Source organism: Streptomyces sp. NPDC088812, assembly GCF_044750285.1.
GTDB lineage: Bacteria > Actinomycetota > Actinomycetes > Streptomycetales > Streptomycetaceae > Streptomyces.
Genome location: NZ_JBIVJP010000004.1, coordinates 353,778 through 410,531 on the forward strand (window position 1 = coordinate 353,778; position 56,754 = coordinate 410,531).

Genomic DNA, 56,754 nt, shown 5'->3' on the forward strand with positions numbered 1-56,754 from the left:
CCCGATGCCGTACGACGTCCTCGGGGAACGCGTCCGGCTCGCAGTCCAGCGCCATGTCCACGACCCGCACCGGAACCCCGAGCCGGCGCGCCAGCACCGCCGACGGGCGGCCGCCCTCCAGCACCTCCCGCACCAGCTGCCCGGCGCCGCCCGCGGGCCGGGCGGAGACGCCGAGCGCGGCGATCCCGTGGTCGCCGGCGAACAGCACCACCCGCGGCCGCTCCACCGGGCGCACCGGCACCGCGCCCTGCGCCGCCGCCAGCCACTCACCCAGGTCGTCGAGGCGCCCCAGCGCCCCGGCCGGGACGATCCGACGGTCCCGGTACGCCTCCGCGTCGCGCCGCACCCCGCCGTCGGGGCGCTCGATCAGATCGGTGAAGTCGTCGAGATTAAGCGAGCTCATTCGCCGAACAGTACCGGCACCGAACGAACGGTTCCGCGCCACACCGCCACCCCGTCCGCACGGCGTCTTTGCACCCACCACCGTGATCCCATACGTTCCGTTTTGCTACGGATTGCCGCATGGTTCGCCCGCCCTCCCACCGGAGCCGCTCATGCCCCCCAGGCCCATCCACGAGCCGCGCCGCGACGACTGTCCCTGGTGCGGCTCCAGACGCCTGCGCGCCCGGTTGCGCGCTCCGGACCTGCTGCACCACAGACCGGGCACCTTCATCGTCGACGAGTGCCGGGACTGCGCCCACGCCTTCCAGAATCCCCGCCTGACCCCGGAGGGGCTCGCCCTCTACCGGCGCGGCCCGGAGGAGGAGTTCCCGTCGGTGCCCACCCATCGCGCCCTCACCGACCGCGTCCTCGCGGTCCGCACCCGCCGCCGCCGTCTGCGGGCCGTGGCCCGGACGATGCTGCCGTTCGGGGAGCCGGAGAGCTGGCTGGACGTGGGCACGGGCCACGCCCTGTTCCCGGAGGCCGCGCGGAAGATGTTCCCGTACACGGCGTTCGACGGCCTCGACCCCACCCCGACGGTGGAACGGGCGAGGCTTGCGGGCCGTGTCGAGGAGGCCCACGTCGGGCACCTCACCACCCCGGGCGTCACCGCGCGCCTGCGCGCCCGCTACGACGTCGTCAGCATGCTCCACCACCTGGAGCACACCCACGACCCCCGCGAGGAACTCCGCGCCGCCCTCACCGTCCTGCGCCCCGGCGGTCACCTCCTCCTCGAAGTCCCCGACCCGCGCAGCGCGTTCGCCGCCCTCCTCGGCAAGTGGTGGCTGCCGCACGGCCAGCCCCGCCACGTACACCTGATGCCGCTGCCCAACCTCCGCACGGAACTGGAGGGCCAGGGCTGCACCGTCCTCACCGCGGACCGCCGCGCCCCCCACCTCCCCTACGACCTGTCGGCGGCGCTCTCCCTGTCCCTGGCCCGCGCCGTCCCGCCGAACCACCCCGGCCTCCTGCGCGGGGCGACCGCCCTGGTGCGGACGGCGACCGTGCTCGACCACACCCTGGCCCCGCTCCTGCGCCGCACCCGCTTCTCGAACGCCTACCGGCTCATCGCCCGGAAGGGGTGAGCGCGAGCCGGAACTCCCCCTTCGCGTTCGCCCCGCCCGTCTCACCCCCGCAGCACCACCGCCTGCCCCGCCACCACCAGCACCACCTGCTCGCACTCCGCCGCGATCGCCGCGTTCAACCGCCCCAGCTCGTCGCGGTACCGCCGCCCCGACGCCGTGGCCGGGACGATGCCCGAGCCGACCTCGTTGGAGACCAGCACGACCGTCCGCCGGGTCTCCCGCACGGCCGCCGCCAGCCCCACGACCCGGGACCGCAGCGCGCGCTCGCCCCCGTCCGCCCACACCGCGTCGTCCCACGCCCCCACGGCGTCCATCGCGTCCGTCAGCCACAGCGACAGACAGTCGATCAGCAGCGCGGGACCGTCCGTCCCCAGCAACGGCACCAGGTCGCACGTCTCGGCCGTACGCCACGAACCCGGCCGCCGCTCCCGGTGCGCCAGGACCCGTTCCGCCCACTCGGTGTCCCCGCCGCGCGAACCGCCCGTCGCGACGTACAGCACGCCGGGGAAGGACTCCAGCCGCCGTTCCGCCTCCACCGACTTGCCCGACCTGGCTCCGCCCAGCACCAGCGTCCGCCGGGGCACGTCCGGCACGTCCTCGTACGCCCCCACCGTCAGCGTCGACCCGTCGGGCACCGCCCGGGCCCCCGCCGCCGCGAGCCGCCGCCGCGACTCCGGCCCCGGCGGCACGTCGTGGTCCAGGTGCACGGCGAGCACGTCGGTCGTCGGCCCCACCGCGCCCACCGCCCGCAGCTTCGCCAGCGCGTCCGGCCGCCCCACGACGTCCAGGAGGACCATGGCGTACCGCTCGGCGGACTCCGCCCCGTCCTCCAGACCGGCCGGCGCGCCCCCCGGCGGCAGGTACAGCAGCCGCTGCCCGTCCGGTCCCGTCACCGCGTACCCCGTGCCCGGCGCGTCCATCGCCACCGCCCGCACCCGATGCCCCGTCAGCAGCGTCCACTCCCGTCCGTCCGGCACCCGGCCGGGCTGCGGCAGCCCGGCCGGCACCTCGACGGGCGGCCCGTCGTGCGGATGCGACAGCAGCACCTGCCGTACGCCGGCCAGCGAACGCCCGGCACGGGCGGCGGCGAACGCCGCACCCGGCGTCAGGTCCAGCAGCAGCGAGCCGTCCACGAGCACCGCGGTCGCCGCCCGCGCGGCCACGCCGAGCGAGGCCGCGCAGGCCGCGCAGGGACAGTCGGGGCGGGGCAGACCCGCGGGGGCACCGGTACCGAGCAGCGTCACTTCCACGAACCGATTTTCGCCGCTTGCCCTCCGCCCCGCGCGCCCGGTACCCCCGAACCCCCGATCATGGCGGCCCGTTCCCGCACGGCGCACCGCACGAGCGCATAGGCTCTGAGCGGGAGCCGGACCGAGATCCGGCTCCCGCTCTGCAGGTACCGACGCGTTGGAGGCGTACATGGCGGCATGGACGTGGCGTTTCGAGAAGGCCGACGGGACGGAGGTCGAGCCCGCGGTGCAGCCCGAGGAGTTCACCACGCAGGGGGACGCCGAGTCCTGGATCGGGGAGCACTGGAAGGACCTGCTCGAAGGCGGCACGGACCAGGTGCGGCTGTTCGAGGACTCCACCGAGATCTACGGCCCGATGAGCCTGCGCGCGGCCGAGGCGTCGTAATCGCCGCAGACGGCCGGACCGGGGTGCTCGCCCCGGTCCGGTCCCGGTCTGCCCGGCTGCCGCGTCCCCTCAGTCCGGCGGCCCCTCCTGCTCGCCCAGCGTCACCTCCACGGTCCGCTCCCGGCCGTCGCGCGTGAACGTCACCGTCGTGCGCTGTCCGGGCCGCCGCGCGGCCAGCGCCTCGGACAGCGAGGTGATGGTGGTGACGCCGGTGTCCCCCAGCGCGGTGATGACGTCCCCGGCCTCGAGGCCGGCCCGGTCGGCCGCGCCCCCGCCGTTCACCTCCACGACGGCCACCCCGGCGGGCCGGAACTCCGCGTCCACGTAGGTCCGTCCGATGATGCCGAGCGCCGCCCGGCCGGACGCGGTCACCCTGCCGTCCCTGACGATCTGGTCGGCGAGCGACCGCACCGTCGACGCCGGGATCGCGAACCCGATGCCGGGCGCCGCGCTGTCGCCGAACCCCGGGTCGACCGCGGCGAGCGTCGGGATGCCGATCACCTGCCCGTCCAGACCGACCAGCGCGCCCCCGCTGTTGCCGGGGTTGATGGCCGCGGACGTCTGCACCATGTTGGTGAGCGTCGCCCCCGTACCCCCTTCCGCGCCGCCCTCGGTGACGGTCCGTCCGGTCGCCGAGACGATGCCCTGCGTCACGCTCGACGACAGCCCCAGCGGCGAGCCCATCGCGAGGACGATCTGCCCGACCTCGACCTTCGCCGAGTCCCCGAAGGCCGCCGGCCGCAGCCCGTCGGGCGCCCGGTCCAGCTTGACGACGGCGAGGTCCTGCTCCGGGTACGAGTAGACGACGGTCGCGGCGAGCGCCGCCCGGCTGGTGGCGGTGGTCACCTCCACCGTTCTCGCGACGCCGACCACGTGCGCGTTGGTGACGATGTGTCCCTGGTCGTCGTAGACGACGCCCGAGCCCAGACCGTTGCCGGTCCGCAGCTGCACGACCGACGGCAGAACGTCCTTGATCACCCTCTGGTAGGCGTCCTCCAGATCGTCCGCCCGCGTGACGACCTCGCGCCGTACGGGCTGCCGGGTCACCGTCTCCCCGCCCGAGGGCCCGGCGGCGGAACAGCCGGCGACCAGCGCGAGGGCGCACACCCACACGGCCGCGGCCGGCCGGCGGACACGGGGAGGGGAGGAAGGATCATCCATGCCCCGAGTCTTCCCGCGGGGCGGGAGCCCGGCTCGCCCTGATCACCCGAAAGAGCGCAGCCGACCATACCCGGCACCGGCCCCCGGTGACCGCGCCGCGGCCTGCGGCGGCCGTGCCGGGTGTGCCTCGGCGGGGGGTGCTGCGCAGCGGGTGGGGTGGTTTGCAACGCCGTTCTCGCCGGGGGCCGGTGCGCCGGCCGCCCGGGGGCCGCGCTACGGCCTGGGGCGGCCGTGCCGGGTGTGCCTCGGCGGGGGGTGCTGCGCAGCGGGTGGGGTGGTTTGCAACGCCGTTCTCGCCGGGGGCCGGTGCGCCGGCCGCCCGGGGGCCGCGCTACGGCCTGGGGCGGCCGTGCCTCGGCGGCGGGCGCTGCGCAGCGCGCGCGGGGTGGTCTGTACGCCGCTCACGCCGGCAGCCGGTGCGCCGGCCGCCCGGGGGCCGCGCTACGGCCTGCGGCGGCCGTGCCGGGTGTGCCTCGGCGAGCGGCGCTCCGCAGCGCGTGGGGCGGTGTCTACGCCGCTCCCGCCGCCGACCGCCGGTGCCGGCCGCTCAGCCCCGTACCCCGCACAGGTGCAGCAGCGCCGCCACGCCCCGGTACGGATCCGTGCGTCCGGCCCGCTCCTCCACGGTCAGCAACGTCTCCACGTCGTCCGGGGTCTGCTCCTCGTCGGCCGCCGTGTCGGTGAAGACCCGCACGCCGTACCAGGCCTGGAGGGGCGCGCCGATGCCGGCGAGTGTCGCGGTCAGCGTCTCGCGCCGGTCCGCGCGGACGTCGAGGCCCAGCCGGTTGCGGTACGCCGCGCTGTCGAAGGCGGCCAGGGCGCCCGCCCAGTCGCCGGACAGACCGGGCCGCATGGCCAGCCCGTCGGCGTTGCGGACCAGCAGCGACAGCAGCCCGCCCGGGGCGAGCACCCGGGCCAGACCCGCCAGCAGCGGGTCCGGCTCCTCCACGTACATGAGCACACCGTGGCAGAGCACCACGTCGAAACTGCCGGGCAGGAAGTGCACGCCGGTGTCCCGGCCGTCCCCCTCGAAGATCCGCATCCGCTCCCGGATGCCCTCCGGCTCCCCGGACAGCGCCTCACGGGCCGCCGCGATCATCGTCGCGTCCTGCTCCAGGCCGGTCACCTGGTGACCGAGCCGGGCCAGCCGCAGCGCCTGCGTGCCCTGGCCCATCCCCACGTCGAGCACCCGCAGCCGCTGCCCGACCGGATACCGCCCGGCTATCTGCTCGTCGAGCTGCCGGGCCACCAGCTCCTGCCGTACGACGTCACGCAGCCCGCCCAGCTTGTTCAGCCAGGCCTCGGCCGCCCCCCCGGAGAACGCAGCAGTGCTCAGGGCCGCTCCCCGCGCTTGACCAGCGGCTTGGGCAGCCGGAGCCGGCGCATCTGGAGGGAGCGCATCAGCGCGTAGGCCACCGCGCCCCGGCGGTTCTGGTCGGGGAAGCGCTCGGCCAGCCGCTTCTTCAGACGGAACCCGGTGACGATCGAGTCCAGCACGATCAGCACGATCACCACGAGCCACAGCAGCAGCGCGATGCTCTGCAGCGACGCCACCTGGATCATGCTCAGCACGAGGATGACCACGGCCATGGGCAGGAAGAACTCCGCCACGTTGAACCGCGAGTCGATGAAGTCGCGCGCGAACTTGCGGACCGGGCCCTTGTCACGGGCCGGCAGATACCGCTCGTCGCCGCCGGCCAGCGCCTGGCGCTGACGCTCCAGCTGGGCTCGGCGCTCGTCGCGCTGCCGCTTGGCGGCCTCCTTCCGCGTCACCGGCGTGTTGGCCACGCTGCGGCGCTGGGACTGGGCCTGACTGCGCTTGGGCGTCGGCCGGCCCTTGGGGGCCTGCGGGTCTCGGGATTGCTTGGAGTCGGTCACCGTCGCCTTGTCGGCGCCCGGTGCCTTCTCTTCCTTGGCACGGCTACGGAACACAAAACCCAAGGGTAAGCGCTCCCCCCGCATGGACCCCAGCCCGAAGGGGAACGATCCGGCAACACCGGTCGTCCGAACTGGGGAAGGACCTGGGACAGACCGGGGGAGAGGGGACGCCCGGTGACCTGACGCCACAGGAGGGTCACCACCCGGAGGGTCACCTACTCCTCACGCCGGAGCAGGGCCTTGGTCAGTCGTCCTCGGGGAGGAGCGCATCCGCCCCCGGACAGTGCGTCAATGGAAGCAGGGCCCGTACTGTGGGTTCTGTTGCAGACCGGTGAGCTGGAGTCCGTCAGAAGGGGGCGCGCGAAGCCCATGAGCGGTGTCATGAAGCGTATGGGGATGATCTTCCGCGCGAAGGCGAACAAAGCCCTTGACCGGGCCGAGGACCCTCGCGAGACCCTTGATTACTCCTACCAGAAGCAGCTGGAGCTCCTCCAGAAGGTCCGCCGCGGCGTCGCCGACGTCGCCACCTCCCGCAAGCGCCTGGAACTCCAGCTGAACCAGCTCCAGTCGCAGTCCTCGAAGCTGGAGGACCAGGGCCGCAAGGCACTCGCCCTCGGCCGGGAGGACCTCGCCCGCGAGGCCCTCTCCCGTCGCGCGGCCCTCCAGCAGCAGGTCACCGACCTGGAGACCCAGCACGCGACGCTCCAGGGCGAGGAGGAGAAGCTCACCCTCGCGGCCCAGCGGCTCCAGGCCAAGGTCGACGCCTTCCGGACGAAGAAGGAGACCATCAAGGCCACCTACACCGCCGCCCAGGCCCAGACCCGGATCGGCGAGGCCTTCTCCGGCATCTCCGAGGAGATGGGCGACGTCGGCCTGGCCATCCAGCGTGCCGAGGACAAGACCGCCCAGCTCCAGGCCCGCGCCGGCGCCCTCGACGAACTCCTCGCCTCCGGCGCCCTGGACGACCCCACCGGCCTGGCCAAGGACGACATCCAGGCCGAGCTGGACCGGCTCTCCGGTGGTACGGATGTAGAGCTGGAGCTCCAGCGGATGAAGGCCGAGCTCGCCGGAGGCGGCTCCGCCGGGCAGCAGGCCATCGAAGGTGGCACGAGCCAGTCGCAGCCCCAGCAGCAGCCACAGGACACCCCGCGCTTCGACAAGCAGTAGCCCGGCGCCGGGGACCGGAGCCGAGGAGGGCGACGTGATCGTGCGGATCATGGGGGAGGGCCAGTGGGTTCTGGCCGACTCCCACCTCGCCGAGCTGGACAAGCTCGACGACGAACTGCTCGCGGAGATGGAGGGCGGCGACGAGGAAGGCTTCCGCCGCACCGTGCGCGCCCTGCTGGACGCCGTCCGCCGCCTCGGCGTCCCCCTGCCGGACGCTTCCCTGGAACCCTCGGAGCTGATCCTCCCGGCCCCCGAGGCGAGCCTGGAGGAGGTCCGGGCGATGCTCGGCGACGGCGGGCTGATCCCGGGGTGAGACCCCGTCGCCGCGGGCCTCGGGGCGGATTCCCGTCCCCGGCAGCGGTTCGGCGGCGTCCGCCGGCGGGTCTCCCGTGCCGGCCACGGCATCCCGGCCCGTCCGGCGTTCGAGGACGAGGCCCGTTCAGGCCCGACGCGGGGGTCCGGGAGCGCCAGCTTCCGGCGACGCGCCCGCACCGCGGCAGCCCCCGGCGACGCGCCCGCACCGAGCGACGGTCACCCCGAGAAGGTACGGCACCTTGACCCCCCTGGCCCGAGCCCACCGCCGGCTCACCGCACACCCCCTCGCCCTCGACGCAGCCCTCGCCGCCGCCGTCCTCCTGTGCATGCTGGCCGGCTCCTTCGTGGACCCGCGGGAGCAGGGCGTCAGCTGGGAGCTGCGCACCCCGGACCCGCTGAGCCTGCTGCTGATCGTCCTCGGCGCCGCGGCCCTCGTGCTGCGCCGCCGCGCCCCCCGGACGGTCCTCGCCGTCACCGGCGTCCTCTCCGTGGTCGAGTCCGTCACCGGCGACCCCCGCGCGCCCGTCGCGATGGCCGCCGTCGTCGCCCTCTACACCGTCGCCTCCACCACCGACCGCCCGACGACCCTGCGGGCGGGCCTGCTCACCACGACGGTCCTCACCGGTACGGCGATGCTCGCCGGCCCCCTGCCCTGGTACGCCCAGGACAACCTCGCCCTCCTCGCCTGGACCGGCATCGGCGCCACCGCGGGCGACGCCGTCCGCAGCCGCCGCGCCGTCGTCCAGGCCATCCGGGACCGCGCCGAGCGGGCGGAACGCACCCGTGAGGAGGAGGCCCGCCGCCGGGTCGCCGAGGAGCGGCTGCGCATCGCCCGCGACCTGCACGACGTGGTCGCCCACCACATCGCCCTGGTCAACGTCCAGGCCGGAGTCGCCGCCCACGTCATGGACAGACGCCCCGACCAGGCCAAGGAGGCCCTGGCGCACGTCCGCGAGGCCGGCCGCTCCGCGCTCGACGAACTGCGGGCCACCGTCGGCCTGCTGCGCCAGTCCGGGGACCCCGAGGCCCCCACCGAACCGGCCCCCGGCCTGGACCGCCTCGACGACCTCGCCGGCACCTTCCGCAGCGCCGGACTCCCGGTCCAGGTCGCCCGCGCCGACCACGACACCCGGCTGCCGGCCGCCGTCGACCTGGCCGCCTACCGCGTCATCCAGGAGGCCCTGACCAACGTGCGCAAACACGCGGGACCGGACGCCAGGGCCGAGGTCAGCGTCGTGCGGGTGGGGCCCCGTATCGAGGTCACCGTCCTCGACGACGGCCCCGGCGACGCCACCGGTCCCCGCGATGGCACCGGCCCCGGCGGCACCACCGGCCCCGACGGCACCACCGGCTCCCCGGACGGCGGCGGTCACGGCCTGCTCGGCATGCGGGAACGCGTCACCGCCCTGCGCGGCACCCTCACCACCGGGCCCCGCTACGGGGGCGGCTTCCGCGTCCATGCCATCCTTCCGCTCGACACCCCCAGCGCCTCCGAGGACTCCGCATGACCATTCGCGTCCTGCTCGCCGACGACCAGGCGCTGCTGCGCAGCGCCTTCCGCGTGCTCGTCGAGTCCGAGCCCGACATGGAGGTCGTCGGCGAGGCGTCCGACGGCGCGGAGGCGGTGCGGCTGGCCGAGGAACGGCAGGCGGACGTCGTCCTGATGGACATCCGCATGCCCGGCACCGACGGACTCGCCGCGACCCGGCTGATCAGCGCGGACCCGGCGCTCGCCCGGGTCCGCGTGGTGATCCTGACGACGTTCGAGGTCGACGACTACGTGGTGCGGTCGCTGCGCGCGGGAGCCTCCGGTTTCCTCGGCAAGGGCAGCGAACCGGAGGAGCTCCTCAACGCCATCCGGGTCGCCGCGGCCGGCGAGGCCCTGCTCTCCCCGGCCGCCACCAAGGGCCTGATCGCCCGCTTCCTCGCCCAGGGCGACGCCGACGGCGACCGCGACCCCGCCCGGGCGCAGCGCCTGGACGCGCTCACCGTGCGCGAGCGCGAGGTCCTCGTCCAGGTCGCCGGCGGCCACTCCAACGACGAGATCGCCGAACGCCTCCGGGTCAGCCCGCTGACCGTGAAGACGCACGTCAACCGGGCCATGGCCAAGCTGGGCGCCCGCGACCGCGCCCAGCTCGTGGTGATCGCGTACGAGTCCGGACTGGTCCGTCCGAGGGTGGAGTGATCCCCCCCGGCCGTACTGCGCCCGGAGTATGCGCCGCATAAGGAAACCGACCTGGGGCCTACGGAACCACCCGCCCCGATGCCACAGGGTGAAGGGGCCACTTCTGTCGCTCCAGAAGAGAGACCTCCACCCATGTCCTGGCTGTCGAGATTCAGCCTCGCGCAACGGGCCCTGATCGGCCTGATGTCCATCATCGCGATCGTGTTCGGCGCGATCGCGATCCCCCAGCTCAAGCAGCAGCTGCTGCCGACCATCGAACTGCCGGTGGTGTCCGTGCTGGCCCCCTACCAGGGCGCCTCCCCGGACGTCGTCGAGAAGCAGGTCGTCGAGCCGATCGAGGCCGGCCTCGAAGCCGTCGACGGCATCACCGGCGTCACCTCCACGGCGAGCGAGGGCAACGCCGTGATCATGGCGTCCTTCGACTACGGCAGCGACACCGACCGGCTCGTGGCCGACGTCCAGCAGGCCGTCAACCGGGCCCGGGCCCAGCTCCCGGACGCCGTGGACCCGCAGGTCGTCGCCGGTTCCACGGACGACATACCGACCGTCGTCCTCGCCGTCACCTCCGACCGCGACCAGCAGGCGCTCGCCGACCAGCTCGACCGGACCGTCGTCCCGGCGCTGGAGGACATCGACGGCGTCGGCCAGGTCACCGTCGACGGGGTGCGCGACCTCCAGGTCTCCGTCACCCCCGACGACGCGAAGCTGGCGCGGGCAGGCCTGACGCCGCAGTCCCTCGCCCTGGCGCTCCAGGCGGGCGGCGCGACCGTCCCGGCGGGCTCCTTCGACGAGGCCGGAGCCAACCGCACCGTCCAGGTCGGCGGCGGCTTCACCTCGCTGGAGCAGATCCAGCACCTGATGATCGCGGGCACGGCCGGCGCGAAGCCGGTGCGGCTCGGTGACGTGGCCGGCGTGAAGCAGGAGGAGGCCCCGGCCGACTCGATCACCCGTACCGACGGCAGGCCCAGCCTCGCCGTCTCCGTCACCATGGACCACGACGGCAGCGCGGTCGCGATCTCCGACGCCGTCGAGGACAAGCTGTCCGGGCTGCGCGAGGACCTCGGCGACGGCGCGTCGATCACGGTCGTCAGCGACCAGGGCCCGGCGGTGTCGAAGTCCATCGAGGGCCTGACGACGGAGGGGGCGCTCGGCCTGCTCTTCGCGGTGCTCGTCATCCTGGTCTTCCTGGCGTCGGTCCGCTCGACGCTGGTGACCGCCGTGTCGATCCCCCTGTCGGTCGTGCTGGCGCTGATCGTGCTGTGGACGCGCGACCTGTCGCTGAACATGCTGACGCTGGGCGCCCTGACCATCGCCATCGGCCGGGTCGTCGACGACTCGATCGTCGTCCTGGAGAACATCAAGCGCCACCTCGGCTACGGCGAGGAGCGCCAGGCCGCGATCCTCACCGCGGTGCGCGAGGTGGCCGGCGCGGTCACCTCCTCCACCCTGACCACGGTCGCCGTGTTCCTGCCGATCGGCCTGGTCGGCGGCATGGTGGGCGCCCTGTTCGGCTCGTTCAGCCTCACCGTGACGGCGGCCCTGCTGGCCTCCCTCCTGGTCTCGCTGACGGTCGTCCCGGTCCTGTCGTACTGGTTCCTGCGCGCCCCCAAGGGCACCCCCGAGGACGCCGAGGAGGCCCGCCGGGCCGCGGAGGAGAAGGAGGCGAAGAGCCGCCTCCAGCGCTTCTACGTCCCCGTCCTGCGGTTCGCGACCCGGCGCCGGCTGACCAGCGTGGCCCTCGCCGTCGTCGTCCTGATCGGCACCTTCGGCATGGCACCCCTGCTGAAGACCAACTTCTTCGACCAGGGCGAGCAGCAGGTCCTGACGGTCAAGCAGGAGCTGGCGCCGGGCACCGGCCTGGCGGCGACCGACGCCCGGGCCGAGAAGGTCGAGCACCTGCTCGCCGACGTCGACGGGGTGAAGGACTACCAGGTCACCGTGGGCTCCTCCGGCTTCCTCGCGGCCTTCGGCGGCGGCACGGACACCAACCAGGCGTCGTACCAGGTGATGCTGGAGGACTCGGCGTCGTTCGACGACGTGCGGGACCGCATCGAGGCGGGGCTGAAGAAGCTCGACGGCATCGGCTCGACCACCGTCGCCGCCGGCGACGGCTTCGGCAGCCAGGACCTGAGCGTCGTCGTCAAGGCGGCCGACGGCGACGTGCTGCGGAAGGCGGCGGAGCAGGTCCGCGAGGCGGTGGCCGGGCTGGACGACGTCACCGACGTCACCAGCGACCTGTCGCAGAGCGTGCCGCGCATCTCCGTGCGGGCGAACGCCCGGGCCGCGGCGGCCGGTTTCGACCAGCAGACGCTCGGCGCGGCGGTCGCGCAGGCGGTCCGCGGCACGACGGCGGCGAAGGCGATCCTGGACGACACCGAGCGGGACGTCGTCATCACGTCGGCGAAGCCGGCCCGGACGCTGGCGCAGCTGAAGGCCCTGCCGCTGGGCAAGGTGAAGCTGGGTGACATCGCGACCGTGCAACTGGTCGACGGCCCCGTCTCGATGACCCGCATCGACGGTCAGCGCGCGGCCACCGTCACCGCCCGGCCCACCGGCGACAACACGGGCGCGGTGAGCGCCGACCTCCAGTCGCGGATCGACGGGCTGAAGCTCCCGGCGGGCGCGACGGCCGAGATCGGCGGCGTCTCGCAGGACCAGGACGACGCGTTCGCCAACCTCGCCCTGGCGATGCTCGCGGCGATCGCGATCGTCTTCATGCTGCTGGTGGCGACCTTCCGGTCGCTCGCCCAGCCGCTGATCCTGCTGGTCTCCATCCCGTTCGCGGCCACCGGCGCGATCGGTCTGCTGCTCGTCACCGGCACCCCGATGGGCGTCCCGGCGATGATCGGCATGCTGATGCTGATCGGCATCGTGGTGACCAACGCGATCGTGCTGATCGACCTCATCAACCAGTACCGCGGCCAGGGGTACGGCGTCGTCGAGGCCGTGGTCGAGGGCGGCCGCCACCGTCTGCGCCCCATCCTCATGACGGCCCTCGCGACCGTGTTCGCCCTGCTGCCGATGGCCCTGGGCGTCACCGGGGAGGGCGGCTTCATCGCCCAGCCCCTGGCGGTGGTCGTCATCGGCGGCCTGATCACCTCGACGCTCCTCACCCTGCTGCTCGTCCCGACGCTCTACGCGATGCTCGAGCTGCGCAAGGAGCGCCGGGCGGCGAAGCGGGCGGCCAAGCGGCGGCCGGAGCCGGAGAAGACGCCGGAGCCGGCGGGCGTGTAGCCCGGGTGAGCCCCCCGGGGAAGTCCCCCCGGGGAAGTCCCCCCGGGTGAGCCCCCCGGGTGAGCCCCCCGGGGAAGCCCCCCGGGGAAGCCCCCCGGGGAAGCCCCCCGGGGAAGCCCCCCGGGGAAGCCCCCCGGGGAAGCCCCCGGGGTGTCCCCGAGGGAAGCCCCCGTGTGGTGTCCCCCTGGGGGTGGGGGCTGCGCGTCGCCTGTCGGCCGCGGGCCGTCGGTGGCTGGTCGCGCAGTTCCCCGCGCCCCTGGGGGGTGGTTCCTAGGGCGTTGGCAGGTGTGCCTCCGGGGGGTGGATCCTGCGGTGTTGGCGGGTGTGCCTCTGGGGGGTGGATCCTGCGGTGTTGGCGGGTGTGCCTCTGGGGGGCCGGGCGTTGCGGCCTCGGCCCGGGTGTTTGTTCCCGGCAGGCCGCCGTGCCGTCGTCGTACTGCGGTCGGGGCAAGGCGGCCTGTTCGGCACTTCTCCTTGCGCGGGGTGTACCTATCCTGTGAGCTCGGACTGCTCTGCGGGGGAGGGGGATCGGGGCGGTGCCACTGCACAGGGACGATCCGCGGTCGGTCGGCGGGTACCGGGTCGTGGACCGGTTGGGATCCGGCGGGATGGGGGTCGTCTACCGGGGCAGGTCGAGATCCGGCCGGGAGGTCGCCGTCAAGGTGGTCCACGCCCAGTACGCCGAGGATCCGGTCTTCCGCACCCGTTTCCGTCAGGAGATCGAGGCCGTCCGCAAGGTGAGCGGTGCCTTCACCGCCCCGGTGGTCGACGCGGACCCCGACGCCGTACGGCCCTGGATGGCCACCCAGTACGTCCCGGCGCCCACGCTCTCCGCCCGGATCCGGGCCGACGGCCCGCTGCGGGGCGCGGAGCTGCGCCGGCTCGCGCTGGGGCTGGTGGAGGCGCTGCGGGACATCCACCGGGCCGGCGTCGTCCACCGCGATCTCAAGCCCGCGAACGTCCTGGTGGCCGAGGACGGCCTGCGCGTCATCGACTTCGGCATCTCCCGGGCCGCCGAGAACCAGACGCTGACGGAGACCGGGAAGGCGATCGGCACCCCGCCGTTCATGTCCCCGGAGCAGTTCACCGACGCCCGCTCGGTGGGCCCCGCGTCGGACGTCTTCTCGCTCGGGGCGCTGCTGGTGTTCGCGGCGACGGGACGCGGCCCGTTCGACGCCGACAGCCCCTACCTCACGGCGTACCGGGTGATGAACGAGCAGCCTGAGCTGGAGTCGGTGGCCGAGCCGCTGCGCGCGGTCCTGGCCCGCTGTCTGGCCAAGGACATCGCCGACCGGCCCGGACTCGACGAGCTGGCGCGGCAGTTCGCGGTCGCCCTGCCGGAACCCGCGCCGGGTGACGCGCACACGGTGACGTTGCGTCTGACCCCGGCGGCGGGGGAGTCCCGCACGCCCACCGAGGTGGACGGGGCGTCGGGCCGTCCCGCCCCCCGGACCCGGCCGCGCCGCCTGCCGGCCGTGGCCGTCGCGGCCGGAGTGCTGGCCGTCGCCCTCACGGCGTACCTCTTCCTCGGCCCGCTGCGGGACGGCGGCGCCGCGGAGGCGGAGGGGTCGGCGAGCCCCTCGGCGTCCCCGGCCTCCCGCTGGGAGGCGCTCCCGGCCGGCTGGCAGCCCTGGCGGACGACGCTGTTCGAGCCCGCGGCCCGCGGCGAGGAACCGCTGCGCGACACCTCCGACGGACTACCGGTCTGCCGGTTCGGCGAGGGAGCCCTGTTCTGCGGCGGCGACACCGTCCTCCCGGTCCGCCTGGACGCCCTGACCGGCAGGACGGTCTGGCGGGCCGCGTCCGTGCCGGCCACGGTGGAGCCCGACGCGTACGCCTCCTGGATCCTCGACGTGCGGGACGGCACGGTGCTCGTCCGGCAGACCCTCACCGATCCCCCCACGGGCGAGACCGAGAGCGACCTCCTCATCGCCCTCGACGCGGTGTCCGGGAAGCGGCTGTGGTCCCGCGAGATGAACGGTGAGAACGCCGAACCGGCGGTCGTCGGGGACCTGGTCCTGATCCCGGACGGCGACGGCCGCTCGCTGACCGCCCACGCCCCGCGCGACGGCGCCGAGCGCTGGACGACGACCCTGCCCGCCGGGTACTACTGCGGCGTCCACGACATCGGCGGCCGCCCCTACGCGGACTGCACCGCCTACGACTCGGGCGCCCCCCGGCTCCTCGCGCTCGACCCGGCCGACGGCACCCGGCGGAGCCTGCCGTCCCTGCCGGAGGACGCGAGTTACGTGGGTTCCCTCGGTGACCGCCTGGTCTTCGCCGAGTGGCTGGACGAGGAGGGCGCGATGGAGATGGCGTACGCGCGGCTCCAGCTCGTCGACCCCGACACCGGTGCCCGGGCGGCGACCGAGCTGGCGCAGGTGTTCCGCGGGACGGCGACCATGGTGAACGGCACGCTCTGGTTCGCCACCACCAGCGGCCAGGTGACGGCCGTGTCGCCCACCACGGGCAAGCAGCTGTGGCAGACCCGGACGAGCCTGGAGCAGCCGGGCGAGCCCGTGGCCGACGGCCGGGGCCGCACCGTCTACCTGGCGAGCGCCAGCGGGCGGGTGGCGGCGCTCGACGCCCGTGCGGGCACGCTGCTGTGGGAGTCCTTCCCGCGCGCCGACCACGTGGCGAGCGGCGGCTTCCCCTCGCCCGGGGTGTTCGTCCACGAGGGCGCGCTGCTGGTGTCGACCCCGGACGGCACGGTCTTCAGCGTCGACCCGGCCCACCCCGACCGGGGTACGGCGTCGGAGTGACGGCACTCCGACGCCCTACCCGCATCCGGGAGTCCGGGCCGTCCCCTACGGCAGGGCCAGCATCCGCTCCAGCGCGAGTTTCGCGAACGCCTCGGTCTCCTGGTCGACCTCGATCCGGTTGACCAGCTTGCCGTCGGCGAGGGACTCCAGGGCCCAGACCAGGTGGGGCAGGTCGATGCGGTTCATGGTCGAGCAGAAGCAGACCGTGCGGTCGAGGAACACGATCTCCTTGCCCTCGGGGGCGAAACGGTTCGCCAGCCGGCGCACCAGGTTCAGCTCGGTGCCGATGGCCCACTTCGAGCCGGCCGGGGCGGCCTCCAGCGCCTTGATGATGTACTCGGTCGACCCGACGTGGTCCGCCGCGGCCACGACCTCGTGCCGGCACTCGGGGTGCACCAGGACGTTCACCCCGGGGATGCGGGCGCGCACGTCCTCGACCGACTCCAGGCTGAAACGGCCGTGCACCGAGCAGTGGCCCCGCCACAGGATCATCTTCGCGTCGCGCAGCTGCTCGGCGGTGAGCCCGCCGTTCGGCTTGTGCGGGTTGTAGACGACGCAGTCCTCCAGGGACATGCCCAGGTCGCGGACGGCGGTGTTGCGGCCCAGGTGCTGGTCGGGCAGGAACAGCACCTTGTCGCCCTGCTGGAAGGCCCATTCCAGCGCCCGCTGCGCGTTCGACGAGGTGCAGATGGTGCCGCCGTGCTTGCCGGTGAAGGCCTTGATGTCCGCCGAGGAGTTCATGTACGACACCGGCACGACCTGATCGGCCACCCCGGCCTCGGTCAGCACGTCCCAGCACTCGGCGACCTGCTCGGCCGTCGCCATGTCGGCCATCGAGCAGCCGGCGGCGAGGTCGGGCAGCACGACCTTCTGGTCGTCGGAGGTCAGGATGTCCGCGGACTCGGCCATGAAGTGCACACCGCAGAACACGATGTACTCGGCCTCCGGGCGCGCGGCCGCGTCCCGGGCCAGCTTGAAGGAGTCGCCCGTGACGTCGGCGAACTGGATGACCTCGTCGCGCTGGTAGTGGTGACCCAGGACGAAGACCTTGTCGCCGAGCCTCTCCTTGGCGGCGCGGGCCCGCTCCACCAGGTCCGGGTCGGAGGGGGAGGGCAGATCGCCGGGGCACTCGACGCCCCGCTCGCTCTTCGGGTCGGCCTCACGGCCGAGCAGCAACAGGGCGAGCGGAGTCGGCTGTACGTCGAGCTCCGTGGTCTGGGCGGTGGTCACGGCACGCACCCTTTCTACTTTTCGTCGAACTGACGTTATCTATCATAGCCTGCTTCACGTCACTTTGACGATGGTCATCGCGTCGATGTGACGTGAATCCCGGTGGTGCCGGGCCGGCCCGTCCCCGCGCGCCACCGTGAGCCGCTGTCCGCTTCACGGCGCATGTGCGAGCATGAAGGGACAGGCGACAAGACACGTGCCCGGCCCGGAATGAATCCGCGGCCCCGCCGGTTGCAACCGTCGGCAAGCAGTCTCCGTACAACCCGGGAGAGATGTAGATGTCCGTATCGGACGAGACCAGCACCGTCACCGACGGCATCGTTCTGACCGACGCCGCCGCGTCGAAGGTCAAGACCCTGCTCGACCAGGAAGGCCGTGACGACCTCGCCCTCCGTGTGGCCGTCCAGCCCGGCGGCTGCTCCGGCCTGCGCTACCAGCTCTTCTTCGACGAGCGTTCCCTCGACGGCGACGTGGTGAAGGACTTCGGCGGAGTCAAGGTCGTCACCGACCGCATGAGCGCCCCCTACCTCGGCGGCGCCACGATCGACTTCGTGGACACGATCGAGAAGCAGGGCTTCACGATCGACAACCCGAACGCGACCGGCTCCTGCGCCTGCGGCGACTCCTTCAGCTGAGCCGTCCCCGACGTCGGCCGAGCCGTCCCCGACGGTGCGAAGGCGGCGGCCCCTCCACGGGGCCGCCGCCTTCGGCGTACGCGCGGGCCGCTACGGCAGCCGCGCCCCGGGCTTCTCCAGCGGGATCTCCCCGCCGTCCGTGCCGACCACGGTCCTGCCGCCCAGCGGCTCCTTCAGCTCGACGGTCCGGTGGTGGAGCTGCGCGATCGCGATGCAGACCTGGTCCGGCCAGGACGTGGCCGTCACCGTGATCCTCACCTCGTCCCCGCTCTCCACCGCCGTCGCCGCGTAGTCGGAGCACACCCCGCCCGTGAAGGCCACGGTCAGTTCCTCGCCCTGCGCGGTGTAGCCGTCGACGGACACGTCACTGGTCCGCCCGCCCGGGGACGGCTCCCCCGACGGGGTCGACGCCGTGGGCGCGCTCAGGTACTCCGGCTCCACCGCGGGCTGCGTCACCGTGTGCTCGCCCCCGGCGTCCCGCACCTCGAACAGCCACGACGGCACCAGCACCTGACGCCCGCCCGAGGCGTGCGGGGCGAGCCCGAACACCGCGTCCGCCACCGTCAGCGACTCCCGCTGCGGGGCGGTCGTCGAGGTCCCGCACGGACTGCCCGACCCCTCCTCGAGGGGCACCGGGTCGGCGCAGCCGCCGATGCCCGTCCGCGGGTCCGTCCCCGGCGCCGCGTTCAGCCGGTCCAGCGCATCCCGCGCGCTCAGCACCGGATACGTGTCCCCCTTCACCGGCGTCGTCAGCTGACCGCCCCCGGCGACGACCTCTCCCCGGACGTTGACGGTGACGCCGGTCGTCCACCCGTACGTGGGCAGGCCCCCGATCTCGGGGTCGGCGTTCACCAGCCGCTGGGCGCCCACGACCCGGCTCGCGTCGATCTTGGCGTCGTCCTGGCCGAGCGCCTTCAGGACCGGCGCCGCCGCCTTCTTCGCGGCCGCCTCGCTCACCGGGGTGCCGGACGGGTCCGCGGTGTTCTTGCCGCAGTCGGTGGGGTTTGCGCAGGTGTCGGTGCCGGGTGTGTAGCGGTTGAACGTCCAGGGGCCGGGCGCCTGCCGGTTCACCCGCAGCACCGGCCCCGAGCCGTCCGCCACGGAGCCGACCCGCCACTCCTGCCCCTCGCTCACCGGCGTCCCGTCGACGCCCAGCGCCGCCGCCAGCCGCGCCACCTCGTCCGCGGTGACCTCGCCCCGCGCCCAGTACACGGCCGCCGAGCCGGGGCCGTCCGGGAGGGTGCCCTCGGCCCGGTAGGTGACCCCGTAGGGGTTCGGCTCGCCGGGCGCGATGCCGTTCACGTCCCCGCCGGAGTCGCCGCCGGCGTAGTCGTCGAGGACGAGCGCCGGGGGAGTGCCGCTTTCCGAGGGCGCCCCCGCCCCGGACCCGCCACCCGCGCCGCCCGTCGTACTGGCCGCCAGGTAGGCACCCCCGCCGCCCACCAGCAGCACGGCGGCGGCGACGGCGGCGACGAACAGGTGGGATCGACGGCGGCCACCGGAGGAACCGCCGTCCGGCACCTCACCGGCGAACCGGCCGCCACCGGCGTCGCCACCTTCCGCCCCGCCGTCGGCCCCCCTGCCGCGGGCCTCGCCGTCGTCCGCCCTGCCGTCGGCCTCGCCGTTTTCGGCATCACCGTCGGGCCGCTCCCTGGGGGACTCCTCCCGTACGGACTCCTCCCGTACGGACTCCTCCCGTACGGGCTCCTCCCGGGGGAACCGCTCCCGTACCGGCTCCTGGGAGGACTCCGCTCGTACGGGCTTCTCCCGGAGTGACTCGTCCCGTGCGGCCTCCCGGGAGGACACCTCCCGCACGGGCTCCACGGACCCCACAGACTCCACGGGCTCCCCCCGCAGGCGCCGTTCCCGTGCGGGCTCGCCCGGTCCGCTCCGCTCCGATCGCGTCTCCTCCCGCGCGTCCCGGTCCTCGGGCCCGCGCGCGGTGTCGTCGTCGGGTCGCTCGGTGTTCACCGCATCGCTCCTTCGGCCGCCCTGCTGTCGTACCCCCCATCCCCCCGACGGGGGACAGCGATGGGACGCGGCGGGGGAGCGCACGGTTCCACGCCGGGCGCCCCACCGGGGACAGCGGGCAGGGCCGGCGGAGCGGCGGACGGCTCAGTTGCCGTAGTCCGGCATCTCCTCCAGCATCCGGGCCGAGGACGCCGGGACGGTCACGCCGTGGATCCAGGACGGGGGCACAGGGCGGGCGGGGTCCCGCTCGGGAGCCGCCCAGTGCGGAGCCATCCGGGCGCAGTCGCCCCGCAGCGACGCGAGATCCCCGTCGGGATCGGCCGGGGCGGGGGCGTGGTCCTCGAGGTTCGTCATAGCGGCACCGTACGCAGGTCCGGTCGTGCGAAGAAAGATCTACTATCAGGTAGTTTCGCCTGCTTCAGTGGCGTCCGTCTTCCGGGTAGCGTGAACTGTCAATCCCCCTCCCACAGGAGAGTCCACGCCGTGCGCATCGCAGTCACCGGCTCCATCGCGACCGACCACCTCATGACGTTCCCGGGCCGCTTCGCCGACCAGCTCGTCGCGGACCAGCTCCACACGGTCTCGCTGTCCTTCCTGGTCGACCAGCTGGACGTACGGCGTGGCGGGGTCGCCGCGAACATCGCCTTCGGCATGGGACAGCTCGGCACCCGTCCCATCCTGGTCGGCGCCGCGGGCGCCGACTTCGACGAGTACCGCGCCTGGCTGGACCGGCACGGCGTGGACACCGAGTCCGTCCGCATCTCCGAGACGCTGCACACCGCCCGCTTCGTGTGCACGACGGACGCCGACCACAACCAGATCGGCTCCTTCTACACCGGCGCGATGAGCGAGGCCCGCCTGATCGAGCTGAAGACCGTCGCCGACCGCGTCGGCGGCCTCGACCTGGTCACGATCGGCGCCGACGACCCGGAGGCGATGCTCCGCCACACGGAGGAGTGCCGCTCCCGGGCCATCCCGTTCGCCGCGGACTTCTCGCAGCAGATCGCCCGGATGGACGGCGAGGAGATCCGCATCCTGATGGACGGCGCGACCTACCTCTTCTCCAACGAGTACGAGAAGGGCCTCATCGAGTCCAAGACCGGCTGGAGCGACGAGGAGATCCTCTCCCGGGTCGGCCACCGCGTCACCACCCTCGGCTCGCGCGGCGTCCGCATCGAGCGGGCCGACGAGGACCCCATCGAGGTCGGCTGCCCCCAGGAGGAGCGCAAGTCCGACCCGACCGGGGTCGGCGACGCCTTCCGGGCCGGCTTCCTCTCCGGCCTGGCCTGGGACGTCTCCCTGGAGCGGGCCGCCCAGATCGGCTGCATGCTCGCCACCCTCGTCATCGAGACCGTCGGCACCCAGGAGTACCAGCTGCGCCGCGGCCACTTCATGGACCGCTTCGCCCAGGCCTACGGCGACGAGGCCGCCGCCGAGGTCAAGAAGCACCTCAGCTGAATCGGACGGCTCAGCCGAGCCGGCGGACCAGATAGGCCGAGCCCCGGTCCGCCGGCTCCTCGCCCACGTACTCCTGCTCCCGCATGGCGCACCACGCGGGGATGTCGAGCCGCGCCGCCTCGTCGTCGGACAGCACCCGGACCGTGCCGCCCACCGGCACGTCCCCGATGACCTTCGCCAGCTCGATCACGGGGATCGGGCAGCGCTTGCCGAGGGCGTCCACCACGAGGACGTCGTCCCGCACGTCCTGCCGCACGTCCGCCACCGGCGCCGGCGCCGGCGCCCCGAGCTTCTCCCGCACCCCCGCCACCGTCCCCGGCAGCAGTGCGAGGAACCGCTCCACGTCCTCCTCCGCCGTCCCCGGCGGCAGCGACACCCGCACATTGCCCTCGCTCAGCACCCCCATCGCCCGCAGCACATGACTCGGCGTCAGCGTGCTGCTCGTACAGGACGACCCGGACGACACGGAGAAGCCCGCCCGGTCCAGCTCGTGCAGCAGGGCCTCCCCGTCGACATAGAGACACGAGAAGGTGACGGTCCCGGGCAGCCGGCGCTCCGGATCCCCGACCACCTCCACGTCCGGCACCAGCGCCGGCACCCGCGCCCGGATCCGCCGCGTCAGCTCCCGCAGCCGCGCCGCCTCGGCCGCCGCCTCCGCGCGCACCGCCCGCAGCGAGGCCGCCGCCGCCACGATCGCCGGAAGGTTCTCGAAACCGGCCGCCCGCCCGGACTCCCGCTCGTCCGCGGGGCCCCGGACGGCGAACCGCACGCCCTTGCGCACCACCAGCAGCCCCACCCCCGACGGCCCGCCCCACTTGTGGGCACTCGCCGTCAGCAGCGACCAGGGCCCCTCCGCCGGCCCCCATCCCAGCGACTGGGCGGCGTCCACCAGCAACGGCACCCCGGCCGCCCGGCACACCTCGGCCACCGCCGCCACCGGCTGCTCGGTCCCCACCTCGTGGTTGGCGGACTGAAGACAGGCCAGCGCGGTGTCCGCCCGCAGCGCGTCCTCGTACGCCTCGACCGTCACCGCGCCCGTCCGCCGGACCGGCACCCGTGTCACCGTCCCGCCCTCGGCCTCGAACACCTCGGCCGAATGGAGCACCGAGGAGTGTTCGACCGATGACACGATCAGGTGACGTCCGGCCCGCCGCCGGCCGGCCAGCGCCCCGGCGATCCCGCTGTGCACGGCCCGCGTCCCCGACGGTGTGAACACCAGCTCGTCGGTCCGGCACCCGACGGCGTCGGCGGCGGTCTCCCGGGCGGCGTCGAGCAGCATCCGGGCCCGCCGCCCCTCCCGGTAGAGCCGGGCCGGATCGGCCCAGCCCTCGTCGAGCGAGGCCAACAGCGCCTGCCGGGCCACAGGATGAAGGGGAGCGGCGGAGGCCGCGTCGAAGTAGGGCACACGGCAACGCTAAGCGCCCCGAAGGGAGGTGGGGAACCGCGCGACCGGCCCCCCCGCGCGTCCGCAGTCGCGAACACATCGCGAACACCCGCCCCATGAGGCGCGAACCCGGCACACTCCCACCCCTTCGGGGTGACCCGCGGCGCGTATGCCACCCTCCCCGCGAACCCCCGGAAGGCGTCGGCTAGGGTTTGGTCCGCATAAACATCCAAACCCCTGCCCGACGCAGGGCGGCGACCGACCAGCGAGAAGGCCGCAGCCGATCCGCGCGGGCGAGACTCTCGGGAAGGCGCTACGTGAGTCCCAACGGCTCCGACCGCTCGCCGCGGCGCCCGATGCGGCGGAAGCTGCTGCAGGCAATGACCGCGGGCCTGGTCCTGGCGACCGCCACCGGTTGCACATGGGAGGACTTCCCCCGCCTTGGTATGCCCACCCCCACCACGGAAGAGGCTCCGCGGATCCTCTCCCTGTGGCAGGGGTCCTGGGCTGCCGCGCTCGCCGTCGGCGTGCTGGTGTGGGGCCTGATCCTGTGGAGTGCTTTCTTCCACCGGCGCAGCCGCACCAAGGTGGAGGTTCCTCCGCAGACCCGGTACAACATGCCGATCGAGGCGCTGTACACGGTGGTCCCCATCATCATCGTGTCGGTCCTCTTCTACTTCACGGCCCGCGACGAGTCCAAGCTCCTCGACCTGGAGAAGAAGCCCGACGTCACGGTCAACGTGGTCGGCTTCCAGTGGAGCTGGTGCTTCAACTACATCGAGGACGTCGACGGCTCCAGCGGGGACGCGAAGACCGACGCGAACCTGGACGCGATCCCGGACCGCTACAAGGACGAGTTCCCGGACAACGCGGGCGGCGTCTACACCTGCGGCACCCCCGGTGAGCGGAACCCGCAGACCAACAACCCCGGCCCGACCCTCTGGCTCCCCGAGGGCAAGACGGTCCGCTTCGTCCTCACCTCGCGTGACGTCATCCACTCCTTCTGGGTGGTGCCGTTCCTGATGAAGCAGGACGTCATCCCGGGCCACACCAATGCCTTCCAGGTGACCCCCAACAAGGAGGGCACCTTCCTGGGCAAGTGCGCCGAGCTCTGCGGCGTCGACCACTCCCGGATGCTGTTCAACGTGAAGGTCGTCTCCCCCGAGCGCTACGAGCAGCACCTCAAGGACCTCGCCAAGAAGGGGCAGACCGGTTACGTTCCCGCGGGCATCGAGCAGACCGCCCATGAGAAGAACCGGGAGACGAACAACCTGTGAGCATCCTCAACGAACCCCAGGGTGCCGCGGCGGCAGGGTCCCACTACGAGGACGAGCTGCCGGTCCGGCGCCAGCGCCGCGGTGAGGTCGTCATCAAGTGGCTGACCACCACGGACCACAAGACGATCGGCACGCTCTACCTCGTCACGTCGTTCGCGTTCTTCCTCATCGGCGGCGTGATGGCGCTCCTCATGCGCGCCGAGCTGGCCCGGCCGGGCCTGCAGATCATGTCGAACGAGCAGTTCAACCAGGCGTTCACGATGCACGGCACGATCATGCTGCTGATGTTCGCGACGCCGCTGTTCGCCGGATTCGCGAACTGGATCATGCCGCTCCAGATCGGCGCGCCCGACGTGGCGTTCCCGCGGCTGAACATGTTCGCCTACTGGCTGTACCTGTTCGGCTCGCTGATCGCGGTGGCCGGCTTCCTCACCCCGCAGGGTGCGGCCGACTTCGGCTGGTTCGCCTACTCCCCGCTGTCGGACGCGGTCCGCAGCCCGGGCATCGGCGCCGACATGTGGATCATGGGTCTGGCCTTCTCCGGCTTCGGCACGATCCTCGGCTCGGTCAACTTCATCACCACGATCATCTGCATGCGCGCCCCCGGCATGACCATGTTCCGCATGCCGATCTTCGTGTGGAACGTGCTGCTGACCGGTGTGCTGGTCCTGCTGGCCTTCCCGGTCCTCGCGGCCGCGCTGTTCGCCCTGGAGGCGGACCGCAAGTTCGGCGCCCACGTCTTCGACGCGGCCAACGGCGGCTCCTTGTTGTGGCAGCACCTCTTCTGGTTCTTCGGACACCCAGAGGTGTACATCATCGCCCTGCCGTTCTTCGGCATCATCAGTGAGGTCATCCCGGTCTTCAGCCGCAAGCCGATGTTCGGCTACTTCGGTCTGATCGCCGCGACCATCGCGATCGCCGGCCTCTCCGTGACCGTGTGGGCCCACCACATGTACGTCACCGGCGGTGTGCTGCTGCCGTTCTTCTCCTTCATGACGTTCCTCATCGCCGTCCCGACCGGTGTGAAGTTCTTCAACTGGATCGGCACGATGTGGAAGGGGTCACTGAGTTTCGAGACCCCGATGCTCTGGGCGACCGGCTTCCTGATCACCTTCACCTTCGGTGGTCTGACCGGTGTCATCCTGGCCTCGCCGCCGATGGACTTCCACGTCTCCGACTCGTACTTCGTGGTGGCGCACTTCCACTACGTCGTCTTCGGCACCGTCGTCTTCGCGATGTTCTCCGGCTTCCACTTCTGGTGGCCGAAGTGGACCGGCAAGATGCTGGACGAGCGCCTCGGCAAGATCACCTTCTGGACGCTGTTCATCGGCTTCCACGGCACCTTCCTGGTCCAGCACTGGCTGGGCGCCGAGGGCATGCCCCGCCGCTACGCGGACTACCTGGCCGCCGACGGCTTCACCGCCCTGAACACGATCTCCACGATCAGCTCGTTCGTGCTCGGCCTGTCGATCCTGCCGTTCATGTACAACGTGTGGAAGACGGCCAAGTACGGCAAGCCGGTCGGCGTCGACGACCCGTGGGGCTACGGCCGCTCCCTGGAGTGGGCGACCTCCTGCCCGCCGCCGCGGCACAACTTCCTCACCCTGCCGCGGATCCGCAGTGAATCCCCGGCGTTCGACCTGCACCACCCGGAGATCGCCGCGCTCGAGCAGCTGGAGCACGCCGGCCACGGCGCCGGTGCCATCGCGGGCAGCAAGGAGGCCGGCAAGTGAAGATCCAGGGCAAGATGTTCATCTGGCTGAGCGTCTTCGTCCTCGCCATGGCGGTCGTCTATGGCGTGTGGTCGAAGGAGCCGGCCGGTACCACGGCCCTCTTCCTGGCCTTCGGCCTGTGCATCATGGTCGGCTTCTACCTGGGCTTCACCGCCCGGCGGGTCGACACCGGTGCCCAGGACAACAAGGAGGCGGACGTCGCGGACGACGCCGGCGAGCTGGGCTTCTTCAGCCCGCACAGCTGGCAGCCGCTCTCCCTGGCCATCGGCGGCGCTCTGTCCTTCCTGTCCGTCGCGGTCGGCTGGTGGCTGCTGTACTTCTCCGCACCGCTGGTCATGATCGGCCTGTGGGGCTGGGTCTTCGAGTACTACCGCGGTGAGAACCGCACCCAGTAGCACGCGCCCGGCACGGCACGAGCCCGGACACTCCGTCAGGAGGGTCCGGGCTCACGCTTTCGCCGCAAAACCGGTCGTCCATCCGTGTCTCCCGGCGCGCCGCCGTTGACAGGGCTCCCTAGCGTGAAGCCATGAACCGCTCCGAGCCTTCCCGCGGCGCCCGAACCGGTGCCGAGGGGGTGACCGCACCCCGCCCCTCGGGCCTGCGCGCGCTCACCCCCGCGGCCCCGCCGCGCCTGCGCCCCCGCACCGTCGTCGGCTGCACCCTGCTGGTGATCGCCCTGGCCGAGGGCGCGATCGCCTGCGGCTCGGACGACCATCCCCTCGCCGCCCGCCCCTACGACGCCACCGACCGGATCTCCTTCAACGGCCCGAGCGACGGTGTGAAGGCCGACCCGGACAAGCCCCTGGAGATCACCGCGGAGGACTCCGACGACCGCATCACGGACGTCACCGCCGTGGACGCCTCGGGCCGCCACGTGGCCGGCGACCTCTCCGCCGACGGACGCCGCTGGCGCAGCACCGAGCCGCTCGCCGCCGACGCCCACTACACGGTCCGCGTGAGCACCGAGGACAAGGACGGCGCCCCCGGCCGCCGGGTCCTCACCGTCGACACCGGCAAGCCCACCGCCAAGACGCTGCTGACGGTGACGTTCGGCCCCAAGGCGGGCACCTACGGTGTCGGCCAGCCCCTCACGGCCGAACTGAGCCGGCCCGTCAAGGACCCCGCACAGCGCGCGGTCGTCGAGCGCTCCCTCAAGGTCGACTCCAAGCCCTCCGTCGAGGGCGCCTGGCACTGGGTCGACGACAAGAAGCTCCACTACCGGCCCAAGGACTACTGGCCGGCCCGCACCGCGGTCCGCCTGCACAGCACCCTGGACGGCATCAAGGTCGGCGACCGCCTCTGGGGCGGGCCGGCGAAGGACGTCGCCCTCACCATCGGCGACCGCGTCATCGCCGTCACCGACGCCTCGGCGCACTCCCTGACCGTCTTCAAGAACGGCGAGGAGATCAAGCGGATACCCGTCACCACCGGCAAGCCCGGCTTCGAGACCCGCAACGGCGTCAAGGTCGTCCTGGGCAAGGAGTACTTCGTACGGATGCGCGGCACCAGCATCGGCATCGCCGAGGGCTCCTCGGAGTCCTACGACCTGCCGGTCTACTACGCCACCCGGGTGACCTGGAGCGGCGAGTACGTCCACGCCGCCCCCTGGTCCGTCGGCTCCCAGGGGTACGCCAACGTCAGCCACGGCTGCACCGGCATGAGCACCCAGAACGCGGCGTGGTTCTTCCAGAACGTCCGGGAGGGCGACGTCGTCCAGGTCGTCAACAGCTACGGCCACACGATGGAGACCTTCGGCAACGGCTTCGGCGACTGGAACATCGACTGGGCGAAGTGGCGCACGGGCAGCGCGCTGACCACCGGGCAGCACCGGCCCGAACAGGACCCGTCGAGGCTGCGGCCGACGGCCGTGTGAGGAGCCGCCGGGGGCGCCCTCCGAGCGGTCCCCGGCGTCCCGGGCGGGTGCCGCGGGCGACCCCCCGGGCGGGTCAGACGCCCAGCGCCTGCCTGTCCCGCAGCAGGGAGGCCAGCGCCCCCGCGAACTCCACCGGCTCCACGGGCAGCGTCACCGCCGCGTCGGCCCGGGACCAGGTCGCCAGCCAGGCGTCCTGGGGCCGCCCGATGAGGAGCAGCACCGGCGGGCACCGGAACACCTCGTCCTTGATCTGCCGGCACATCCCCATGCCCCCCATGGGAACGGCCTCGCCGTCCAGGACGCAGACGTCGATGCCGCCCTTGTCCAGCTCCGTCAGCACGGCGGCCGGGGTCGCGCACTCCACGAACTCGACCAGGGGCGCGTCGGGCGCCGGCCGCCGGCCGGAGGCCAGCCGCACCTGCTCGCGGGTGTTGGCGTCATCGCTGTAGACCAGCACCGTCGCGGTCGCCTGCATGGTTCCTCCACGCTCCTCAGAAGACACAGCACTGCTCGGGAACTTCCGGGTACCGACGGTGCGGATGCTACTCCTGCGGACACCCCGTCAACACCTGTCGGAACACCGCCACGATGGGCCATACGGGCAGTCCACGGGGTGCGGACACCCCGAACGGCACCCCCGGGAGTGAGGGCGGGATAAGCGACCGACATAATGTCGGTCGTGGCGACAGCAACGACAGTAGAAACCGGGCACGCGCACCCGTCGGTCAACCGGCCGAACCTCACCAGCGTCGGAACCATCATCTGGCTGAGTTCCGAGCTGATGTTCTTCGCGGCCCTCTTCGCGATGTACTTCACCCTGCGATCGGTGACGGGTCCCGAGCACTGGAAGGAAATGGCCGAGGCCCTGAACTTCCCGTTCTCGGCGACGAACACCACGATCCTGGTGCTCTCCTCCCTCACCTGCCAGCTCGGCGTGTTCGCCGCCGAGCGCGGTGACGTCAAGAAGCTCCGGGGCTGGTTCATCGTCACCTTCATCATGGGTGCGATCTTCATCGGCGGTCAGGTGTACGAGTACACCGAGCTGGTCAAGAAGGACGGGCTCTCGCTCTCCTCCGACCCCTACGGCTCGGTCTTCTACCTGACCACCGGCTTCCACGGCCTGCACGTGACGGGCGGCCTCATCGCCTTCCTGCTGGTCCTCGGGCGCACCTACGCGGCCAGGAGGTTCACCCACGAGCAGGCGACCGCCGCGATCGTCGTGTCCTACTACTGGCACTTCGTCGATGTCGTCTGGATCGGCCTCTTCGCCACGATCTACATGATCAAGTAGCCGGGCCCGCTCCCGCACCCATCCCAGAAGCATCGACGCAGAAGATCCTGACACCGGGGTAATCCGTGAAAAAGCTCTCCGCACGACGACGCCATCCGATGGCGGCGCTCGTCGTCCTACTCCTCGCGCTGGCATGCACCGGGGGGCTGTACGCCGCGTTCGCACCCGCGAGCAAGGCGCAGGCAGACGAAACCGCCCAGTCCCTCGCCATCGACGAGGGCAAGAAGCTCTACGCCGTCGGCTGCGCCAGCTGCCACGGCACCGGCGGTCAGGGCACCTCCGACGGTCCCAGCCTCGTGGGCGTGGGCGCCGCGGCCGTCGACTTCCAGGTCGGCACCGGCCGCATGCCGGCCTCGACGTCCCAGATGGCTCAGATCCCGTCCAAGAAGGTCGTCTACACGCAGGCCGAGATCGACCAGCTCGCCGCGTACATCGCCTCGCTCGGCGCCGGCCCGTCCGTCCCCACCGAGGCCGAGTACGGCGAGGAGGGAGCGGACATCGCCAAGGGCGGTGAGCTGTTCCGCACCAACTGCGCGCAGTGCCACAACTTCACCGGCAAGGGCGGTGCCCTGACCAAGGGCAAGTACGCGCCGTCGCTCGAGGGCGTGGACCCGAAGCACATCTACGAGGCCATGCAGACCGGCCCGCAGAACATGCCCTCCTTCCCCGACACCACGCTGTCGGAGCAGAACAAGAAGGACATCATCGCGTACCTGAACGCGGTCAACGGTGATGAGACGGAGAGCCCCGGCGGTCTCGAGCTGGGCGGCCTCGGGCCGGTCAGCGAGGGTCTGTTCGGCTGGATCTTCGGTCTCGGCGGACTCATCGCCGTCGCCGTGTGGGTCGCCGCCCGGACCGCAAAGGCCAAGAAGTCATGAGTAGCCAAGACATTCCAGAAGAGAACCTGCCCGCTGAGCAGGGCCGCGCGCACGGTGCGGTGGACGTGGCGGACGAGAAGCACCCGTTCGCCGACCCGGGGCTGCCGCCCCACGAGCACCGGATCCAGGACGTCGACGAGCGGGCCGCCAAGCGGTCCGAGCGCACGGTCGCGTTCCTGTTCACGCTGTCGATGCTGGCCACCGTCGGCTTCATCGCCTCGTACGTGGCGATCCCGCACGACCAGTCGGTCTACATCTTCCCGCTCGGGCACATCAACGCGCAGAACTTCGCGCTCGGCCTGACGCTGGGTGCCGCCCTGTTCTGCATCGGCGCCGGCGCGGTCCACTGGGCCCGCACCCTGATGTCCGACGTGGAGGTCGCCGACGAGCGGCACGCGATCGAGGCGTCGCCCGAGGTCAAGGCCAAGGTCATGGCCGACTTCCGGGACGGCGCTCAGGAGTCCGCGCTGGGTCGCCGCAAGCTGATCCGCAACACGATGTTCGGTGCGCTGGCCCTGTTCCCGCTCTCCGGCGTCGTGCTGCTGCGCGACCTCGGCCCGCTGCCCGAGGACAAGCTGCGCCACACGCTGTGGTCCAAGGGCAAGCTGCTCGTCAACATGAACACCAACGAGCCGCTGCGTCCCTCGGACGTCGCGGTCGGCTCCCTCACCTTCGCCAAGCCGGAGGGCCTGGAGGAGACCGACCACGACTTCCAGAACGAGATCGCCAAGGCCGCCCTGATGATCGTCCGGATCGAGCCGGACGACATCAAGGACAAGCAGGAACTCGAGTGGTCGCACGAGGGCATCGTGGCGTACTCGAAGATCTGCACCCACGTCGGTTGCCCGATCTCGCTCTACGAGCAGCAGACGCACCACGTGCTGTGCCCCTGCCACCAGTCCACCTTCGACCTGTCCGACGGTGCCCGAGTGATCTTCGGCCCGGCCGGCCACGCCCTGCCGCAGCTGCGCATCGGCGTGAACGACGAGGGGTACCTCGAGGCGCTCAGCGACTTCGAAGAGCCCGTCGGTCCTGCCTTCTGGGAGCGCGGATGAGTAACAACGACGACCGCCGCAAGGCACCCGCGGGCGAGCGGGTCGCCGACTGGGCGGACGGCCGGCTGGGGATCTACTCCCTGGCCAAGGCCAACATGCGCAAGATCTTCCCGGACCACTGGTCCTTCATGCTCGGTGAGATCTGCCTCTACAGCTTCATCATCATCATCCTCACGGGTGTGTACCTGACGCTGTTCTTCCACCCGTCGATGAACGAGGTGGAGTACCACGGCAGCTACGTCCCGCTCCAGGGCCAGCTGATGTCGGAGGCGTTCAGCTCGACGCTGGAGATCTCCTTCGACGTCCGCGGCGGTCTGCTGATCCGGCAGATCCACCACTGGGCGGCGATCATCTTCCTCGCCGGCATGTTCGTGCACATGATGCGCGTGTTCTTCACGGGCGCGTTCCGCAAGCCGCGTGAGATCAACTGGCTGTTCGGCTTCCTGCTGTTCGTCCTCGGCATGTTCACCGGTTTCACCGGCTACTCGCTCCCGGACGACCTGCTCTCCGGCACCGGTGTCCGCTTCACCCAGGGCGCGATCCTGTCCGTGCCGATCGTCGGCACGTACATCTCGATGTTCCTGTTCGGCGGGGAGTTCCCGGGCGGCGACTTCGTCGCGCGGTTCTACTCGATCCACATCCTGCTGCTGCCGGGCATCATGCTCGGTCTGGTGGTCGGCCACCTGATCCTGGTCTTCTACCACAAGCACACGCAGTTCGCGGGTCCCGGCCGGACCAACAAGAACGTCGTCGGCATGCCGCTGCTGCCGGTCTACATGGCCAAGGCCGGAGGCTTCTTCTTCCTGGTCTTCGGTCTGATCGCGGCCCTCGCCGGCATCGCGTCCGTCAACCCGATCTGGGCCCTGGGCCCGTACCGTCCGGACCAGGTGTCCACCGGCGCCCAGCCCGACTGGTACATGGGCTTCGCCGAGGGTCTGGTCCGCGCCATGCCGGGCTGGGAGATCAACTTCTGGGGTCACACGCTGGTCCTCGGCGTGTTCATCCCGCTGGTGCTCTTCGGTCTGTTCCTCGGTGTGATCGCCCTCTACCCGTTCATCGAGTCCTGGGTCACCGGCGACAAGCGCGAGCACCACATCCTGGACCGCCCGCGCAACGCCCCGACCCGTACGGCCTTCGGTGTCGCCTGGGTCACCGGCTACATGATCATGCTGATCGGCGGTGGCAACGACATCGTCGCCACCCACTTCCACCTGTCGATCAACGCGGTCACCTGGTTCGTCCGGATCGGCTTCTTCGTCGGCCCGGTCCTCGCCTTCGTCGTCACCAAGCGGATCTGCCTCGGCCTCCAGCGCCGCGACAAGGACAAGGTGCTGCACGGTCGCGAGACCGGCACCATCAAGCGCCTGCCGCACGGTGAGTTCATCGAGGTGCACGAGCCGCTCAGCCAGGAGCAGCTCTACACGCTCACCGCGCACGAGCAGTACGCGCCGGCCGAGATCGGCCCGACGGTCGACGAGAACGGCGTCGAGCGCAAGGTGAAGCGCACCGAGAAGGCCCGCGCCAAGCTGAGCAAGGCGTACTACGGCGAGGAGAGCCAGATCGCCAAGCCGACCGTCGAGGAGTACAGGGAGATCACGAGCGGCCACGGCCACCACTGATCACTGCGTCGCCACGCAACCGCTGAAGGGCCCCGTCCGGTGTTCGGACGGGGCTCTTCGCCGTTCCCCGTGGCTGGATAGGGTGGGACCCGTTGAGACGCGTGTCCCGCCGGAGCGGGACCACCATGACACCCAGGAGCGGCTTATGAGCGCTGTGACCCCCGCTGGAGGCGACACCGCGGCGGGCCGTTCCTGGCCCGTCCTGCTGAACGGTCTGCTGGACGGCCGGGACCTCTCCTCGGAGGAGACCGCCTGGGCCATGGACCTGATCATGCGCGGTGAGGCGACCGACGCCCAGATCGCCGCCTTCGTGGTGGCGCTGCGGGCCAAGGGCGAGACCGTGGCGGAGATCAACGGTCTCGTACGGACCATGTACGAGCACGCCAACCTGATCGAGGTGCCCGGCGCCACCGTCGACATCGTCGGCACCGGCGGCGACGGCGCGAAGACGGTGAACATCTCCACCATGGCGTCGATCGTCGTCGCCGGCACCGGCGCGAAGGTCGTCAAGCACGGCAACCGGGCGGCCTCCTCCGCGTCCGGGGCGTCGGACGTCCTGGAGCAGCTGGGCGTCAATCTGGACCTGACGCCGCAGCGGGTGGCCGAGGTGGCCGAGGAGGCCGGGATCACCTTCTGCTTCGCGGTCAAGTTCCACCCGGCGCTGCGCCACGCGGGCGCCGCCCGCAAGCAGCTGGGCGTCCGTACGGTGTTCAACGCCCTCGGACCGCTCACCAACCCCGCCCGGGTGCGCGCCCAGGCGGTCGGGGTCGCCGACCCGCGCATGGCGCCGATCGTCGCCGGCGTCTTCGCCGAGCGCGGCCACTCGTCGCTGGTGTTCCGGGGCGACGACGGCTTCGACGAACTGACCACCACGTCCACCTCCCGGGTGTGGATCGTCCGCGACGGCAAGGTGACCGAGGAGACCTTCGACCCGCGGCACGTCGGCATCGAGCTGGTTTCCGTCGAGGCGCTGCGGGGCGCCGACCCCTCGTACAACGCGCGGGTCGCGCGCCGGCTGCTGGAGGGCGAGCGGGGGCCGGTGCGGGACGCCGTCCTGCTGAACGCCGCGGCGGCGCTGATGGCGCTGGAGCCGACGGACGCACCGCTGGCCGAGCAGATCCGCGCCGGCATGGAGAAGGCGGCGCGGTCCGTCGACTCCGGTGCGGCCGCGCGGGTGCTGGAGCGCTGGGTGGCGGCCAGCAACGCCTGACGGCCTGGGAAGCGGTCCCGCGATCCGGACAGGAGTTGCGGGACCGCGATCATTTACCGTACTTTCCTCCCCAGGTCATGAGTGACAGTCATGAGGCCCCGGCCGACTGTCCGGCAACCCTCCGTCCGTGGCGGGGTGCCCCGGGTGAAGACCAGGTCGTGGGCAGCAAGGCCCACGGCAAGCGCGGACCCCTCGCACGCTTTTGGTTCAGCGGCGGGGCAGGGGTCCTGGTCGTCGAGGAGCCTCCCGTGAGCAAGCGAATGCGATAGGGCCGCAGAGCCCCGCCTCCGCACACCCCTTTTTCCTCTTCCCTCCGTGCCGTCGACGCGCTGTCCGGCACGGCGGTTTCACGCGTCCTCACGGGAGTTCCGCCATGTCTGTCTCCACCGCTGCCTCCGCCCAGTCCGTTTGTGCCCCGCTGCCCGTTCTGGGCCGGGATGTCACCGTGCCGCTCGTCACCGGCGGGGAAGTCACCTACGCCGCGCTCGACTACGCGGCCAGCGCCCCCGCCCTCCAGCGCGTCTGGGACGACGTGGCGGCCTACGCCCCGTACTACGGCAGCGTCCACCGCGGCGCCGGCTACCTCTCCCAGCTGTCCACGGACCTCTTCGAGAACGCCCGCCGGACGGTCGCGGAGTTCCTCGACTGCCGCGACGACGACCAGCTGGTCTTCACCCGCTCCACCACGGACTCCCTGAACCTGCTCGCCGCCGCCCTCCCCGCCGACTGCCAGGTCTTCGTCTTCGAGACCGAGCACCATGCCTCGCTGCTGCCCTGGAAGGACGCCCGGGTCACCTACCTGGACGCCCCGCGCACCCCGGGCCAGGCCGTCGAGACCCTGGAGCGCGCGCTCGCCGACCGCGATCCGTACGGCCCGGCCCTGGTCTGCGTGACCGGCGCCTCGAACGTCACCGGCGAGCTGTGGCCGGTGCGCGAGCTGGCCGCCGCCGCCCACGCCCACGGCGCCCGGATCGTCCTGGACGCGGCCCAGCTGGCCCCCCACCACCCGGTGTCCGTGCGCGACCTCGACGTCGACTGGGTCGCCTTCTCCGGGCACAAGCTGTACGCCCCGTTCGGCTCCGGCGTCCTGGCCGGGCGCGCCGACTGGCTGCGCGCGGCCGAGCCGTACCTGGCCGGCGGCGGCGCCAGCCGCAAGGTCACCCGGCGCGAGGACGGGGGAGTGGACGTGGAGTGGCACGACAGCGCCGCCCGGCACGAGGCGGGCTCCCCGAACGTCATCGGCGCCTACTCCATCGCCTCCGCCTGCAAGGCCCTGACGGAGGCGGGCTTCGACACGCTGGTCGCCCGGGAGCAGTACCTCGTCGAGAAGGTGCGAGCGGGGCTGGCCGAGGTGCCCGAGGTGCGCGTCCTGTCCCTCTTCGGCGACGACGCCCCCCGCGTCGGCGTGATCTCCTTCGTCGTCGAGGGCTGGAACAGCTCCCACTTCGCCGCCGCCCTCTCCGCCGAGTACGGCATCGGCGTCCGCGACGGCCTCTTCTGCGCCCACCCCCTCGTCCGCACCCTCCTCGGCAGTGACCCGCGCAGCCAGGGCGAGTGCGGCGCCCCCGAGGCCGCGCCGGGCGAGAAGTCCCTCAACGCGATCCGGGTGAGCTTCGGCGCGGGGACGCCGGACGAGCACGTGGAGCGTTTCGTGACCGCGGTGAAGGAACTGGTCGCGAGCGGCGCCAAGTGGCAGTACCGCACGGAGGACGGCCGCTGCGTCCCGGCGGTGTGATGCGGCCGACGCCAGGGGCAGCGCCGTGGGGGCGCGGGGCCGTGTCGGCATGCGGCTCCGCCGCGTGGGCGCGACCAGCCACCGCCGCCCGGCAGTCGCACACGCTCCCGCGCCCCCCCCAGGCGCTCCTGCGCTAAGAGTCCAGCCCGATGGCGAACGCAGCCTCGAGATCATGCTGCGAGTACGTGCGGAAGGCGACGTGCGTGTCCGTCGCCTCGACGCCGGGGATCTTGCTGATCCGCCCGGGGATCACCTCGGCGAGCTCCTCGTGCTGCCGCACCCGCACCATGGCGATCAGGTCGTACGTCCCGGTGACGGAGAAGACCTCGCTCACGGACTCCAGCGAGGCGATCGACTCGGCGATCTCGGGGATCCGGTCCACGCTGGTCTTGATCAGGACGATCGCGGTGATCACGGCTGGTTCTCTCCCTCGGGGGCCGGGGCTCGGGCGGCTTTCACTCTAGTCGTCCCGTTGCGCCCGGCCCACGCGCAGCCGAAGCCCAGGCCGAAGCCCAGCAGGTGGGCCAGGTAGGCCACGCCCGGCCCCGGGCCCGCCCGCCCCGCCGCCAGCCACTGGAGGGCCGCCCAGAAGGGCAGCACCACCCACGCCGGGAAGCGCAGCGGCAGGAAGAGCAGGAACGGCAGGAGACTGGTGACGCGCGCCCGGGGGAAGAGGTGGAGGAACGCGCCGAGCACCGCGGAGATGGCCCCCGAGGCGCCGACCAGGGACTGCCCGGAACCGGCGTGGGCGGCGGCGTAGCCGAGCAGGGCCAGGTAGCCGCAGCCGAGGTAGAAGAGGGCGAAACGGAGCCGGCCCATCCGGTGCTCGGTCATCGTCCCGAAGACGTAGAGGAAGAGCATGTTGCCCAGCAGATGCACCCAGCTGCCGTGGACGAAGAGGGCCGTGGCGGGGGTGAGGGCGGCGCGCGCGGACCCCTCGAACAGGTCGGCCGGGATCACCCCCCAGCGGCGGAAGTAGCCGCGCCGGACGGCCGGCAGCTCCTCCGCGGTGCCGTACCCCGCGTCGAGGCCCGAGGCGGGGCCGATCAGGAAGATCACACAGCACAGGGCGATCAGTCCGTACGTCACCGGCGCCGCCGGCCGCCGGACCGCTCTGCCCACGCTCCGGCTGACGGCGCCGCTCCAGTCCCTGATCATGAGTACAGAGCATGACGTAACGGGACGTACGGCCATGGACCGCCTCGCCGCCGTGGGCGGATGGGCGGCGAGTACCCGCCAGGCCGTAGGGTTACGAGCCACACGGAGCGGGGAGCCCTTGGGCGCGCCCCGGCGCCGGAAGCCCGACACTAGAAGGAAGCGGACGGTCACGATGACGGTTCCCCTGCCGACCGCCACGACGCGGTGGCGCTGCACGCTCTGCGGCAACCTCACCCGGTTCGACGTGACGCGCTCGTCGAAGGTCGTGGAGTACGTCCACCTCGATCTCGCCGGCGAGCCCACGGTCGAGGAGCGCGAGGTGGTCAGTGAGACCATCGAGTCGGTGCGGTGCCGTTGGTGCAACGCCGTGGACCAGGTGGAACTCGTGGACAGGCCGGGCGCCGGCTCCTGACGACGGGGGTCCTCCCGCTCGCGCGAAGGCGGGAGTGGGGGAGGGCCCGGCTCAGAAATTGGGGTGTGACGGATGGTGGAGAGCGCAGGCGGGGGGCCGGGCGACGGCGCCGCTGAGGTGCTCGACCGTCCGCTGCCCGACGGTGTGCGCCGCCGGGTCGTCCAGATCGTCTCGGACGGCTTCGGAGGGCTGACCGTCGCCGAACTGCCCGCCCAGTTGCGGCAGTACGCCCGGTTCGCCCCCAATCGGCGGGCGAAGTTCGCGGGCAACGCGATGGCGGCCGCGCTGGAGACGGACACGCTGTTCCGGCAGCGCATCGCCGAGAAGTTCAGAGAGGCCCAGCCGGAACTGGCCGGTGCCCTCGACTCCGGCTCGCCGCCCCCGGCCGCGGACCCGCTCGACGTGGCGGCCGCGGCCTACGTGCTGCGGCCCGTCGACTGGGTGAAGCTGGTGACCGCGGCCGGCGAGGAGGCGCAGCGGGCGGACGCCGAGCGCGCGGGCGACGAGAGCCGCGCGGAGCTGGAGCGACTGCGCGAGCAGCTCTCCCAGGCCCGCGCGCAGACCCGCGCCGAGACCGAACGGCTGCGGGCCGAGCTGGAGACGGCGAAGAAGGAAGCCGAATCGCTTCACCGCAAGCTGCGTTCGGCGCTCAGTGACGTCAAGCGCGGCGAGGCCGCGCTGCGCAAGGTGCAGGGCGAGATAGAAGCGGTCCGTACCGAGGGGCAGGCGCAGGTGTCCGCCGCCGAGAGCGAGACGCGGCGGCTGAAGGCGCGGCTCGGGGAGGTGGAGACCGCCCTGGAGGCCACCCGCAGGGCGGCGCGCGAGGGGCGCAGCGTCGAGGACATGCGGGTGCGGCTGTTGCTGGACACCGTGCTGGACGCGGCCCAGGGGCTGCGCCGGGAGCTGGCGCTGCCGCCCGTGTCGGTCCGGCCGGCGGAGACCGTCGACGCCGTCGAACCCGGCCGGATGACCCCGAAGGACATCGCGGCCCGGGCCCTGTCGGAGAACGACCCCGCGATCCTGGACCAGTTGCTCGCCCTCCCGCAGGCGCACCTCGTGGTCGACGGTTACAACGTCACCAAAACGGGTTATCCGCAGATGCCACTGGAGAAGCAGCGGCTGCGGCTGCTCGGGCAGCTCTCGCAGCTCGCCGCGCAGACCGGCGCCGAGGTCACCTGCGTCTTCGACGGGGCCGAACTGGCCGCGCCGGTGCTGCTGGCGCCGCCGCGCGGGGTGCGGGTGCTGTTCTCCAAGCCGGGCGTCACCGCCGACGAGCTGATCCGCCAGCTGGTGCGGGCCGAACCGCCCGGCCGTCCGGTCATCGTCGCCTCGACCGACCGCGAGGTGGCCGACGGGGTGGCCCGGGTGGGGGCGCGGCCTGTCGCATCTGCGGTACTCCTCAAGCGGCTGACCTGATAGCGACCGCATGGTCAACGTACAGGTTTAATGCCCGAATTGGCGGAATTATCACGCAACGTAGCGTCAATCGAGCGTTACCACACGTGAGTTGCCCGTAAAGAATGCGTTGCGTCACCGACTTTTTTGGTGCGAGGATTTGAACTGATCACAGGATGGTCACTAGGGTCTGCCATCGAACCTCCGCACGAGTGATCACTCACAAGAAGGAGCTCGTCCTCCGTGGCGTCCCACCGTCGACCCAAGCAGCCGAGCCGCGCACGTGTGACCGTGCTGACCACCGCGGCCGCCGCGGCTGTCGTCCTGAGCTCCCAGGCCGCCAACGCAGCCCCGAGCGAGAAGCTCACGAAGGACGAGGTCAAGACCAAGGTCGACAAGCTGTACGAGGAGGCCGAGAAGGCCACCGAGAAGTACAACGGCGCCAAGGAGAAGCAGGAGACCCTCCAGAAGGAGATCTCCACCATCCAGGACGACGTCGCCAGCGGCCAGGAAGAGCTCAACGAGCTGCGCGACAGCATCGGCCTCGCGGCCGCCGCCCAGTACCGCACCGGCAGCATCGACTCCTCCCTCCAGCTCTTCCTCTCCTCCGACCCGGACGACTACCTGGACAAGGCGTCCACCGCCGACCAGCTCAGCGCCCAGCAGGTCGAGGCGCTGAAGAAGATCCAGGAGAAGCAGCGCGAGCTGGCCCAGGACCGCGCGGAGGCGTCCGACAAACTCAAGGACCTCGCCTCCACCCGGACCGAGCTGGGCAAGAAGAAGAAGGAAGTCCAGGCCAAGCTGGCCGAGGCGCAGAAGCTCCTCAACACGCTGACGGCCGAGGAGAAGGCCGAACTGGCCGCCGCCGACGCCCGCGCCAGCCGCTCGTCGAGCGAGCGCGTCGACCTCGGCAGCACCGCGTCCGCCTCCAGCCGGGCCCTCGCCGCCTTCCAGGCCGCCCAGAGCAAGATCGGCTCGCCGTACGTCTACGGCGCCACCGGCCCCTCGTCCTTCGACTGCTCGGGCCTGACCTCCTGGGCCTACGCCCAGGCCGGCGTCTCCATCCCGCGCACCTCGCAGGCCCAGGCCAACGCGGGCACGCGCATCTACTCCCAGTCCGACCTCAAGGTCGGCGACCTGGTCATCTTCTACAGCGACCAGCACCACGTCGGTTTCTACGCGGGCAACGGCCAGGTGCTGCACGCCCCGCGCACCGGCACCGTGGTGCGCTACGAGTCGATCGACAACATGCCGTTCCAGTTCGGCGTCCGGATCTGACCACCCTCAAGATCACGACACCGCACCGCCCGAACGGGCGAATCGCCACCACGTGAACTGACCCCGCGCCCCGCCCATGACCTGCGTCAGAGGCGGGGCGTCACGGTGTGTGGCCGCGCGGGTCTTTGGCCGGGCCCCCACCACCGGACTACTGTCTGCCGCGTTTCCTCGTCCGTCAGTGGAAGGAGCGCGGCTTCCCGTGGGGTCCCATCGCCGCCTTGCACCGTCCGGGTTCGACCGGGGTGCCCTGTGCGTCCTGTCCGCCACGACCGCCCTCCTCGGCGCCGTGTCCGCCGCCGTACCGGCCCAGGCCGCACCGCTCGACGACACCCGCGCCGAGGTCGACCGCCTCTACCGGCAGGCCGAGAAGGCCACCGAGGCGTACAACGAGGCCGGCGAGCGGGCCGCGGCGCTGCGCCGGCAGGTCGGCGACTCCCAGGACCGGATCGCCCGCCAGCAGGAGCGCGTCAACGACCTGCGTGAGCGGCTCGGCTCGCTGGCCGGCGCGCAGTACCGCTCCGGCGGCCTCGACCCGTCCCTCGCGCTGCTGTTCTCCGACGACCCCGAGGACTACCTCGACCGGGCCTCCGTCCTCGACCGGATCACCACCCACCAGGCCGGTGAGCTGTCGGACCTCCAGGACGCCCTGCGCGACCTGGCTCAGGAACGCGCCGAGGCGTCCCGGCAACTGGGCGAGCTGGAGAAGAGCCGCAAGGCCGTCGCCCGGCACAAGCGGACCGTCGAGGGGAAGCTCGCCAGGGCCCGGCAACTGCTCAACTCCCTGCCGTCCGCGGCGCGCGCCGCCTACGACCGGGCCTCCCGTTCCGGCCGCGCCGGCCTGTCCGGCCCCGGGGGCGCCGCCCCGGCCTCGGGCCGTGCGGCCGCCGCCCTGGCCGCCGCCCGCTCCGCGCTCGGCAGGCCGTACGTCTGGGGCGCCAACGGCCCCTCCGGCTTCGACTGTTCGGGCCTGGTGCAGTGGTCGTACGCGCAGGCCGGCGTCTCCCTGCCGCGCACCTCGCAGGCGCAGGCCTACGCCGGACGGCGGGTCCCGCTCTCCCAGGCCCGGCCCGGCGACATCGTCACCTATCGCTCCGACGCCGGCCACGTCGGCATGTACGCCGGCAACGGCCAGGTCATCCACGCCCCCTATCCGGGCGCGCCGGTGCGCTACGACCCGGTCGGGATGATGCCCGTGTCGGCGGTGACACGGCCCTGACGGGCTCCTCGGCGGGTTCCGTCCCGGGCGGGTCGCCGTACGATCAGGAGAATGGCTGGTCGAAGACGGGCGCGCGGATCCCGGGACGTGGGGCTGTGGCGGGCACTGCTGTCCCCGGTGCTGCTGCTGGTGCTGCTCGTGGGGTGCGGGGGACGGCCCGCGACGGACGGCGTCCGGGCCGACGTGCAGCGGGTGCTCGACCGGCGGGCCGCCGCCCTGCTGGCCCACGACGCGGACGCCTACGCCGCCACCGGCCGGAGCACCGGATACGCCCGGCTGCGGGCCGTGCCGCTGGCCGGCTGGTCCTACCGGGTGACCGCCGTGCACCGCAGCGGCGACACCGCCACCGCCGACGCCGAGCTCAGCTACCGCCTCACCGGTCACGACAGGGCCCCGGTCACCGCCGACCGCAGCGTGCGCCTCGCCCGTGACGCGGACGGACGCTGGACCGTCACCTCCGAGCGGCCCGCCGGGAAGGCGGGCGAACAACTGTGGGACCAGGGCACGGTGACCGTCGTCCGCGGCGCGCACAGCCTGGTGCTGGGCGTCGGGCAGTCCGCCGCCCGGCTGCGGGACTTCGCCGGCCTGGCCGACCGGGCGGTCCCCGCCGTCTCGGAGGCCTGGGGCACGGACTGGGCGCGCGGCGTTGTCCTGCTCGTCCCCGGGTCGCTGGACGGCATGGCGGCGCTGCTCGGCTCGCCCGCCTCCTCCTACCGGGGGATCGCCGCGGTCACCACGGCCGAGACGGGCGGCGCGAGCCCGGCACCCGCGGACCGGGTCGTCGTCAACCCGGACGCGTACGGCTCGCTGGGCCCGCTCGGGCAGCAGGTCGTGCTCACCCACGAGACCACCCATGTCGCCACCCGCGCCCACACCGACGCCGCCACCCCGCTGTGGCTCTCCGAGGGCTACGCCGACTGGGTCGGCTACCGCGGCACCGGACGCACCCCGCGGCAGGTCGCCCCCGAACTCGTCGGCGCCCTCGCCGCGGGGGAGTCACCCGAGGACCTGCCCGCCGACGACGACTTCGGCTTCGCCGGGGACGCGGACCGGCTGGCGCGGGCCTACGAGGGCGGCTGGCTGGCCTGCCGCCTGATCGCCGACCGGTGGGGCGAGGAGCGGCTGGAGGCGTTCTACCGGGCCGTCGGGGCGCACGGGAAGCGGGACGGGGCGGTCGAGGGCGCGCTGGAGAGCGTGCTGGGGACGACGACGGAGGACTTCACCGCCGCGTGGCGGCAGTACCTGCACGACGAACTGGGCTGAACCGGCGGGCCCGCCGCCCGCCGCGCCGCCTCGGCGCACCGGTGGCCGGGCGGGCCGGGCGGGGTCGGCAGGGGCGTCCGGCCAGGCCGGGTGGGCCGGCGGGGGTGTGGGCGTGTGGCCGGGCCGTGGGTCGGCGGCAGCGAGTGACCGGGCGGGTCGGCAGGGGCGTACGGCCGGGTGGGTCGGTGGGACGGTGTCGGTGGCGGCTTCCGGGCGGCCTGTCGTGCCGGCGGCGGCGCACAGGCGGCCGCGCCGGCCGCCGCGGCGGCGGACGAGCGGGCCGGCCGGGTCGGTCGCGGCGCGGGTGTGTGACCGGGCGGCGCCACCCGGGCGGGCGGTGCGGCGCCACCCGGGCGGGCCGGGCGGCGGCACTCAGGCGGACCGCAGCCGGGCGGGTCGTCAGGAGGACACGGGAGCGCCGTCGGTGCGGGAGACGGGGCCGGTGGGGGCGGGGAGGGGGGCCGGGGTCTCGGGGCGGGGCACGGTGGAGCGCCACAGCCGTACGGCGGCGGTGACCGCGGCCGCCACCAGGAGGCCGTTGCGCAGGAACAGCAGGGTGACGCCGAGGGTGTCGCTCGCGACGACGTGCGCGAACCAGAGGGGGAACTCCAGGACCGTCACCGGCGTCGCGGCCAGCACCAGCGCGGCCGGCAGCCCCATGCGGGTGCCCCGGAAGCACAGGCAGACGGCCGCCAGACCGACCAGCCACACCATGTACTGGGGGCTGATCACCCGGCTGGTGACGGTGAACAGCAGAACGGCGGTGAAGGCGGCGTCCGCGAGCGTGTGCGGCGCGAACCGCCGGGCCCGCAGCCGCCACACCAGCAGCCAGCCGAAGGCCAGCGCGGCGAGCCCCAGGGCCGCGTCGCTCACCGTGTCCACCCACGGGCCGAGGAACTCCACCGAGCCGTAGTGGAGCAGCACCTGGCCCTGCCAGCCCGTCTGCCGGGCCAGGTGGAAGACGAGCGCGCCCAGCGACTCCACCTCGGTGCCCCGGTCCCGCTGGAACGTCAGGAAGGCGAAGGCGCCCGGCATCACCGCCGCGAACAGACCGGCCAGGGCCGCCGCGGTCACCGCCGCCGCGGCCCACGCCCGGCGCCGCACCGCACCGACGAGCAGCAGCGCCGGCCACACCTTCAGCAGCGCGCCGAAGCCGGCCAGCGCGCCCATCGCCCGCGGGTGGCGGGCCCCGGCGACCAGCGCGGCCACCGCGACCGCGGTCACCATCACGTCGTAGCGGGAGTAGACCGTCGGGCCGAGCAGCGGCAGGCCCACCACCCACAGCCACACCCCACGCGGCGACCGGCCGGGACGCAGGCCCGTGTGCAGCAGCAGCGTGAGGACGGCCAGGTCGGCGAGGAAGGCCAGGACGAAGAAGGCCGACGCGTAGTCCAGGAACGGCAGCAGGGCGGGCGACAGGATCGCCAGGGCGGCGGCCGGCGGGTACTGCCAGGTGACATCGCCCTGCGGGAACGTTCCGCCGCTCAGGACGTCGTACCAGCCCCGGTAGATGACGGACACGTCGCTGGTGACGTCGGGGCCGGGGAAGACGACCGCCTTGAACACCCAGAGCAGCAGGACGAACCGGGTCACGCCCCAGACGGCCAGCAACCCGGTCGGGTTCGTCGGGGGGCGCCTGCCGTCCATGAACTCCACTTCCGTCCCTGTTCGTCCTCATGGTCAGGTTATGTCGGCGACATGATCTCCCGCCCGGCTGTGTACAGGCCGTGAAACCCGGCCGGGCGCAGCTGTGAACACGGGTTGGATAAGGTCGGCGGCGATGCACAAGACCCTGATCGTGACGAACGACTTCCCGCCCCGCCCCGGCGGTATCCAGGCGTTCCTGCACAACATGGCGCTGCGCCTCGACCCCGAGCGGCTCGTCGTCTACGCCTCCACCTGGAAGCGCGGCCGGGAGGGGGCCGAGGCGACGGCGGCCTTCGACGCCGAGCAGCCCTTCACCGTCGTCCGTGACCGTACGACGATGCTGCTGCCCACGCCGGGGGCGACCCGGCGGGCGGTCGGGCTGCTGCGCGAACACGGGTGCACGGCGGTGTGGTTCGGAGCGGCGGCGCCCCTCGGGCTGATGGCGCCCGCACTGCGCGGGGCCGGCGCCGAACGGCTGGTGGCCACCACGCACGGGCACGAGGCCGGGTGGGCGCAACTGCCCGCCTCCCGGCAGCTGCTGGGCCGGATCGGCGAGTCCACCGACACGATCACCTACCTCGGCGAGTACACGCGGGCGCGGATCGCGACCGCGCTGAGCGCCGGGGCGGCCGGGCGGATGGTGCACCTGCCGCCCGGCGTGGACGAGAAGACCTTCCACCCGGACTCCGGCGGGGACGAGGTGCGCTCCCGGCTCGGCCTCACCGACCGGCCGGTGGTGGTGTGCGTCTCGCGGCTGGTGCCGCGCAAGGGCCAGGACACGCTGATCCGGGCCATGCCCCACGTCCTGGCCGCCGAGCCGGACGCCGTCCTGCTGATCGTCGGCGGCGGGCCGTACGAGAAGGACCTGCGCCGGCTGGCGCACGAGACGGGCGTGGCCGGCTCCGTGCGGTTCACCGGGGCCGTGCCCTGGTCGGAGCTGCCCGCGCACTACGGCGCCGGTGACGTCTTCGCCATGCCGTGCCGTACCCGCCGGGGCGGGCTCGACGTCGAGGGCCTCGGGATCGTCTACCTGGAGGCCTCCGCGACCGGGCTGCCCGTCGTGGCCGGCGACTCCGGCGGCGCCCCCGACGCCGTACTGGACGGCGAGACCGGCTGGGTGGTGCGGGGCGGCTCACCGCAGGAGGCCGCCGAGCGGATCGTCGTCCTCCTCGGCGACGCCGAGCTGCGCCGCCGGATGGGGGAGCGGGGGCGGCAGTGGGTGGAGGAGCGCTGGCGCTGGGACCTGCTGGCGCAGAGGCTCGAGGAACTGCTGTAGGGCCCGTCGGGGCGCGGCCCGTCGGGGCGCGGGGAACCGCGCGACTGCGTCCGGCGGGCGGGGGACACCCGGTAACCGGTGGCGGAAGGCGCCCGCACCCGGTGGGCTTCCGCACCCGGTGGGCTTCCGCACCCGGTGGGCTTCCGCACCCGGTGGGCTTCCGGCTCCGGTGTGCTTCCGCACCCGGTGGGCTTCCGGCTCCGGTGGGCTTCCGGCTCCGGGCGCCCGGTGGGCTTCCAGCGCCCGGCGGGCTTCCGGCTTCCGGCTTCCGGCGCCCGGTGGGCCGTGCGTTCGGCCTGTCCGCGGGCCCTTCGGCGTCAACGCGACGGACTCCACGTCCTCCCCGCGCACCCGTACGACGCCCGGCCCCGCCGCCACGGCCGACCGGAACGGACGAGGGCGCGGGCCCCGCCCCGGGGCCCGCGCCACCCGCTCCTGACGATCCGTCAGATCCCGTCAGACCCCTTGCTGCTTGGCGTAGATGGCCTCGATCTCGGCCGCGTAGTCCTTCGCCACGACGTTGCGCTTGAGCTTGAGCGACGGGGTGAGGTGCCCCGAGTCCTCGGTGAACTGGGAGGAGAGGACGCGGAACTTGCGCACCGACTCCGCCTTCGACACCGCGGCGTTGCCGTCGTCGACCGCCGCCTGGACCGCCGCGAGCAGATCGGGGTCCTCGCGCAGCGACGCCGCGGTGGAACCGGCCGGCTTGCCGTGGTCGGAGGCCCAACGGCCCAGGAACTCCTCGTCGATGGTGACCAGCGCGCCCACGAACGGCCGCCCGTCGCCCACCACCATGCACTCCGCGACCAGGGCGTGCGACCGGATGCGGTCCTCGATCACGGCCGGGGCGACGTTCTTGCCGCCCGCGGTGACGATGATCTCCTTCTTGCGGCCGGTGATGCTCAGGTAGCCGTCCTCGTCGAGGGTGCCGATGTCACCGGTGTGGAACCAGCCGTCGGCCAGCGCCTCGGCGGTCGCGCCGGGGTTGTTCCAGTACTCCTTGAACAGGTGCTCGCCGTGCAGCAGCACCTCGCCGTCGTCGGCGATGCGCACGACCGAGCCCGGCAGCGGCTGGCCGACCGTGCCGATCTTCTGCCGGTCCCACGGGTTGAAGGCGGTCGCCGCGCAGGACTCCGTCAGGCCGTAGCCCTCCAGGACGGTGAAGCCGATGCCGCGGAAGAAGTGGCCCAGGCGCTCGCCCAGCGGGGCGCCGCCGGAGATCGCGTACTCGCCGCGGCCGCCGAGGACCGCGCGCAGCTTGCTGTAGACGAGCACGTCGAACACCTTGTGCTTGATCCTCAGCCCGATGGAGGGACCCGACGCGGTGTCCCGCGCGCGGCTGTACGCGATCGCGGTGTCCGCCGCCTTGTCGAAGATCGCGCCCTTGCCGTCGGCCTGCGCCTTGGCGCGCGCCCCGTTGTAGACCTTCTCGAAGACGCGCGGCACGCCGAGGATCAGCGTCGGCCGGAAGGACGCCAGTTCGTCGGTGAGGTTCTTGATGTCCGGGACCGTGCCCAGCTTGATCGGCGCCATCATCGGGGCGATCTGCACCAGCCGGCCGAAGACGTGCGCGAGGGGCAGGAAGAGCAGCACGCTGCACTCCCCGGTGCGGAACAGCGGACGCAGCCGCTCCACCACGTTGCCGCACTCCGCGAAGAAGCTGCGGTGGGTGAGGACACAGCCCTTGGGCCGGCCGGTCGTGCCGGAGGTGTAGACGATGGTGGCCGGGTCGTCGGCCTTGGCGAGCGAGCTGCGCTCCTCGACCGCCTCGTCGGAGACGCCCTGGCCGAGCCGCCCGAGCTCCGCCACGCCCCCGCCCTCGATCTGCCAGACGTGTTTCAGGGCGGGCAGGGCGCCGCGCACCGACTCGACGGCCGCGGCGTGGGTGTCCAGCTCGACGAGGCAGGCGGTGGCGCCCGAGTCGGAGAGGATCCACCGCACCTGCTCCGGCGAGCTGGTCTCGTACACCGGCACGGTGACGGCGCCCGCGCACCAGATCGCGAAGTCCAGCAGCGTCCACTCGTACCGGGTGCGCGACATCAGGCCGACGCGGTCACCCGGCTGCACACCGGAGGCGATGAGGCCCTTGGCGGCGGCGTGCACCTCGGCCAGGAAGGCGGTGGCGGTCACGTCCTGCCAGGCACCGCCCGCCTTGCGCGCGATGACGGCGACGTCAGGGTGCTGCGCGGCGTTTCTGCGGACGATGTCGGTCAGGTTGCCGTCCGCAGGGACCTCGTACAGGGCCGGAAGGCTGAACTCGCGCAAGACTGCTGCTCCTCTTAGGGCGCCGGCGCCACGACGGTGTGCGATGCGACGGTGCGGTCCAAGGCTCGGGCGAGTGCTCGGGGTCGCCAAGGGCTGCGGGCCACTGGTTGAATTCCTGAGCACGACTGGACTGCCCGGACGTTACCCGCCGGTATGGCTTCTTCGACAGGGGGTCCCGGCGAGATGTTCGCTGCGTCACACAGATTGCTTTTTCTCGCGCACAGTAGTTCATCCACTTGCTGACTGGCCAGTAACCGCAGGTCCGGCTGCCACTGTTCACGTTTGCCCCACACGCCTACCCTTGATCGCCATGGCATCCACACCCTCCGGAAACCACAGGACGCGTGTTCATGTGGTCAGCGACGTCCACGGCAACGCGCGCGACCTGGCCCGGGCGGGCGACGGCGCGGACGCCCTGATCTGCCTCGGGGACCTCGTCCTCTTCCTCGACTACGCCGACCACTCGCGCGGCATCTTCCCCGACCTCTTCGGCGTGGAGAATGCCGACCGGATCGTCGCGCTGCGCACGGCCCGCCGCTTCGAGGAGGCCCGGGAACTGGGGGCGCGGCTGTGGGCTGGGGTCGGCGACGACCGGGCGGCGGTCGTCGAACGGGCGGTGCGGGGACAGTACGCCGAGATGTTCGCGGCGTTCCCGACCCCGACGTACGCCACCTACGGCAACGTCGACATGCCGCCGCTGTGGGCGGAGTACGCCGGTCCGGGGACGACCGTGCTGGACGGGGAGCGGGTGGAGATCGGGGGGCGGGTCTTCGGCTTCGTGGGCGGCGGCCTGCGCACGCCGATGCGCACGCCGTACGAGATCGACGACGAGGAGTACGCGGCGAAGATCGAGGCCGTGGGGGAGGTGGACGTGCTCTGCACGCACATCCCGCCCGAGGTGCCGGAACTCGTCTACGACACCGTCGCGCGCCGCTTCGAACGGGGCAGCCGGGCGCTGCTGGACGCGATCCGCCGCACCCGCCCCCGGTACTCGCTCTTCGGCCATGTCCACCAGCCGCTGGTGCGGCGGATGCGCATCGGGGCGACCGAATGCGTGAACGTGGGGCACTTCGCGGGGACCGGGAAGCCCTGGGCGCTGGAGTGGTGAGGGCCGGTGCCCCGCGGGCGCGCGCCACGGGGTGAAGGCGGCCGGTCGGGTGCGCGGTAGCCTTCACGCTGCACACACGTGCGCACGCCGGCGCACGGGTGACCTCTCCCTACCGGCCCGCATCTGTGAGGAGCCACGGCGATGGCGGAACACACCAGCTCGAGCATCACGATCGATGCGGCACCGGCCGAGGTCATGGCGGTCATCGCCGACTTCGCCCGCTACCCGGACTGGACCGGCGAGGTGAAGGAGGCGGAGGTCCTCGGCACCGACAGCGCCGGCCGCGCCGAGCAGGTACGGCTGGTCATGGACGCGGGCGCGATCAAGGACGACCAGACGCTGGCGTACACCTGGAGCGGTGCGCACGAGGTGTCCTGGACGCTGGTGAAATCCCAGATGCTGCGGTCGCTGGACGGCTCGTACCTCCTCGCGCCGGCGGGCGGCGGCACCGAGGTCACCTACCGGCTGACGGTGGACGTCAAGATCCCCATGCTCGGCATGATCAAGCGCAAGGCCGAGAAGGTCATCATCGACCGCGCGCTGGCGGGACTGAAGAAGCGGGTGGAGTCGGGCCGGTAACACGGCTCCCGGCGCGGACGCGAGCGTCGCCGGGCCTGCCGCTCCTGCGCCGGCTGGGGGCCTGCCAGGGGCCGCCGCCCCCGCGCCGGTGTCGCACAGGTGCAGCCGGCGCCCACCGGTGAGCGGGGCCGCCACCTCGGTGTCCGTTACCGTTCACCCTCATGCGCACCCTCCTGATCACCGGCCCCGGCGGCAGTGGCCGTACGACCGTTGCCGCGGCCACCGCACTCGGGGCGGCCGGTGCCGGCGTCAAGACGCTCGTGCTCAGCGCCGACCGTGCCGACACCCTCGGGGCCGCGCTCGGCGTGCCGACCGGGGCCGCCCCGGCACGGGTCACGCCCGCCCTCACCGCCTGGCGCCCCGACGCCGCCGCCGGCTTCCGCGACGACCTCGCCGGCTTCCAGGACCGCGCCTCCACCGTCCTCGACCTGCTCGGCGCCTCCCGGCTGGACCCGGAGGAGGTCACCCCGCTGCCCGGCGCGGAGGAGCTGACCCTGCTGCGCGCGCTGCGGGACGCCGCCCTCTCCGAGTCCCACGACCTCCTCGTCGTCGACCTGCCGCCCACCCCGCAGGCCCTCGCCCTCCTCGCCCTCCCCGAGGAACTCCGCCGCTACCTGCGCCGCCTCCTCCCTCCCGAACGGCAGGCCGCCCGCGCCCTGCGCCCCGTCCTCGGACGCCTCGCCGGCGTCCCCATGCCCGCCGAGTGGCTGTACGAGACGACCGCCCGCTGGGACCTGGAGCTGGCCGCCGTGCAGGCCGTCCTCGCCGACCGGCGGACCGCCGTACGCCTCGTCGCCGAGCCGGGACCGGCCGGTGACGACGCCGTGCGCGACGCGCGCCTCGGTCTCGCGCTGCGCGCCCTGCCCGTCGAGTCCCTCGTCGCCAACCGCGTCCTGCCGGAGACGGCCGACGGCGGCGGCCCCCTCGCCGGGCTCGTGGCCCAGCAGCGGAAGTTCCTGGGGGAGTGGGACGACGCCCGGACCGTCGCCCACCTCGGCCGCGACCCCCGCGGCGGCGACGACCTCGCCGCGCTCTGCGTCCCCGGCGCCGACCCGGAGCCCTCCCCGGTCGAGTGGCCGGTGTCCGACCGGCTGGCCGACGACGGTGTGCTCGTGTGGCACATCCCCCTGCCCGGCGTCATACGCGACGACCTCGACCTCGTCCGGCGCGGCGACGAACTCGTCGTCACCGCCGGTCCGTTCCGCCGGATCGTCGCCCTGCCCTCCGCCCTGCGCCGCTGTACCGTCGACGGAGCCGGCCTGCGCGAGGGCGAACTGCGCGTCCGGTTCGCACCGGATCCCGCGCTGTGGCCGCGGACCCGGTGAACGCCGTACCGCCGTTCGGGTACCGTCGGAGAGACGAACCGTAGTCAGGAGTCCGTCATGAGCGAAGAGCTCCCCCCGCCCGACGCCGGTCAGCACGAGGCCGCCGTCGAGGAGCCGCGCGCCACCGACGACGACGCCTGGGCCACCGCCTGCGCCGAGGACCTCGCGGCGGAGAAGGCCCGCCGCCAGGACCGCAACGGCCCGCCTCCCGGCTCCGCCGCCGAGGAACTGCGCAAGTTCGTCGACACCGTCGCCGACAAGCTCGCCGGCCTCCAGTCCTCCCCCCTGCTCGGCGCGGTCGCCGGACCCGCCGCCCAGCAGGTGGTGCGCCAGGTCGTCCAGCAGGCCAAGGCCGCCGTCGAACCCGTCGTGGAGCGCAACCCGGACGTCTTCGACCACCTCGCCAAGGCCGGCGGCGAACTGCTCGCCGCCTACCGCTCCGCCGTCCAGCACCAGGAGACGCGCTGGACCGCCCGCGCCCACGACCCGGCCCAGGACCCGCGCGGGCGTCCCGAGGGCGACGAGGGCACCGGCGGCCCCGGGCAGCGCATCGACCTGGACTGACCCACCCCCCTCGCCGTCGCCCGGCGCGTCCGCCGGGCGGACGGCCGGACCTCGACGGCAGGGCCTCGGGTACGGTTGGCCGTAGCGGGGCTCGACCGAAACTGAGGGATTCATGGGACTCACCATCGGCGTCGACATCGGCGGCACGAAGATCGCGGCCGGCGTGGTCGACGAGGAAGGCAACATCCTCTCGACCTTCAAGGTGCCCACCCCCACCACGCCCGAGGCCATCGTGGACGCCATCGCCTCGGCGGTGGAGGGGGCGCGCGCCGGGCACGACATCGTCGGCGTGGGCATCGGCGCCGCCGGATACGTCAACCGGCAGCGCTCGACGGTCTACTTCGCGCCGAACATCGACTGGCGCAACGAGCCGCTCAAGGAGAAGGTCGAGGCCCGCGTGGGCCTCCCGGTCGTCGTGGAGAACGACGCCAACGCCGCGGCCTGGGGCGAGTACAAGTTCGGCGCCGGCAAGGGCCACCGCAACGTCATCTGCATCACGCTCGGCACCGGTCTCGGCGGCGGCATCATCATCGGCAACAAGCTGCGCCGCGGACACTTCGGCGTGGCCGCCGAGTTCGGCCACATCCGCATGGTGCCGGACGGCCTGCTGTGCGGCTGCGGCTCGCAGGGCTGCTGGGAGCAGTACGCCTCCGGCCGCGCCCTCGTGCGGTACGCCAAGCAGCGTGCCAACGCCACCCCCGAGCGCGCCGAGGTGCTCCTGGGCCTCGGCGACGGCACCCCCGACGGCATCGAGGGCAAGCACATCTCCATGGCCGCCCGCCAGGGCGACCCGGTCGCGGTCGACTCCTACCGCGAGCTCGCCCGCTGGGCCGGCGCCGGCCTCGCCGACCTCGCCTCCCTCTTCGACCCGTCCGCCTTCATCGTCGGCGGCGGCCTCTCCGACGAGGGCGACCTGGTGCTCGACCCGATCCGCACGTCCTACAAGCGCTGGCTGGTCGGGGGCAACTGGCGCCCGGTCGCCGACGTGATCGCCGCCCAGCTCGGCAACAAGGCGGGCCTGGTGGGCGCGGCCGACCTGGCCCGCGAGCCCGACCCGATCATGTGACGGACACCGCCCGAGGCACCGGCGGCCCCGCACCCCGTGAGGGGTGCGGGGCCGCCCGCTTTCGCGGCTTCGTCTTCGTGGCTTCGTCTTCGCGGCTCCGCCTTCGTGGCTTCGTCTTCGAGGGTCCGCCCATGACGGACCGCCGCCCTCCCCGCCCGCTCACGACCTATCGTGACGGTATGGTGACGCCTCCGCTCGACAGCTCCCGCACCGAAGCCGACGGCTCCGCCGTCCTCCGCGTCCTCAGCTACAACATCCGCTCGATGCGCGACGACACCGCCGCCCTCGCCCGCGTGATCGCCGCCTGCGCCCCCGACCTGGTCCTCGTCCAGGAAGCCCCCCGCTTCTTCCGCTGGCGCAAGAAGCTCGCCCGGCTGGCGGCCGCCTCCGGGCAGGTGGTCCTCACCGGCGGTGGCACGGCCGCCGGACCGGCCGTCCTGTGCTCACTGCGGGCGACCGTCGAGCGCACCGAGGACGTGCTCCTGCCCCTCACCCCCGGACAGCACCGGCGCGGTCTCGCCACCGCGGTCGTCCGCTTCGGGGGCGCCCGGCTGGGTGTCCTCGGCTGTCATCTCGGTCTGCACCGGGGCGAGCGGTACGACCAGGCCGGGATGGTGCTCGACCGGCTCGCCGGGATGGGCGTGGAACACGCCGTCGTGGGCGGCGACCTCAACGAGGGGCCGGGCGGCCGCGCCTTCGCCCGCCTCACCGCCGGCCTCCAGGACTGCCGGGCCGCGGCTCCCTGGGGCGGCGACCTCACCTTCCCGTCCACCGGCCCCGACCGCCGCATCGACGCGATCCTCGTGACCAAGGGGGTGGAGGTACTGGGCTGCGGAGTCCCCGTCGGACACCCCGGGGTCACGGACGCCGACCTGAGGGCGGCCACGGACCACCTCCCGGTGCTGGCCGCCCTCAGAGTGCCGAGCGCCTAGTGTCCTGAGCCGGCGACAGGGCTCAGGTGTGTCGTCCCGGGACGACGGGCGGTCGGGGTCAGACCACCGCTCCGCTTCCCGGATCGCCGTCGTCCTCGTCGTCCGTCCGCATCCGTGCCACCAGCGTGGCGAAGCCGCCGAGGAAGCCGCCGATGCCGACCGTCGCCAGCCACCAGGTCATCTCCCAGCCGAGCAGCACCGACAGCAGGAGCAGGAGAGGACCGCCGACCACCCCGAGCCAGGCGAATCGGGCGGTCGTGTCGGCGGCGGGCAGCGGCGGCGGCTCGGGAGGGACGAAGTGACCCTCGTCGTCCTCGTCGAAGTCGGCCTCGGACGGCTTGCCGGGCGTGTAGTCGCGCGGGCCGACGCCGGGCGCGAAGGAGACCGAACCGCCCAGCGGCTTCACGGGCTCGTCCCCGTCCCCGGCCTTGTCCCCGGAACTGGAACCGGAACCGGGCTCGGAACCGGAACCGGAACCGGAACCGGGCTCGGAACCGGAACCGGGCTCGGAACCGATGCCGGAACCGGCGCTGGAGTCGGCGCCCGGACCGGAGCCGGAAGCCGGGCCGTCGGCGGTGCCGGTGCCGGTGCCGGTGCCGGGGCCGGTGCCGACGGCGGCGGGACCGGAGCCGTCGGCGTTCGGCTCCGCCTCCAGCAGTGCCAGGTCCTCGACCGACTTGAACGGCTTGGCGCCCGGCGGATCCGCGGGCTCCTCGCCGTACCCCGCGACGATCGCCGCCCACGCGGCCTCCTCGTCGAAGGGCACGCTCTGCTCCTCCGGCTCCCGGCCGCGGCCGCCCGCGCGATCGTCGCGGTGCCCGCGGCCTTCGCGGTCCTCGCGCCTCTCGCGGTCCCCGCGGTCCTCGCGGTCGGAGTCGTGCTCAGCCACCTGCCGTCGTCCCTTCCTTGCCGACACCGGGTGCGAGCCGGCCGATGAACGCGAGGCTCTCCTCGAAGATCCGGTCCGCGTCGTGGTCCAACGTCGCCACGTGGTAGCTCTGTTCCAGCAGCACCTCGGTCACGTCCGTCGACGACACCCGGCTCAGGATCCGGGCCGGGTCGGCGGCCGGCACGACATGGTCGCGCGCGCTGCGCAGGAGCAGCAGCGGCTGGGTGACCTGCGGCAGTTCCCCGTCGACCAGCCGCAGGAAGACCCGCAGGGAGTGCGCCGCGTGCAGCGGCACCCGGTCGTAGCCGATCTCCTCGACGCTCTCCTTCGCGATGTCGCTCGTGATCCCCTTCACCGTCCGCACCAGGTGGCGGGCGACGGGGAGGGCGTACGCGGACAGGCCGTGCACCTTGTTCGCCGGGTTGACGAGGACGACCCCGCCGACGCCGTCGCCGTGCTGCGCGGCGAGCCGCAGGGCCAGGGCGCCGCCCATCGACAGGCCGGCCACGAACACCCGGGCGCAGCGGTCGCGCAGGACGCGCAGTTCGCGGTCCAGCTCCGCGTACCAGTCGGGCCAGCCGGTGACCGCCATGTCCTCCCAGCGGGTGCCGTGCCCCGGCAGCAGGGGCAGGGCGACGGTCAGACCGTGCCCGGCGAGGTGCCGCGCCCAGGGGCGCAGCGACTGCGGGGAACCGGTGAAGCCGTGACAGAGGAGGACTCCGACCTCTCCGCCTTCATGGCGGTACGGCTCGGCTCCAGCAAGGACCGGCACCTTCGGTCTCCCGTCTCGTCAGGTGGTCGGGTGGTCGGGTGGTCTCCAGGGCAGGGGCGTGTGCTTCACCGTACGCGACCGCACTGACACCGACCAGGGTCGTCGGGACCATTGACGCCGCGCCGGGTTAAGGTCTGATCGACACACACAGGAGGCACTCGGTTGTTGTACGGCGCGATGAAGGTTTCCATCGGGGGGCCACTGAAGATGATCTTCAGGCCCTGGGTGGAAGGCCTGGAGAACGTTCCCGCCGAGGGCCCCGCGATCCTGGCGAGCAACCACCTGTCGTTCTCGGACTCGTTCTTCCTGCCCGCGGTCCTCGACCGCAAGGTCACGTTCATCGCCAAGGCCGAGTACTTCACCACGCCCGGCGTGAAGGGCCGGCTGACGGCGGCCTTCTTCAAGGGCGTCGGCCAGCTGCCGGTGGACCGCTCCGGTGCGCGCGGCGCGGGCGAGGCGGCGATCAGGAGCGGCATAGAGGTCCTGGAGAGCGGTGAGCTGTTCGGGATCTACCCGGAGGGCACCCGCTCGCCCGACGGCCGCCTCTACCGGGGCAAGCCCGGCGGCCTCGCGCGCGTGGCGCTGGCCACGGGCGCGCCGGTGATCCCCGTCGCCATGATCGACACCGAGAAGATCCAGCCGCCCGGCCAGGTGATGCCGAAGGTGATGCGGCCCGGCATCCGCATCGGCAAGCCGCTGGACTTCAGCCGCTACCACGGCATGGACCACGACCGCTTCGTGCTCCGCGCGCTGACCGACGAGGTCATGTACGAGATCATGAAGCTCTCCGGCCAGGAGTACGTCGACATGTACGCGACCGCCGCCAAGCGGCAGATCGCGGAGGCGGCGAAGGCCGAGAAGGAGGCCGGGAAGGCCGGCCGGGAAGCCGAGAAGGCCGCGAAGGCGGCGCTCGCCCAGGCGGAGAAGGACCAGGCGGACAAGGAGAAGTCCGAGAGAACCGAGTCCTAGGGCGTGTGACACGCCCGGGACACGGCAGTCTGGGACAGGGGGGTGGGGGACGTGCCGAAGCGCGAGAGAGTCATGAGGATGTCGGTCGAGCTGCCGCTGTGGCGTGCGCTCACCGCCTACCGGGTCCTCACCATGCTGTACGCGGTCGGTCTCTTCGCCACCGCCTACGACCGGTTCGTCCGCCCCGGCCTCGCCATCGGCTACTACGTCGTCCTGTGCGGCTGGACCCTCGCCACCCTGCCCCGCGTGCAGAACGCGGCCGCCTGTACCAAGCGGTTCCTCGCCGTCGACCTCACCGTCGCGCTCACCGGCATTCTGCTGACCCCGCTCGCCGACACCCACCAGCGGATCGTCGAGGGCGGGCCGACGCTGCCGTCGATATGGACCGCCGGGTCGGTCCTCGCGTTCGCCGTCAAGGGCGGCTGGCGCTGGGCCGCGTTCGCGTCCACCGCCGTCGCCGTCGCCAACCTCCTGGAGCGCGGCGCCCCCGCCCGCGACACCGTCCACAACGTGATCCTCGTCTGGGTCGCCGCCATCGCCATCGGCTACGTCGTCGAGGTGGCCCGCGCCTCCGAGCGCACCCTCGCCCGCGCCCTGGAGATCGAGGCCGCGACCCGGGAACGGGAGCGGCTCGCCCGCGACATCCACGACAGCGTCCTGCAGGTGCTGGCCATGGTGCAGCGGCGGGGCGCGGTCATCGGCGGCGAGGCGGCCGAACTGGGCAGGATGGCCGGCGAGCAGGAGGTCGCGCTGCGCACCCTGGTCTCCGGCGGGCTCGTGCCCCCGTCCCGGGTGTCGGAGGACGAGGCCGAGGGGGCCGTCGTCCGCACGGTGGAGGTCCGCCCGGCCGGCGGGGAGGACGGGGACGGCGACGGGCCCGTGGACCTGCGTGCGCTGCTCGCGCCCTTCGCCGCGGCCCGGATCAGCCTCGCCGAGCCCGGCGCCCCGGTGCCGCTGCCGCCCGCCGCCGCCCGGGAACTGGCCGCGGCCGTCGGGGCCGCGCTGGACAACGTGCGCCGGCACGCGGGGGAGGGCGCCCGGGCCTGGATCCTGGTCGAGGACGAGCCCGACGCGGTGATCGTCACCGTACGGGACGACGGGCCGGGCATTCCGGAGGGGCGGCTCGCGCAGGCCGAGGGCGAGGGACGGCTCGGGGTCGCCCAGTCGATCCGGGGCCGGCTGCGGGACCTCGGCGGCAGCGCCGAGCTGGTCTCGACACCGGGACAGGGCACGGAGGTCGAACTGACCGTGCCGAAGAAGGACATGACGGACGCACGGGGGAAGGCGGGCACGCGATGAGCGGAGAGCAGGGCGGCGGCGCGGGAGCGCAGGGCCCGATCAAGGTCATGGTGGTCGACGACCACCCCATGTGGCGCGACGCCGTCGCCCGGGACCTCGCCGAGTCCGGGTTCGAGGTGGTGGCCACCG

Annotated in this window: 51 protein-coding genes and 1 riboswitch (2 of these 52 running past the window's edge); of the genes, 35 read left to right on the forward strand and 16 right to left on the reverse strand. The window is 72.8% G+C overall.

What is annotated here, in order from left to right; all coding sequences use genetic code 11:
* A protein-coding gene (gene cobT / locus ACIP67_RS09925) for a nicotinate-nucleotide--dimethylbenzimidazole phosphoribosyltransferase (RefSeq protein ID WP_401690121.1) crosses the window boundary here: on the reverse strand, positions 1–403 show its start. It extends 713 nt beyond the left edge of the window; 403 of the gene's 1,116 nt are visible here — the first part of the coding sequence; the start codon lies at positions 401–403; its stop codon lies off the left edge, out of view.
* Positions 404–554: 151 nt separating this feature from the next.
* On the opposite strand from cobT, the gene ACIP67_RS09930 reads away from it, so the two are divergent.
* A complete protein-coding gene (locus ACIP67_RS09930) occupies positions 555–1,526 on the forward strand; it encodes a class I SAM-dependent methyltransferase (RefSeq protein ID WP_401690124.1) in 972 nt (323 codons plus the stop codon).
* 41 nt (positions 1,527–1,567) lie between these two features.
* Here ACIP67_RS09930 and ACIP67_RS09935 read toward each other — a convergent pair whose 3' ends face one another.
* Positions 1,568–2,776, reverse strand: a complete 1,209-nt coding sequence (locus ACIP67_RS09935) for a bifunctional adenosylcobinamide kinase/adenosylcobinamide-phosphate guanylyltransferase (RefSeq protein WP_401690127.1) — start codon at positions 2,774–2,776, stop codon at positions 1,568–1,570.
* 169 nt (positions 2,777–2,945) lie between these two features.
* On the opposite strand from ACIP67_RS09935, the gene ACIP67_RS09940 reads away from it, so the two are divergent.
* Complete coding sequence (locus ACIP67_RS09940; RefSeq protein WP_401690130.1) at positions 2,946–3,161, forward strand: hypothetical protein; 216 nt, start codon at positions 2,946–2,948, stop codon at positions 3,159–3,161.
* 69 nt (positions 3,162–3,230) lie between these two features.
* On the opposite strand, the gene ACIP67_RS09945 is transcribed toward ACIP67_RS09940, so the two are convergent.
* From ACIP67_RS09945 to ACIP67_RS09955, 3 genes are all read right to left on the reverse strand, one after another.
* On the reverse strand, positions 3,231–4,322 hold the full coding sequence (locus tag ACIP67_RS09945) for a S1C family serine protease (protein ID WP_401690133.1): 1,092 nt from the start codon (positions 4,320–4,322) through the stop codon (positions 3,231–3,233).
* Positions 4,323–4,869: 547 nt separating this feature from the next.
* Positions 4,870–5,571 (reverse strand): methyltransferase domain-containing protein, encoded by a 702-nt coding sequence (locus tag ACIP67_RS09950; protein ID WP_401690136.1) that lies wholly within the window; start codon positions 5,569–5,571, stop codon positions 4,870–4,872.
* Between the two features lie 83 nt (positions 5,572–5,654).
* Positions 5,655–6,284 (reverse strand): DUF3043 domain-containing protein, encoded by a 630-nt coding sequence (locus ACIP67_RS09955; protein ID WP_401690139.1) that lies wholly within the window; start codon positions 6,282–6,284, stop codon positions 5,655–5,657.
* Between the two features lie 285 nt (positions 6,285–6,569).
* Between ACIP67_RS09955 and ACIP67_RS09960 the strand changes: the two genes are divergently transcribed.
* From ACIP67_RS09960 to ACIP67_RS09985, 6 genes are all read left to right on the forward strand, one after another.
* Complete coding sequence (locus ACIP67_RS09960; protein ID WP_389511656.1) at positions 6,570–7,367, forward strand: PspA/IM30 family protein; 798 nt, start codon at positions 6,570–6,572, stop codon at positions 7,365–7,367.
* Between the two features lie 34 nt (positions 7,368–7,401).
* On the forward strand, positions 7,402–7,680 hold the full coding sequence (locus ACIP67_RS09965; RefSeq protein ID WP_401690142.1) for a hypothetical protein: 279 nt from the start codon (positions 7,402–7,404) through the stop codon (positions 7,678–7,680).
* A gap of 241 nt (positions 7,681–7,921) precedes the next feature.
* The gene (locus ACIP67_RS09970; protein ID WP_401690145.1) at positions 7,922–9,190 is read left to right on the forward strand and encodes a sensor histidine kinase; all 1,269 of its coding nucleotides are present in this window, start codon (positions 7,922–7,924) and stop codon (positions 9,188–9,190) included.
* Positions 9,187–9,867 carry a response regulator gene (locus ACIP67_RS09975; protein WP_401690148.1) on the forward strand — a complete coding sequence of 227 codons (681 nt, stop codon included), beginning with the start codon at positions 9,187–9,189 and terminating at the stop codon, positions 9,865–9,867. Before ACIP67_RS09970 ends, ACIP67_RS09975 begins: the two co-directional genes overlap by 4 nt.
* A gap of 132 nt (positions 9,868–9,999) precedes the next feature.
* Positions 10,000–13,101: an efflux RND transporter permease subunit gene (locus ACIP67_RS09980; RefSeq protein ID WP_401690151.1), complete on the forward strand. Its 3,102-nt coding sequence runs from the start codon at positions 10,000–10,002 to the stop codon at positions 13,099–13,101.
* A 536-nt stretch (positions 13,102–13,637) separates the two neighbouring features.
* Positions 13,638–15,863 carry a PQQ-binding-like beta-propeller repeat protein gene (locus tag ACIP67_RS09985; protein ID WP_401690154.1) on the forward strand — a complete coding sequence of 742 codons (2,226 nt, stop codon included), beginning with the start codon at positions 13,638–13,640 and terminating at the stop codon, positions 15,861–15,863.
* A 45-nt stretch (positions 15,864–15,908) separates the two neighbouring features.
* Here the strand turns inward: ACIP67_RS09985 and nadA are convergent, their stop codons facing one another.
* Positions 15,909–17,093 (reverse strand): quinolinate synthase NadA, encoded by a 1,185-nt coding sequence (nadA, locus tag ACIP67_RS09990; protein ID WP_401690157.1) that lies wholly within the window; start codon positions 17,091–17,093, stop codon positions 15,909–15,911.
* A 278-nt stretch (positions 17,094–17,371) separates the two neighbouring features.
* On the opposite strand from nadA, the gene erpA reads away from it, so the two are divergent.
* The gene (gene erpA / locus ACIP67_RS09995) at positions 17,372–17,728 is read left to right on the forward strand and encodes an iron-sulfur cluster insertion protein ErpA (protein WP_381606607.1); all 357 of its coding nucleotides are present in this window, start codon (positions 17,372–17,374) and stop codon (positions 17,726–17,728) included.
* A gap of 90 nt (positions 17,729–17,818) precedes the next feature.
* On the opposite strand, the gene ACIP67_RS10000 is transcribed toward erpA, so the two are convergent.
* Entirely contained in the window at positions 17,819–19,699 is a 1,881-nt protein-coding gene (locus ACIP67_RS10000; RefSeq protein WP_401690160.1) for a hypothetical protein, read from the reverse strand.
* A 144-nt stretch (positions 19,700–19,843) separates the two neighbouring features.
* A complete protein-coding gene (locus ACIP67_RS10005) occupies positions 19,844–20,053 on the reverse strand; it encodes a hypothetical protein (protein ID WP_401690163.1) in 210 nt (69 codons plus the stop codon).
* A 129-nt stretch (positions 20,054–20,182) separates the two neighbouring features.
* Here ACIP67_RS10005 and ACIP67_RS10010 point away from each other — a divergent pair, with 129 nt between their 5' ends.
* Positions 20,183–21,157 (forward strand): carbohydrate kinase family protein, encoded by a 975-nt coding sequence (locus tag ACIP67_RS10010; protein ID WP_401690165.1) that lies wholly within the window; start codon positions 20,183–20,185, stop codon positions 21,155–21,157.
* Between the two features lie 10 nt (positions 21,158–21,167).
* On the opposite strand, the gene ACIP67_RS10015 is transcribed toward ACIP67_RS10010, so the two are convergent.
* Positions 21,168–22,562: a cysteine desulfurase/sulfurtransferase TusA family protein gene (locus tag ACIP67_RS10015; protein WP_401690168.1), complete on the reverse strand. Its 1,395-nt coding sequence runs from the start codon at positions 22,560–22,562 to the stop codon at positions 21,168–21,170.
* A gap of 296 nt (positions 22,563–22,858) precedes the next feature.
* Here ACIP67_RS10015 and coxB point away from each other — a divergent pair, with 296 nt between their 5' ends.
* The 4 genes from coxB to ACIP67_RS10035 all read left to right on the forward strand — a co-directional run bounded on the left by coxB (position 22,859) and on the right by ACIP67_RS10035 (position 27,424).
* Complete coding sequence (gene coxB, locus ACIP67_RS10020; protein WP_401690171.1) at positions 22,859–23,818, forward strand: cytochrome c oxidase subunit II; 960 nt, start codon at positions 22,859–22,861, stop codon at positions 23,816–23,818.
* On the forward strand, positions 23,815–25,551 hold the full coding sequence (gene ctaD / locus ACIP67_RS10025) for a cytochrome c oxidase subunit I (RefSeq protein ID WP_389511642.1): 1,737 nt from the start codon (positions 23,815–23,817) through the stop codon (positions 25,549–25,551). Before coxB ends, ctaD begins: the two co-directional genes overlap by 4 nt.
* The gene (locus ACIP67_RS10030; RefSeq protein ID WP_385072498.1) at positions 25,548–25,946 is read left to right on the forward strand and encodes a cytochrome c oxidase subunit 4; all 399 of its coding nucleotides are present in this window, start codon (positions 25,548–25,550) and stop codon (positions 25,944–25,946) included. Before ctaD ends, ACIP67_RS10030 begins: the two co-directional genes overlap by 4 nt.
* Before the next feature lie 131 nt (positions 25,947–26,077).
* On the forward strand, positions 26,078–27,424 hold the full coding sequence (locus ACIP67_RS10035) for an Ig-like domain-containing protein (protein WP_401690175.1): 1,347 nt from the start codon (positions 26,078–26,080) through the stop codon (positions 27,422–27,424).
* A 73-nt stretch (positions 27,425–27,497) separates the two neighbouring features.
* On the opposite strand, the gene ACIP67_RS10040 is transcribed toward ACIP67_RS10035, so the two are convergent.
* Positions 27,498–27,899 (reverse strand): hypothetical protein, encoded by a 402-nt coding sequence (locus tag ACIP67_RS10040; protein WP_389511640.1) that lies wholly within the window; start codon positions 27,897–27,899, stop codon positions 27,498–27,500.
* A gap of 195 nt (positions 27,900–28,094) precedes the next feature.
* Here ACIP67_RS10040 and ACIP67_RS10045 point away from each other — a divergent pair, with 195 nt between their 5' ends.
* From ACIP67_RS10045 to ACIP67_RS10070, 6 genes are all read left to right on the forward strand, one after another.
* Positions 28,095–28,715 (forward strand): heme-copper oxidase subunit III, encoded by a 621-nt coding sequence (locus tag ACIP67_RS10045; RefSeq protein WP_389511639.1) that lies wholly within the window; start codon positions 28,095–28,097, stop codon positions 28,713–28,715.
* 65 nt (positions 28,716–28,780) lie between these two features.
* Positions 28,781–29,593 (forward strand): c-type cytochrome, encoded by an 813-nt coding sequence (locus ACIP67_RS10050; protein ID WP_401690179.1) that lies wholly within the window; start codon positions 28,781–28,783, stop codon positions 29,591–29,593.
* Positions 29,590–30,648, forward strand: a complete 1,059-nt coding sequence (locus tag ACIP67_RS10055) for a Rieske 2Fe-2S domain-containing protein (RefSeq protein ID WP_401690182.1) — start codon at positions 29,590–29,592, stop codon at positions 30,646–30,648. Before ACIP67_RS10050 ends, ACIP67_RS10055 begins: the two co-directional genes overlap by 4 nt.
* Positions 30,645–32,267: a cytochrome bc complex cytochrome b subunit gene (locus tag ACIP67_RS10060; protein ID WP_401690185.1), complete on the forward strand. Its 1,623-nt coding sequence runs from the start codon at positions 30,645–30,647 to the stop codon at positions 32,265–32,267. Before ACIP67_RS10055 ends, ACIP67_RS10060 begins: the two co-directional genes overlap by 4 nt.
* A gap of 145 nt (positions 32,268–32,412) precedes the next feature.
* Positions 32,413–33,477 (forward strand): anthranilate phosphoribosyltransferase, encoded by a 1,065-nt coding sequence (gene trpD, locus ACIP67_RS10065; protein WP_401690187.1) that lies wholly within the window; start codon positions 32,413–32,415, stop codon positions 33,475–33,477.
* Positions 33,478–33,550: 73 nt separating this feature from the next.
* A riboswitch (SAM riboswitch) is annotated at positions 33,551–33,667 on the forward strand.
* Between the two features lie 183 nt (positions 33,668–33,850).
* Positions 33,851–35,212: an aminotransferase class V-fold PLP-dependent enzyme gene (locus tag ACIP67_RS10070; protein WP_401690190.1), complete on the forward strand. Its 1,362-nt coding sequence runs from the start codon at positions 33,851–33,853 to the stop codon at positions 35,210–35,212.
* A 133-nt stretch (positions 35,213–35,345) separates the two neighbouring features.
* Here ACIP67_RS10070 and ACIP67_RS10075 read toward each other — a convergent pair whose 3' ends face one another.
* A complete protein-coding gene (locus ACIP67_RS10075) occupies positions 35,346–35,627 on the reverse strand; it encodes an Lrp/AsnC family transcriptional regulator (protein WP_385072474.1) in 282 nt (93 codons plus the stop codon).
* On the reverse strand, positions 35,624–36,370 hold the full coding sequence (locus tag ACIP67_RS10080) for a rhomboid family intramembrane serine protease (RefSeq protein ID WP_401690194.1): 747 nt from the start codon (positions 36,368–36,370) through the stop codon (positions 35,624–35,626). The genes ACIP67_RS10075 and ACIP67_RS10080 overlap by 4 nt, the downstream gene beginning before the upstream one ends.
* Before the next feature lie 172 nt (positions 36,371–36,542).
* Here ACIP67_RS10080 and ACIP67_RS10085 point away from each other — a divergent pair, with 172 nt between their 5' ends.
* The 5 genes from ACIP67_RS10085 (at position 36,543) to ACIP67_RS10105 (ending at position 41,934) form a co-directional block, all read left to right on the forward strand.
* Entirely contained in the window at positions 36,543–36,782 is a 240-nt protein-coding gene (locus ACIP67_RS10085) for a hypothetical protein (RefSeq protein ID WP_014672226.1), read from the forward strand.
* A 72-nt stretch (positions 36,783–36,854) separates the two neighbouring features.
* The gene (locus tag ACIP67_RS10090; protein ID WP_401690197.1) at positions 36,855–38,198 is read left to right on the forward strand and encodes an NYN domain-containing protein; all 1,344 of its coding nucleotides are present in this window, start codon (positions 36,855–36,857) and stop codon (positions 38,196–38,198) included.
* A 222-nt stretch (positions 38,199–38,420) separates the two neighbouring features.
* A complete protein-coding gene (locus ACIP67_RS10095; RefSeq protein ID WP_401690200.1) occupies positions 38,421–39,455 on the forward strand; it encodes an NlpC/P60 family protein in 1,035 nt (344 codons plus the stop codon).
* Positions 39,456–39,654: 199 nt separating this feature from the next.
* On the forward strand, positions 39,655–40,671 hold the full coding sequence (locus ACIP67_RS10100; RefSeq protein ID WP_401690203.1) for an NlpC/P60 family protein: 1,017 nt from the start codon (positions 39,655–39,657) through the stop codon (positions 40,669–40,671).
* A 51-nt stretch (positions 40,672–40,722) separates the two neighbouring features.
* Positions 40,723–41,934, forward strand: a complete 1,212-nt coding sequence (locus tag ACIP67_RS10105; RefSeq protein WP_401690206.1) for a hypothetical protein — start codon at positions 40,723–40,725, stop codon at positions 41,932–41,934.
* A gap of 399 nt (positions 41,935–42,333) precedes the next feature.
* Here ACIP67_RS10105 and ACIP67_RS10110 read toward each other — a convergent pair whose 3' ends face one another.
* Entirely contained in the window at positions 42,334–43,581 is a 1,248-nt protein-coding gene (locus ACIP67_RS10110) for a glycosyltransferase 87 family protein (protein WP_401690209.1), read from the reverse strand.
* Between the two features lie 133 nt (positions 43,582–43,714).
* Between ACIP67_RS10110 and ACIP67_RS10115 the strand changes: the two genes are divergently transcribed.
* Positions 43,715–44,857 (forward strand): glycosyltransferase family 4 protein, encoded by a 1,143-nt coding sequence (locus ACIP67_RS10115; protein ID WP_401690212.1) that lies wholly within the window; start codon positions 43,715–43,717, stop codon positions 44,855–44,857.
* 456 nt (positions 44,858–45,313) lie between these two features.
* On the opposite strand, the gene ACIP67_RS10120 is transcribed toward ACIP67_RS10115, so the two are convergent.
* Positions 45,314–47,122, reverse strand: coding sequence for an AMP-dependent synthetase/ligase (locus ACIP67_RS10120; protein WP_401690215.1), 1,809 nt, complete (start codon positions 47,120–47,122; stop codon positions 45,314–45,316).
* 310 nt (positions 47,123–47,432) lie between these two features.
* Here ACIP67_RS10120 and ACIP67_RS10125 point away from each other — a divergent pair, with 310 nt between their 5' ends.
* The 6 genes from ACIP67_RS10125 (at position 47,433) to ACIP67_RS10150 (ending at position 52,696) form a co-directional block, all read left to right on the forward strand.
* A complete protein-coding gene (locus ACIP67_RS10125; RefSeq protein WP_401690218.1) occupies positions 47,433–48,230 on the forward strand; it encodes a metallophosphoesterase in 798 nt (265 codons plus the stop codon).
* 141 nt (positions 48,231–48,371) lie between these two features.
* Positions 48,372–48,809, forward strand: coding sequence for an SRPBCC family protein (locus ACIP67_RS10130; protein ID WP_401690220.1), 438 nt, complete (start codon positions 48,372–48,374; stop codon positions 48,807–48,809).
* A 161-nt stretch (positions 48,810–48,970) separates the two neighbouring features.
* Positions 48,971–50,134 (forward strand): ArsA family ATPase, encoded by a 1,164-nt coding sequence (locus ACIP67_RS10135; RefSeq protein ID WP_401690223.1) that lies wholly within the window; start codon positions 48,971–48,973, stop codon positions 50,132–50,134.
* A gap of 57 nt (positions 50,135–50,191) precedes the next feature.
* The gene (locus ACIP67_RS10140; RefSeq protein ID WP_401690226.1) at positions 50,192–50,698 is read left to right on the forward strand and encodes a DUF5304 domain-containing protein; all 507 of its coding nucleotides are present in this window, start codon (positions 50,192–50,194) and stop codon (positions 50,696–50,698) included.
* A gap of 112 nt (positions 50,699–50,810) precedes the next feature.
* Positions 50,811–51,764: an ROK family glucokinase gene (locus ACIP67_RS10145; protein ID WP_401690229.1), complete on the forward strand. Its 954-nt coding sequence runs from the start codon at positions 50,811–50,813 to the stop codon at positions 51,762–51,764.
* Between the two features lie 179 nt (positions 51,765–51,943).
* Positions 51,944–52,696, forward strand: coding sequence for an endonuclease/exonuclease/phosphatase family protein (locus tag ACIP67_RS10150; protein ID WP_401690232.1), 753 nt, complete (start codon positions 51,944–51,946; stop codon positions 52,694–52,696).
* Positions 52,697–52,754: 58 nt separating this feature from the next.
* On the opposite strand, the gene ACIP67_RS10155 is transcribed toward ACIP67_RS10150, so the two are convergent.
* Both ACIP67_RS10155 and ACIP67_RS10160 read right to left on the reverse strand, forming a co-directional pair.
* Positions 52,755–53,585 (reverse strand): hypothetical protein, encoded by an 831-nt coding sequence (locus ACIP67_RS10155; protein WP_401690235.1) that lies wholly within the window; start codon positions 53,583–53,585, stop codon positions 52,755–52,757.
* Complete coding sequence (locus ACIP67_RS10160) at positions 53,578–54,357, reverse strand: alpha/beta hydrolase (RefSeq protein WP_401690238.1); 780 nt, start codon at positions 54,355–54,357, stop codon at positions 53,578–53,580. Before ACIP67_RS10160 ends, ACIP67_RS10155 begins: the two co-directional genes overlap by 8 nt.
* A gap of 177 nt (positions 54,358–54,534) precedes the next feature.
* On the opposite strand from ACIP67_RS10160, the gene ACIP67_RS10165 reads away from it, so the two are divergent.
* The 3 genes in view from ACIP67_RS10165 to ACIP67_RS10175 are tightly spaced (at most 51 nt apart) and all read left to right on the forward strand, a layout consistent with a single transcriptional unit that may run on beyond the window.
* On the forward strand, positions 54,535–55,326 hold the full coding sequence (locus ACIP67_RS10165; RefSeq protein WP_401690241.1) for a lysophospholipid acyltransferase family protein: 792 nt from the start codon (positions 54,535–54,537) through the stop codon (positions 55,324–55,326).
* 51 nt (positions 55,327–55,377) lie between these two features.
* On the forward strand, positions 55,378–56,625 hold the full coding sequence (macS, locus tag ACIP67_RS10170; protein ID WP_401690244.1) for a MacS family sensor histidine kinase: 1,248 nt from the start codon (positions 55,378–55,380) through the stop codon (positions 56,623–56,625).
* Positions 56,622–56,754, forward strand: partial view of a response regulator gene (locus tag ACIP67_RS10175; RefSeq protein WP_401690247.1) — the 5' end (the start) only. 566 nt of this gene lie beyond the right edge of the window; only the first 133 of its 699 coding nucleotides appear in the window; it begins with the start codon at positions 56,622–56,624; its stop codon lies beyond the right edge, outside the window. Before macS ends, ACIP67_RS10175 begins: the two co-directional genes overlap by 4 nt.

Coding starts and splice junctions, on each gene's coding strand:
- ACIP67_RS09930 (WP_401690124.1), top strand. CDS start 555: ATGCCCCCCAGGCCCATCCACGAGCCGCGCCGCGACGACTGTCCCTGG.
- ACIP67_RS09940 (WP_401690130.1), top strand. CDS start 2,946: ATGGCGGCATGGACGTGGCGTTTCGAGAAGGCCGACGGGACGGAGGTC.
- ACIP67_RS09945 (WP_401690133.1), bottom strand. CDS start 4,322: ATGGATGATCCTTCCTCCCCTCCCCGTGTCCGCCGGCCGGCCGCGGCC.
- ACIP67_RS09955 (WP_401690139.1), bottom strand. CDS start 6,284: ATGCGGGGGGAGCGCTTACCCTTGGGTTTTGTGTTCCGTAGCCGTGCC.
- ACIP67_RS09960 (WP_389511656.1), top strand. CDS start 6,570: ATGAGCGGTGTCATGAAGCGTATGGGGATGATCTTCCGCGCGAAGGCG.
- ACIP67_RS09975 (WP_401690148.1), top strand. CDS start 9,187: ATGACCATTCGCGTCCTGCTCGCCGACGACCAGGCGCTGCTGCGCAGC.
- ACIP67_RS09980 (WP_401690151.1), top strand. CDS start 10,000: ATGTCCTGGCTGTCGAGATTCAGCCTCGCGCAACGGGCCCTGATCGGC.
- erpA (WP_381606607.1), top strand. CDS start 17,372: ATGTCCGTATCGGACGAGACCAGCACCGTCACCGACGGCATCGTTCTG.
- ACIP67_RS10005 (WP_401690163.1), bottom strand. CDS start 20,053: ATGACGAACCTCGAGGACCACGCCCCCGCCCCGGCCGATCCCGACGGG.
- ACIP67_RS10035 (WP_401690175.1), top strand. CDS start 26,078: ATGAACCGCTCCGAGCCTTCCCGCGGCGCCCGAACCGGTGCCGAGGGG.
- ACIP67_RS10040 (WP_389511640.1), bottom strand. CDS start 27,899: ATGCAGGCGACCGCGACGGTGCTGGTCTACAGCGATGACGCCAACACC.
- ACIP67_RS10045 (WP_389511639.1), top strand. CDS start 28,095: ATGTCGGTCGTGGCGACAGCAACGACAGTAGAAACCGGGCACGCGCAC.
- ACIP67_RS10055 (WP_401690182.1), top strand. CDS start 29,590: ATGAGTAGCCAAGACATTCCAGAAGAGAACCTGCCCGCTGAGCAGGGC.
- ACIP67_RS10060 (WP_401690185.1), top strand. CDS start 30,645: ATGAGTAACAACGACGACCGCCGCAAGGCACCCGCGGGCGAGCGGGTC.
- trpD (WP_401690187.1), top strand. CDS start 32,413: ATGAGCGCTGTGACCCCCGCTGGAGGCGACACCGCGGCGGGCCGTTCC.
- ACIP67_RS10070 (WP_401690190.1), top strand. CDS start 33,851: ATGTCTGTCTCCACCGCTGCCTCCGCCCAGTCCGTTTGTGCCCCGCTG.
- ACIP67_RS10080 (WP_401690194.1), bottom strand. CDS start 36,370: ATGATCAGGGACTGGAGCGGCGCCGTCAGCCGGAGCGTGGGCAGAGCG.
- ACIP67_RS10085 (WP_014672226.1), top strand. CDS start 36,543: ATGACGGTTCCCCTGCCGACCGCCACGACGCGGTGGCGCTGCACGCTC.
- ACIP67_RS10090 (WP_401690197.1), top strand. CDS start 36,855: ATGGTGGAGAGCGCAGGCGGGGGGCCGGGCGACGGCGCCGCTGAGGTG.
- ACIP67_RS10105 (WP_401690206.1), top strand. CDS start 40,723: ATGGCTGGTCGAAGACGGGCGCGCGGATCCCGGGACGTGGGGCTGTGG.
- ACIP67_RS10110 (WP_401690209.1), bottom strand. CDS start 43,581: ATGGACGGCAGGCGCCCCCCGACGAACCCGACCGGGTTGCTGGCCGTC.
- ACIP67_RS10115 (WP_401690212.1), top strand. CDS start 43,715: ATGCACAAGACCCTGATCGTGACGAACGACTTCCCGCCCCGCCCCGGC.
- ACIP67_RS10125 (WP_401690218.1), top strand. CDS start 47,433: ATGGCATCCACACCCTCCGGAAACCACAGGACGCGTGTTCATGTGGTC.
- ACIP67_RS10130 (WP_401690220.1), top strand. CDS start 48,372: ATGGCGGAACACACCAGCTCGAGCATCACGATCGATGCGGCACCGGCC.
- ACIP67_RS10135 (WP_401690223.1), top strand. CDS start 48,971: ATGCGCACCCTCCTGATCACCGGCCCCGGCGGCAGTGGCCGTACGACC.
- ACIP67_RS10140 (WP_401690226.1), top strand. CDS start 50,192: ATGAGCGAAGAGCTCCCCCCGCCCGACGCCGGTCAGCACGAGGCCGCC.
- ACIP67_RS10145 (WP_401690229.1), top strand. CDS start 50,811: ATGGGACTCACCATCGGCGTCGACATCGGCGGCACGAAGATCGCGGCC.
- ACIP67_RS10150 (WP_401690232.1), top strand. CDS start 51,944: ATGGTGACGCCTCCGCTCGACAGCTCCCGCACCGAAGCCGACGGCTCC.
- ACIP67_RS10165 (WP_401690241.1), top strand. CDS start 54,535: ATGAAGGTTTCCATCGGGGGGCCACTGAAGATGATCTTCAGGCCCTGG.